Below are 57,163 nucleotides of genomic sequence, written 5' to 3' on the forward strand. Positions count from 1 at the left end.
GAAATACAGGGTTACTTCAGACCTTCCCTAACTGATCTTGCCGCTACGAGACCACATGCAACTCATAACTGAAATTGTTCACCCCGAGCTGAAATCCAAGCAGGGCAGAGTATTCCGTCGACATGCAGCTCGCGGCATCGTGATGCGGGGTGAACAGATCCTGTTGCTGTTCACCGAGCGCTATAACGATTTCAGCTTTCCTGGAGGCGGCCTTGATGGTGACGAGGACATTGTCGCAGGCCTGAAGCGTGAGCTTGAGGAAGAGACTGGTGCTCGTGAAATACAGGTGCTCCAGCACTACGGTTACATCGAGGAGTACCGGCCCTACCAAAAGCCACAGTACGATCTGATGCACATGACCTCGCATTTTTATCAATGCGAAGTAGCGCCCCAGCTAGAGCCGGTGAGAATGGAAAGCCACGAAATCGCTAATGGTATGCGGCCTGTCTGGATCAACCTGCATGAAGCCATCGCACACAATGAAGCCGTCATGCAGCGTCACGAGTCTTCGATGGGGCAGTCAATTCTGCGCGAAACCTACATGCTGAGAAAAGTCGCTTCCGAATTGTTGATGCCAATCAGCCTTTGAGCTGACTATTTGGCGAAGTCCACTTAGCCTGCCTCAGGCAAGCATCCAATGCTGCGGGAGTAATTGCGTGATTTCGCTCGCCCGCTGTGTCGGAAGCCGCATCAGTACATCCTTGAGATAGGCATACGGATCGTGCCCATTCATACGCGCCGACTGGATCAGGCTCATGATTGCCGCCGCCCTTTTTCCACTGCGCAGCGACCCGGCAAATAACCAGTTCGAGCGCCCAAGCGCCCACGGCCGGATCAAATTCTCGATCTGGTTATTGTCGATGGGCACAGCACCATCTTCCAGGTAGCGCGTCAGCGCTACCCAGCGTTTAAGGCTGTAATCCAGGGCCTTGGCCGTGGCCGAACCCTCGGGCACAAGTTCGCGTTGGGCCAACATCCACTCATGCAGTTTTTCAGCGATGGGCACCGCTGTTTCCTGACGTAATCGCCAGCGGGCTTCGTCGCTCATTTCCTTGGCGTGTCGCTCGACTTCATACAACCCGCCAATCGAGTGAAGCGCCTGCTCCGCCAACTGGCTTTTATTGGCTGCATGCAGGTCGAAGAATTTGCGGCGTGCATGGGCCATGCAGCCGATTTCGGTGATGCCCAGCTCGAAGCTGGCCTTGTAGCCGGCGAAGTCATCGCAGACCAGCTTACCGTTCCACGTGCCCAGGAAGTTACGCGCATGTTCGCCGGCACGGCTGGGGCTGAAGTCGTAGACCACGGCCTTTAGGGCCGAGAAAGGCGTGGTGCTATAGGCCCACACGTAAGCGCGGTGGGTTTTCTTTTCGCCTGGTGCGAGCATCTGAACCGGGGTCTCATCGGCGTGGATCACGCCCTGGGCCAACACATGCTCACGCAGCGCATCGACCAGAGGCTGGAGCTGCACACCGGTCTGTCCGATCCATTGCGCCAGTGTCGAACGGGCGATGGGCAGTCCGGCCCGACCAAAAATCTTCTCCTGCCGGTACAGCGGTAAATGGTCGGCGAACTTCGCCACCATCACGTGGGCCAAAAGGCCTGCGGTCGGGATGCCCTTGTCGATCACTTGGGCCGGTACAGGCGCCTGGATCAGTGTTTCACACTGACGGCACGTCCATTTTCCACGCACATGCCGCTCAACTGTGAACACGCCCGGAGTGTAATCGAGCTTCTCGCTGACGTCTTCGCCGATTCGCTGAAGCTGGCAGCCGCACACGCACTGAGTATTCTCTGGTTCGTGACGGATCACGGTTCGCGGAAACTGCGGCGGCAGTGGTGCACGCTTGGGCTTATGACGTGGCTCGGCCGGTGCGGCCGGCGGATTGGCTGCCTTCAGCTCGGCTTCGATAGCTGCGATATCGGTATCGAGCAGATCATCAAGCAGACTGCCTTGGTCGGGGCTCAGTTGCTCGCTGCGCTTGGCGAACTTGTGTCGCTTGAGGATGGCGATTTCATGAGCCAGTTGCTCGTTGACCGTTTCGAGGCGTTGGATTTTCTGGCTCATGGAGTCGACCTGGGACAGCAACTGCATAGCCTGTTCGGCCAAGCCGCGCAGCTGTTCCGGTGTCATCTGGTCGAGATTGGGCGAGGAAGTCATGCCGCTGATTGTGTCAGAGCAGGTCGTCAACAGCGATAAACCGATGGGCTAATGGCAGGGGCTAAAGCACTGTGATCGCGCTGCCTGCGCCGACCCGCTGCCACGGCAAACCCAGTACCAAGGCTTGAAGTTGCTCGTTATCGAGTTCGACTTCCGATCCGTGACGGATGCCGGGCCAATGAAACTTGCCTTGGTTCAATCGTCGCGCTGCCAGCCAAATGCCCACACCGTCATGCACCAAGACTTTCATTCGGTTGGCACGGCGATTAGCGAAGAGGTATGCGCAGTGCGGCTTCGCCACACCGAACACCGCGATCACCCTGGCCAGCGCGGTCTCGGTACCGGCGCGCATGTCCATAGGCTCGGTGGCAAGCCAGATGGCATCGATCCGAATCATTCCAACAGGTCTCGCAGAAAGGTGGCACAGGCGACAGCGCTTTCGGTCGGCCAGTTCACTTTGACGGTGCCACGCGGGTGCTGGATTTCAATGCAGATACTTGATGAAGCTGCCTGCGAATGTCCTCCGGCTAGCGGCAAGGGCACTGGAATGAAAGCAGGTTGCAGCGCCATAGTTTTGTTCGTGAGTACCCTAATCCATTTATGTACGAGGTTCGCGTTAAGGCTGTGCTTCTGCGCGACGCTGGCAATCGATGCGCCGGGCTGGGCGCACTCTTGGACAACTTGGGCCTTGAAGGATTTTGAATAGGAACGGCGTTGTGACTGCATGGAAAGACCCGCTTAAAAGGCTAGAAATGGTGTCCACTTAAATTAGGTGGACACCATCGCCTTTGGCGTCGGGGTCAGGAAGGTGAGTTGGCCGGACGGTTACGAAAAAAGCAGCTCTCGGGAGCTGCTTTTTTTTTGGGGCTGTGTGCAAACCCTCCCGACCGTCTCGCTGATCAATCGGACCGCGTCGTGAGTCTTCCGCTTGGCTTGATGGATTCTGAAGCTACCTCCGGATCGGTTATCCCTTCAGTGCGGACGACGAGACTGATATCCCAGAGCGTTGAGCTGATACTCGCTGACAGCCCGAAATTGTGATTCTGCGATTTGACGCAGGCGCTCAACCTCTTCGGCAGATGAGCCAGAAGCCTGCGCCTCGTGGTATTGCTTCATCGCATCCACTGCGTCGGTATACATGGGGTGGTCGGGGAGAAGAGCTGGTATCTTTTTCGTCATGTAGCGGCAGGTCCTCACTGGATAGTCGACGGTGGTTTACCTGCTTTGAGGAGCTGAAAATCAATGACCGCCTGATAGAGCGAATCTGCCAATAGGTGAAGACGCTGTACCTCAAGGTCTGGCAATCCAGCAGCCTCCGCTTCGTGGGCCTGTCGGATAGCTTCAAGCGCTTGCCTCATCAGTGGCTCACCAGCCTCGACCATTCCAATGAATGTGCGCTTCACAACATTTTGCTCCACTCAGCTGAAGATGAATTATAGGACACCGCGGCGTGGCAAGGCCCCGAGCAGCACAGGTGTTCGACGTCCGGCTGAACGAACCAATGAGGAGCGCGCTGGCCTGGGGAGTGGCCAGGGCGCGTGTCATAGCTACGTTGTAAACCACTTTTTTCACTGTAAACCACTGTGGTTTACAGTGAAAAAAAGTGGTTTACAGCAGGCCTCCTCAGGCCTGAGTCAGCTCCAGCAGATCGCCCAGTTCCTCCCGGGCCATCTTCACTCTATCCATTCTGCGATAAGGATGATCAACCGGCATCCGGATAAGAGATTCGAACCAAGCCGAATCGAATTTGATGACTTCCTTGTGAATGTGCTCAAGCTCACCTCCGCGAGGCTGTGACACTACAAACTCCATGCTTTCAACCAAGCCAGACGCTTCACTGTCTTTGACGATTCGATGGCGGATGAAACTCATTTTGAGATCAAAATATGCCGCCTTCGAACCAGGCACCTTCTTCGATTCCAGCCGACCAGTGCTGCTGATTTCCGCCCCCGGCACCTCAGCGGCAATAGCTTTCACCAGCTCAGCATTTCCACTGACCTTCTGGCCAAACAGGCGGGTGGCGTCCGACATGTAAGCAAAGATCCATGGCACATTGCGAAGCGTCGCGCCGGTATAGAGGTAGCCACGCTCTCCCTTGTAACGCTGCAGCATGCCTCTCAACGCGTTCTCGGAAAGGACCAGTTGGGTCTCTTTCTCCAGGATGTAAACCACGCGATCGAACTGTTCGATCAATAGCTTGAGAATCTTCCGCGGGACGCCGTCAAACCTGGTTTTTCGTTCTGTTTTCTTATGCTGGCGAGGCTTGAAGTACGGGCAATCGTTACGGGCCTCACTATCAAATGGAGCGATGCCGCGAATGCTCTTAGTAGCATGTTTCCCGAATGGGTTCTTCACGTTAGGCGGTAGCTCATACAGCCCAACCAGCTGGACAGGGTTGTCGCATGCCGGGCATACAGCAAACTGAGCTAGCTTGCCCGCACTTCCAGGCTGGTACCACGGATCTCTGCGGAAGGTCTCGGCCTCGAAACCTTCCTTGTCGATGATCTTGCTTTCTGTGTCTTCGATGCGGAGCTTATAGACATCCATCTTTGCTGAAACCGTATCAATAGAGGGTTTCTGGATGGTAACGAGCGAGGATAGGCAGCAGTAGGCCTAACTGACCCTTTTGGTGGTCACCCACTGGTTTGAGGCCAGCCCAAAGCATGCCTGATCGACCTGGGCGGGCCCTAGAAACAACTAACCCCCTGATGCGCAGTACAGGTCTGGGACCTGCCCGAGGCGTGGGGGCTATTCTTGGAGCGACAGTGACACCGGCTCCGGAGAAAATCAATTGGTTTGTAGAGCAGCCGGTCAGCTAAGGTCAAACCCAGATCCTAAAGGGGAGGCCGATAGCAGCTCAGTCAGCATCATCGGCACCTTCTTCATCTTCATCGGTATCCCCAACACTGAGCCAGTCGTGAAGGTTGTACCGCACGAAGTCTTCCGCATCGAGCATGGTAAAGTCTTGTAGCACCGTGACGTCTGCTCCACCGAAGTACAGCCCATCGTTGAGATTTCTGGCCACCCCGAGCACTTCATTCAGCTGGTCGTGCAGCTCATTTGCGCGCCTGGCGTGCTCTCGTTTGGTCAAAAACCGGAACACCACCTCGTAGGGCTCAGGGGTGGTATTACCCGCTTTGCTTCAAGCCGCAGGAGTTGCAGGTCCGTTGCAGCTTGATGGTTTTACTTAAGGAGCCAAGCCAGCTCTCCAATCCGCAGATGCTGTGCACATTTTTTTGCACATATCTCACGCCACGATACCCCAGTAGATTCAGGCTTTTCGCAGCCTTTGCATAGGTGAGTCGCGATGGATTTCTACACATCTCAATGAGGAAACCTAAGCTCCGTTTTCCACGTATTCCTCCGCTACAGAACGCTTTTCTGCGGTGTGTCCCCTGACATTCGCTTTTCAGGGCGAGCTATGGGGGCCACTCAAGACGGCTATCTTTTGCCTGGCACCAATGAAAAGGCCCTCAATATTGAGGGCCTTAAATTCAATGCGGATCCGTCACGCGGGCATTTTTTGCAGCTGTCGAACTCGATCATGGACCACAAATTTAATGATTCCTTTGACATCGTTGGTGCAGTTTTCAAAGGCAAGGCGCGATACCACCTGGCGACCCTCCTTCAGAATCAGCGCCCCGATCAACTCGTCGACGAAGGACTGAGTGACATCGTTCCCAGCGAAATCTATGACAACGCTCTCACCACTGCTGAGCGAGCGTTCGATTTCGGTACGGTAGGGGATCGCTGAAGCTCGCATTCCGTACGTTCGGATAGAACTATCCCTACTTAATCGAATTTGAGTTTGCATGTCGTAACCCCTTGTATTGCATAATCCTTTTTTGCAGCCCGAGAGTTTCAGTTGACGCTGAATCTCCCATTTACCGCTCCTTGCATGATCGACTCTAGCCCTCGAGCTATCAAAAAGCCAGAGCTAGCGGAAATTCAGATCTAGGTCGAGATCGTCGTCAACCTGTCCTGCATCGTCCTTCGGCAGCAAGTCACTGATCGAAATGGTGGGCAGCAGCTCACGGGTACAGCTAAACGCGATCGATACACCATTCCACAGCGCATCATGCAGCTCCTGAGACTGCCGACGCTTTGTGTCATGTATGCCATTGCCGCTCACGATGATCAAACCACCGCCCGCCGCGTCTGCAATTTTTGCGGTAGTTGTTAACCCGATACCTTGGTTCTCGCTACCCAGGATCTGGGCCATCGCACCCCGGTTGCAGCTCACTCGCGGTTTGAGTGCCGCCTCGATCGCGTGCAAATGCGTGCGGTCATGAAGCTCAGGGTGATTCCTCAGTGTCGCGAGAAACCCACACCCATTATCGACGATGGCCATGCGTACAAGGTTCAATTTTGGATAAAACTGACAGGTCAGCCAAACGGCGGCGTCACCACGTCCCTCTCTGCGGGCGTGAGTAAGCGAGTTTTCCAATAGCTCCTTGAGCGAATACTCCAGAGGGCCCCGGTAGGAGTCAAACTCATTCCGTCCCGTGTGCTCGTCGACTGGGGCATCCGGGTCCGATTGAGTCAACCTTCCCGTAATAGCTCTAGCGAGGCGAGAGGCTGCAGCCTCTGCTTGATGGTGTTCGCTGATTTTGGTGATTTCCACCAACGAGGTGCTTCGGTCGTTTCGACGTCCTACCCCCGATAGATCTACACCCTCTACATCAATGTCCTTGAAAAAATCCATCCTGGCCAGGTAGGAGGTCAGGTCTCTGCTCAAAAACTGCATCGAAACTCGCTTCTGGACCAACTGGTTTTCAAACAACGCTCGCAGCGTGGCCATCCCTAACGGATCGATATACGAGAGGTTGCTAGCGTCTAAAACGATGTCACCAGGGCAGTTAATGATTTCTGCGCACACAGAAAACAGGTCATGGGGCGATCTTGAGCCAAGCCCCCAAGGAAGAACGATCGCGTTTTCAATATCGATGGCCTGCATGCAATTCCCTGGCAACGGAGCTAACCCTTTCGGATAGATATAGGGCTCGATAGTAGCCCATTGCCTGCCGGGTAAGCACTCACCTATTTTTTGACGAGTAGTGCCGGCATAGAATTGGCGCGCGGCAGTAGCGGCCTGTGGATGGTGGATCGCGCTCGCCTTGGGCTCAACACGCACGAAGAAAACACGGCCAACGCCCTGCCACGGGTCAGCCATTCAAGCAAAGATGGCCAGATCAAAGCCTTGTGCGAGAGCACTGGAGCAGGTTTGTGAGTCCGCCGAGCAGTTTCATCTCCGACGTCTGCTGTGGGCAAAGGCAAAGCTGGAAGGGGAACAGCGAAGAGTGACCCGATCAGCGCTGTACCGCACCGCATGTATCAGGTCTGGGGCTTGAGCTGTTAGATCGCATAAGGCTACCTTGGCCGGCAACTGGAGAACGAACTGCACCTCGTCTTCCAATGCGTTGGCGTGGAAGTAACTGAGGAAGTACTCGCTTTGACGGAACTGGTCAGAAGCGATCTCCTCCAGGCGTTACAGCCCACTGGGCAGGCCTTCCTGACAGGCCTGGTAGAAGGGGTCGAGCAAGTATAGGCCGTCCAGGCAGGAAAGCATGGACGGCGTTCCCCACCGGGAGCCGGCGTCGTACTCCTCCAGCGGCTTGGGCACTCCCTCGCCGGGGTACAAGGCAGCCAGCGCATTGTCGAAGGGCAACCACTGGTGCAGCAGCAGGATCAGCAACCTCCAGAAATGATCTATGCCATGACGCTACACCACAACAATAATCGACACGCTTACAGGAGCATTGATTGGCGTCACAGCTGTTCAAGGAGATGTTGTCTAGGCTGGACAATACGGCAGCGGCCGATATTTCCCACCCAGCTTGGGAGTTGATCATGATGGAGCCCATCGCCGTGGTACAGATCTGGCAATACCTTTTTGGCGGACTAAAGGCGGTATTGCACTGATCATGCTGGCCATATTTGGCCTGTTTTATGTGGCTCGTGCACTATGGCCACCTGTCACAGGCACTACAGTTATTTAATTTTGTTGCTCTGTCCGCTGACGCAACTCTTCGGGCACAACCATGGCGGGTATTCTCACCAGAAGGGTGAAAACTCGTCCAAACCGGACAACAAAGGGAACTACTTCATGCACACCGAATCGTGCCAGCATGACCATGACCATGACCATGACCACTCGCACCCGTATGAGCAACCGGATGGTAGTCAGCGCGATTTGGTATGCGGTATGACGGTGCCACCGGATAGTCGCTACTTCGAGCTATACGAGGGAAGGACATACCGCTTCTGCAGTGAAAAGTGCCTGACGAAATTCCGCGCAGCGCCTGTGCATTATCTTAGCCCTCCCCAGGACCAAGAACACGCGGGCCATCTCCACTCGGCTGCCCCGCAGCCAAGCAACGCGGCGGACGCCGAATACACTTGCCCGATGCATCCCCAAATCCGCCAGCGTGGGCCGGGCAGTTGCCCAATCTGTGGCATGGCCCTAGAGCCGGTAATACCGGAGCTTGAGGAAGACGAGAACCCGGAACTCAAGGACTTCTCCCGCCGCTTCTGGTGGACCTTGCCCCTGACGGTCATCGTGACCGTGTTGGCCATGACTGCCCACCAACTCCAATTGCTGCATGGTGCCACACAGAATTGGGTGGAGTTGATTCTGGCCACTCCCGTGACACTATGGGCTGGCTGGCCGTTTTTCGTGCGTGGGGTCGCATCGATTCGTAATCGCAGCCCGAATATGTGGACCCTGATAGGTTTGGGAACGGCTGCGGCGTACCTATACAGCGTTGCGGCCACAGTGTTCCCGCAGGTTTTCCCGACGACTTTCATGCAGGATGGCCGCATCGGTGTCTACTTCGAAGCGGCTGCAGTCATCATCTCATTAACGTTGCTCGGCCAAATGCTCGAGCTCAAGGCGCGCTCACAAACCTCCGCCGCCATCAAGTCGCTCCTGGGTCTTGCCCCCAAGACGGCCCGTCGCATCGGGGCCGATGGTCAGGAGGAAGATATTCCGCTCACCCACGTGCATACGGGCGACCACCTGCGCGTTCGCCCTGGCGAGAAGGTGCCGGTCGACGGGGTGGTCCTGGAAGGCGAAAGTGCTATCGATGAATCCATGCTGACAGGCGAGCCCGTGCCAGTGATGAAGAAAGCTGGGGATGCACTCATCGGTGCCACGCTGAATACCCACGGCAGCCTTGTGATGGCGGCGCAGAAGGTCGGCGCCGAGACAGTGCTCTCGCAAATCGTGCAGATGGTCGCGCGGGCTCAGCGCTCGAAAGCCCCGATGCAGCGGATGGCGGACACCGTGGCCGGCTATTTCGTCATGGGGGTGATTCTGGTCGCGCTGGTCACGCTCTTCGGCTGGGGGCTTTTCGGACCGGAGCCTGGCTGGGTCTTCGGCCTGATCAATGCGGTCGCGGTCCTGATCATTGCCTGCCCCTGCGCGCTCGGCCTAGCCACTCCCATGTCGATCATGGTCGCTACCGGGAAGGCTGCCAGCAGTGGCGTGCTCTTCCGAGACGCCAGTGCTATCGAGAACCTCTGCAAGATCGACACGCTGATCGTCGACAAGACCGGGACCCTCACCGAGGGCCGGCCAGTGTTTCATAGCGTGGTCGGTACCGGGCAGTTCATGCCACCCGAAGTCTTGCGCCTTGCCGCCAGCCTGGACCAAGGCAGCGAGCATCCGCTGGCACATGCGATTGTCGATCATGCGCGAGCGCATGGACACAGCTTGTCCAAGCCAGAGGCGTTTGAGTCGGGCTCTGGGATCGGTGTACGTGGCCAGGTGAACGGCAAACGGCTGCAGCTTGGCAACACGACCTTGATGGAAGAGGCTGGCCTCGACACCAGTCCGTTGCGAGACCGCGCCGAGCAGCTGCGTCTGGAAGGCATGAGTATCATGTACTTGGCCGTCGATGGCGTGCTCGCTGGCCTGCTAGCGGTGTCCGATCCGGTCAAACCCACCTCCAAGGAGGCGGTAACCCGGCTACAGGCAGAAGATGTGAAGGTCATCATGGCCACCGGCGACGGCCTGACTACGGCACGTGCGGTCGCGAAACAACTCGGCATCGAGGAAGTCCACGGAGAAGTGAAACCCGAGGACAAGGAGCAACTGGTGGCGCTCCTGCAGGGCGATAAGCGCCGGGTTGCCATGGCAGGAGATGGGATCAACGATGCCCCTGCGCTGGCCCGGGCTGATGTCGGGATCGCCATGGGAACTGGCACCGATGTTGCCATGAACAGCTCCCAGTTGACGCTGGTCAAGGGCGACCTGATGGGCATCCTGCGGGCCAGAACACTATCCGTGGCCACGGTGAAGAACATGCGTCAAAACTTGGGCTTCGCATTCTTCTACAACGCTATGGGCATACCGCTGGCGGCAGGTTTGTTCTACCCGCTTACCGGCCATCTATTGTCACCGATGATTGCGGCATTGGCCATGAGCGTAAGTTCGGCTTCCGTGGTATTCAACGCACTGCGGCTGAAGCGCGTAGTCACAGACTGAAATGGGCACACCGCAACCTATGAGAGGAAGTTCCGCCATCAGCGTTTCAACGCCTGATCCATATGACTGACTGTCTAGGGCTTTGGCCTTAGCGGGTATGTCCGCGAGTTCGGCGCCAATCTGGTCCTGATGGAGGACATCGGGCAACTGCGACGTCCGCCATCTTCTGCCAAGATCGTAAGGGACAATTGTGATGCAGCAGGGGCCGCCGCCAGAGGAGTTGGACAAGATTTCAGGGCGAAGATAAATCCTTTGACCGGGCCTTGACCTTGTCATCGTGTCAAGGTTGAAGCTGTAAATGCGGCGAGAAAAGCCGTACCAGCATGAGAGGCCCGCTATGTTCGTTTTGGAAGTTTCCGGTATGGGATGTGGCAGTTGTGTCAACAAGATCACCAAGGCCATCCAGGCTGCCGATGGCGACGCGAAGGTGATCGTTGATCGTGCTGCCGGTACAGTGAGTGTCCAAAGCAACATCGAGGCGGAACGCGTCGGTGCACTGGTCCAGGCGCTTGGTTACCCAACCAAAGTCAGTCGCTAAGTCTCGTTACCGCTCAGATGGCAAGCCGCCGTGCCATGTTTCATGGCGCGGTTTCTTCATATACAGCCTGATGTCGACTGACTCCGGGTCGGGATAGCCAGCAATACTCCCCAAGAAATGGACGGCCTTCGATCACCCAGTGCCGAGTCAAGCTGTGGACGTTGACGCTGATCAAGAAAATGCTTCGCGATTGGTGTTTATCTTGAGTAAATGTATAGGCCAGCCTGGCTCACATACCCCGGCCCCTCGTTGGAGCTCATTCACAATGATGACTGCCAAGCGGTTTAGTTCTATGGCCTTGGGGATATTCCTGCTCATCCCTCTGGGGCTGGTCATGGCAAACCCTACGGGTAACGTCTACACGGCCAATGAACGGTCCGCTTCCATTAGCCAGGTAAATCTTGCGACAGGTGATGTGAGCACGGTCGCCTTGCCGATCGCACCCCACAACCTACAGGTTTCGCCCGACGGCAGCTTGCTTCTGGTTGTTGGAGTGGCTGGACATGCGGGGCATTCGAGCGGTGAAAAGCCCGGTGGGCAGTTGCTGGTGTTCAGTACCAGCGCGCTGGACAGGCCACCGTTCAGCTTCCCGGCAGGCGATCACCCGGCTCATGTGGTCACCGACGTCACCGGGCTGCGAGCTTTTGTGACCGATTCCGCTGCCAACCAGGTGCGAGTATTTGACCTTGAGCAGCGAATCGAGTTGCCCGGTATTCCAACTGGGCGTTATCCCCATGGGCTGCGCTTGAGCCCTGATGGCCGGACACTCTATATCGCGAACATGAAGAGCGACAGCGTATCGCTTATCGATGTCGTCACACTCAAAGAAACCGCGCAGATTCCCGTGGGCAAAGGCCCTGTCCAGGTCGGCTTTGCCCCTGACGGTCGCCTGGCATTCGTCTCGCTCAGTGCGACAAATCAGCTTGGCATCATCGACACGGCCAGACGCAAGGTGATCAGCAAGGTTGATGTCGGCCGCACGCCAATCCAGATGATGGCCACCGTTGACGGTCGCCAGGTCTATGTCGCGAATCAGGGCAGTGGCCAGAATCCGGACGACCGAGTCTCCATCGTAGATCTCCAGACGCGTAGCAGCCTGGGCACCGTGACCACCGGCAAGGGTGCCCATGGTGTGGCCATCAGCAGCGACGGCGCTTATGTGTTTGTCAGCAATATTGAAGCGGGCACCGTATCTGTCATCGATACGAGCAGCCGAAAGGTCGTTGCTACCCATAAGGTTGGCGCCGGGCCAAACGGGATCAGCTTCGAGCCGCCGAGTGCCCAATAATAGCCCGTCGGTGTACAACCCGAGCACGACGCGAAAAATGAGCATTCACGCCGGCGCAGTAATTTGCTTGTCGTGCCAGGTGAGGCCTAGCGCCCAGACCAAGGCATCCGGCTTTAAAACAGTGCTAAGGAGATGATGATGAACAACGTTCGAAATTTACTGATCGGACTTTGTTTGGCCGCAGCGTCCGTGGGCGCCATGGCGCAAAACACCGATGAACACTCGACACATCACCCGGCCGATGCGCCAAGCGCGGCGGCTACCGAGAAGACGCCTTCTCAGCCAATGGACAAAGGGCAAATGGCGGCGATGGACCAGCAAATGAAGGCCATGCAAGCCATGCACGAAAAGATGGCTGCAGCCAAAACGCCGGAAGCCCGTCAGGCGTTGATGGCCGAGCATATGGCGCTGATGAAAAATGGCATGGCCATGATGAAGTCCATGGAGGGTGGCATGCCTGAAATGGGGGGCATGCATGGCGGCATGGGCGGGGATATGGCCGCCCGCCACCAGATGATGGAAAAGCGCATGGACATGATGGAGTCGATGATGCAGATGATGATGGACCGCATGCCATCTGCTGCATCGAAGTAACCCATCTCCTTTCCCAGGAGTCGCTATGAACCCTCACTTCGATGAAAACGGCTCACCACACAGTTTCTGGCGTTCACGCTATGCAATCGGCCTGGTGGTAATCGGTGGGATCGCCGTCTACTTCCTGCTCACCGAGCACCTTGCCCATGTCGTTGGAGCCCTGCCTTATCTGTTGTTGCTCGCCTGTCCGCTGATGCATGTCTTCATGCATCGAGGACATGGGGGACACCATCACCAGGGCCAGAGCAAACCGGCCCCCTCCGATAAGGCTGATATCCATAAGCCGGGAGATCCATCATGAATCATGGTGAAAGCGCGTATGGCCTCTGGTCGCTGGTTTTCATCAACTCCGCGATCTTCATCATGTTTGCCTTCAGTTTCTTCAAGCCGGCAACGGCGAGAGACTGGAGGAGCTTCGGTGCATTCTCGGCCTTCATCGTTGCCCTGTTTGTGGAAATGTATGGCTTCCCCCTGACGATCTATCTGTTGTCAGGCTGGTTGCAGGCCAGGTTCCCCAACCTCGATCTGCTTTCCCACGAATCCGGCCATCTGTGGTCGACGTTGCTCGGTGACCAGGGCAACCCACACTTCAGTGTTTTGCACATTGCCAGTTACCTATTCCTGGGTTTCGGCTTCTATTTGCTTTCTGCCGCCTGGAACGTGCTATATCACGCGCAACGCCGCCGTTCACTTGCAACGGTCGGGCCCTATGGCTGGATCAGACATCCGCAGTACGTGGCATTTGTGCTGATTCTTCTGGGCTTTCTCCTTCAGTGGCCGACGCTGCTGACGCTGGCAATGTTCCCGGTGTTGCTGGTGATGTACGGGCGTTTGGCGGTTTCCGAAGAGCGGGAAATGCACAAGCAGTTTGGCGCTGCCTACGAAGCTTATACCCGCGTTACGCCTAGGTTCGTTCCGCACCTGCGCGAAAGGTTGGGTGGGGGTCATAGAGGCTGAAGCGTAGGACGAAGGAGCTACATGCCAGGAGGGTTTCAGCGGCAGTGTTTCTAGCGGGAATAGGGTATCCAAAGTCTGTTTGCTCGGATAACACTCTGAGTTGTCGCGGGTTTTCTTGTCGACAAGCTCGGTGGAATCCTTGTTGGCGTTCGGATAACTCAGGCAGTTGGATGACTTTGCGATGCCCTGTCCGCTTTCGACCCATATAGATCGTGATGCACGAAGATCTCTGCTCAAACGTCAGCTACTACTCTGATCTGAATGCATCCCGGCTACAGAGCGCAAAGACCAACTAGCGTCCCGAGGCACAGAGCTGAAGGCGGCGCGGTCAGGAATTGCGGCAGCACTTTTTCCAAAGTTTGGCTAAATGACCCTGCCTATCAGCTCTAATAGGCAGGGTTAGAAGTCAATCCGTCACTGCTTGCGAATGCCTACGATCGTCGCTGTGCCCCCATTCATTCGGAAATCGAAGCTGACCTTGTCGCCTACCTTGAGTCCCTTGAGTTGCTGCTCGGTAGCGCTGAAGCCCATGGTCATTGCCGGCCATTTCAGGGCTGATACTGGTCCATGCGCCAAGGTAACTTTACCTGGTTCCAAAGCTTTGATGGTTCCCTCAGCCGATGCAGTCGGAGCCGCCTGGCTGCCTTGGGTCTCGTTGCCTTCCATGGGCATATTCTTCATATCCGTGCCATACATGTCTTGGGCCTGCACCGCCGCCGCAACGGCGAACACCAGGCCAGCGCTGATCAGTAGCTTCTTCATCGGGTTACTCCTGTTTGGGGGTTATCGTGTACAGCGAGTCCGCGGCGCCTGACGAGCCAGTAAGCCGCAGGGATTACAAATAGTGAGAGCAAAGGCGCGGTGAGCATGCCGCCGACCATGGGTACAGCGATCCGGCTCATGACTTCGCTGCCGGTACCGCTACTCCAGAGGATTGGCATCAAGCCTGCGACGATCACTGCTACGGTCATGGCTTTGGGGCGGATGCGCTGCACGGCCCCTTCGCGGATAGCATCCAGAAGCGCAGGTTGCCCCTGCGTACCGTTGCCGTTTCGTTCAGTCCAGGCATTGTTGAGGTAGATCAGCATGATGACTCCAAACTCTGCTGCGACCCCAGCCAAGGCGATAAAACCGACACCCGTGGCCACCGACAGGTTGTAGCCCATCATGTACAGCAGCCATACGCCGCCGGTTAGCGCAAATGGCAAGGTAGCCATGATCAGCAGCGCTTCACCGAGGCGGCCAAACGTGAGGTAGAGAAGGACGAAAATAATGGCCAGCGTCGCCGGTACTACCCATGCTAAGCGCGCATTGGCGCGCTCCAGGTATTCGAACTGCCCGGAATAGCTCAAGCTTATGCCAGGATCGAGCTTCACCTGCTGATCGACTAGCCGGCGCAGGTCGGCAACGACGGAGGACAGGTCCCGTCTCCGCACGTCGATATACACCCAGCCCGAGGGGCGCGCGTTTTCACTCTTGAGCATGGGTGGACCGTCCGCAATACGCACCCGTGCCACGGTTCCCAGTGTGATTCGCCCCCCTTGGCTGGTGTAAATCGGTAGCTGCCGCAGGGCATCAACAGAGTCACGCCACTCCCGTGGGTACCGAACACTGATGGGATATCGCGCCAGGCCTTCTACGGTTTCGCCGATGTTTTCGCCCCCAACGGCGCCGGCAACAATCGCTTGGACATCAGCAATGTTCAGGCCGTAACGCGCTGCGAATTGGCGGTCGATATCCAGATCGATGTAGCGTCCACCGGTTAATCGCTCGGCGAGGGCGGAAGTCACCCCTGGAACCGTTTTGGCCACCTTCTCGATAGCCAGAGTCACCCGGTCGATCTCATTCAAATTGCTGCCGGCAACCTTTACGCCGATCGGGCTTTTGATACCGGTTGCGAGCATGTCGATACGGTTTCGAATCGGTGGGATCCAGATATTGGTTAGCCCAGGTACCTGCACGGTACGGTCCAGCTCTTCGATCAGCTTCTCAGTGGTCATCCCTGCTCGCCACTGATCCTTCGGTTTAAGTCGGACAGTCGTCTCGAACATCTCCAGCGGGGCCGGGTCGGTCGCTGATTCAGCCCGGCCCGCTTTACCGAAGACACTGGCGACCTCCGGTACCGTTCGGATCAGCCGGTCCGTACGTTGCAAAAGCTCAGAGGCTTTCTGCGCCGAAAGACCTGGCAGGGCAGTCGGCATGTACAGCAAATCGCCTTCATCCAGTGGCGGCAAGAATTCGCCGCCGAGCTGGCTCAGGGGCCAGACACTGCTGAGCAAAATCAACAGTGCACCCGCCAACGTGAGCTTTGGCCGGCGTAGAACGATCTCCAATGCTGGGCGATAGAGCCGTATCAGGGTTCGATTGAGTGGGTTGCGCTCTTCTGCCGGTAAACGACCCCGAATCCAGTACCCCATCAGCACGGGTACCAGGGTAACCGAAAGGCCCGCTGCTGCTGCCATTGCATAAGTCTTGGTGAATGCGAGGGGCGCAAACAGCCTTCCCTCCTGAGCCTGCAAGGTGAATACCGGTATGAAGGACAGCGTAATGATCATGAGGCTGAAGAACAGCGCAGGCCCGACCTCGACTGCTGCCTCAGTCATCACTTTCCAATGATCTTCGCCACGCAACGACTTTCCAGGGTGCCACGTATGCCAAGCCTCAACCCGTTTGTGCGCGTTCTCAATCATCACCACAGCGGCGTCCACCATCGCACCGATTGCAATGGCTATGCCCCCAAGCGACATGATGTTGGCGTTGATGCCCTGGTGGCGCATGACGATCAGGGCAATGAGGACACCAACCGGAAGCGAGACGATGGCGACCAACGATGAGCGCAGATGCCAAAGAAATGCAGCGCACACCAGTGCGACCACGATGAACTCTTCAATCAGCTTCTGGCTCAGATTTTCCACAGCACGATCGATCAACTGGCTACGGTCGTAGGTAGTGACCAGCTCGACCCCGGCAGGCAGGCTTTTTTCCAGCGATTCAAGCTTGGATTTGACGTGAGCGATGGCATCTTTCGCATTCTTGCCACTGCGCAGAATTACTAAGCCGCCCACCGCTTCGCCCTGTCCATCAAGCTCGCCGATGCCGCGACGTGCCTCAGGGCCCAGCTGTACAGTGGCTACATCGCCCAGTGTTACGGGTATACCCTTCGCAGCCAGGCGCAGGGGAATGGCTCGGAAATCATCGAGTGACTTCAGATAGCCGGAAGCCCTTACCATGAACTCAGCTTCGCCTTGTTCGAGCACGCCGCCACCGGTTTCCTGATTGGCCTTGGCGATGGCGTCCGAAACCTCAACTTGAGTGATTCCCAAGCTGGCCATGCGCAGCGGATCGAGCACTACCTGGTACTGCTTGACCATCCCGCCTATCGTCGCCACTTCGGCAACGTCCGGAAGAGTTTTCAACTCGAAGCGCAGGAACCAGTCCTGAAGGCTGCGCAGCTGTGCCAGGTCATGGGTACCACTGCGGTCCACCAGCGCATACTGGTAGATCCAGCCTACACCAGTGGCATCGGGTCCGAGCACTGGCTTAGCGGACGCCGGTAATCGAGACTGAACCTGGCTTAGGTATTCGAGCACCCTGGACCGCGCCCAATAGAGATCTGTGCCGTCCTCAAACAACACATATACGAAGCTGTCTCCAAATGCTGAAAAGCCCCGCACTGTCTTGGCTCCGGGTACGGAAAGCATTGTGGTGGTCAGGGGATATGTCACCTGATTTTCCACGATCTGCGGTGCCTGCCCTGGGTAGGAGGTGCGGATAATCACCTGCACATCTGACAGGTCAGGCAACGCGTCGATCGGCAAACTGCGCAGAGAGAAAACGCCCCAAGCTACGGCAAACAGTGTTGCCAGCAGGACCAGGACGCGGTTGCCAACCGACCAACGAATCAGGTTCGCGATCATGGCTGGTTCTCCTGCTGGGTTATTTGCTCGATGACCATGCCTTCATCGCGCTCGCGCACTCCAAACCGGATGCGTTCGCCAACCTTGAGTCCGGCAATCAAGCGGGGATCTGCCACAGGGAAAGTCATCGTCATACCAGGCATGCCCAGCGTCACGAACGGTCCATGAGCGATGGTCAGCTGATTACCTTCTATTTGAACGATGCGCCCATTGGCCTGATGTAGAGCCGGCTGTACAGGTTGCGCAAGTGGAGCATCGCCAGCAGTAACGGCCTCGATACCTTTCAAGCTCGCTTCGGAGTCCAGCAGAAACTGCCCGGACGCCACAACGCGCTGGCCCGCCTGAAGGCCTCGCAGCACGACCACCTGGCCAGCACTTTCCTGGCCGAGCACTACTTCCACCGGCCGGAATCGACCTCCGTCTTCTGACACCATTACGAGATCGCGTTTCCCCGTCCGAATGATCGCCTCGGCTGGCACCAGTAGGCTGTCATCCTGTTGCCCGGACGGATGGAGGGAAACCTGCGCGGTCATGCCTGGGCGCAACCGGCCGCCGGGGTTGGGCAGTTCTATACGAAGCCGCAAGGTGCGGCTTTGCAGATCCGCATCAGCCAGCAATGCGGTCAGCTTGCCGGGAACAGGTTCGCCTGGGAACGCTGCCAGATTCGCCTGCACTGCCTGTCCTTCCTGTAGGCCTTGGGCTTGCGCTTCAGGTACTGCGGCCTCAAGCCAGACGTTCGCGATACCATTGATCTTCGCCAACGTTGCACCCGGTGTCATTGTCATGCCTGGCCGCAATTCCAGAGCCTGAAGGACGCCTGCTGTTGGGGCCAAGAGCGTTACCGAATTCTGGACCCTTCCCGTACGGTCAATCCGGTTGATAAGATCGGCAGGCATACCCGCCAGCAGTAGTCGTTGCCGAGCTGCAGCGCGCAATTCATTGTCCCCAGATCGCTGAAGCGCCAGGTACTCTTCCTGCAAGCCCGCCCATTCAGGCGTCAACACATCTGCCAATGGGGCGCCCTTGGCAACCACGTCGCCTGTAGCGCGGCCATAGGTGCGTTCGACGTAGCCACCGGTACGAGCCTGCAGAACGCTAAAATCCCGCTCATCGAAGGTAAGCACGCCGCTCACCTGGAGGGTTCGAGCAAGCTGCCCTTTCGCTACGGTAGCCAGACGGACCCCCAGGTTTTGTTGGAGCCCCTGTGAAACTTGAACTGCGGGGCTCACCTCAGCAGCGGTGCTTTCCTGGTACTTCGGCACCAGTGGCATGTCCATGAAGGGCGACTTGCCCGGTGCTGGAAAGTGCTGCTGGGGGTACATCGGGTCATACCAATACAGCACCTTCTGTAGCGTTTCAGGGGAGGCAGTGGACACCTGCCCACGCTTTGCTAGCTGATAGCCAACGCCACCGCCGATAGCCAACGCGGCCAATACCACAAGGCTGATAGTTGAATTTCTCATGCGCGCACCTCTCCATACGCGAAGTGCAGCCGTGCAGCTGTCGCGGCCAACTGTCCTTGCAGATCGATGTCTTGCAGTCGTGTTTCAACCCGCTGACGTCGAGCGGTGAGAACCTCACTTAAGGGTGATTTACCGGCTCGATAGTCAGCAAGGGCGAGGCGGACTCGATCCTCCGCTAGCGGTAACAATGTTTCACGGCTGCGCTGCACTGCTCGCTGCAATCGCTGGTAATCCGCAAGATCTGTCTCCAGCTGCGCTTTATGCTCACGCAATGCCGCTTCCTGTTCGTCCTCCAGTTGCCGGACTTGTGCGCGACGTGCCGCGATCATCGGGTCCTGCCGTGAGCCAGCGAACAAGGGCAGTTGGAAACTTACCTGCAGGCTCACCATATTGCTGAATTCAGGCCCGCGCCGCTGGTAATCCACCTGCCACCCCCAGTCCGACTTCTTTTCTGCCAAGGCTTGGTGCACTTGAGCTTGTGCTTCCCGCGTAAGGGCGTTGTAGGTCGCCAATTCTGGATGTGCATGTATAGCGTGTAGATAGTCCGGCGCGCTCACTGGCCAGCGCGGAAATGCTTGAGCTTGCGGATCAGCATCCTCTCCAATCCATCGCTTGAGTGCAGCCCGTGCCTGAGCGGCCTGTGTGAGCAGAACATCTTTTTGCTCATCGAGTTGCGCAGCTTCCTGGTCAGGAGCAAGTGCGTCGGCCGTCGCGCCGGTACCGCCGGCCAGGCGTGCGCGGATTGCTGCGGCCAACAGACGGTTTTCTTTGTAGAAGTCCTCAAACTGCTGCAGTTTCCGTTGAACGGTGTACGCCGCGACCCAAGCTTGGGCTGTGGCAGCACGCACTTTTAAGCGCTCGAACACCGCCTCTGCATCGGCTCGCTCAACGCTCGCTCGTGCCGTCTCAACTCGTGCCTCCCGCTTGTCCCGGTTTGGTACTTCCTGGGAGAGGCCGACAACCTGCATCGTCATGAAATCGCGGTTCATGCTCCAACGATCACTGCCGTCAACAGGAAGGTTCTGCACTCCTAGGTTGAGACGTGGATCAGGCAGCTCGCCTGCTGGGATCACAGCGTGTCGAGCGGCCGTCATTTGCTCTTGCCTGGCCTGGAGGATGGGGGCATTGCGTTCGGCAAGTTGAAGCGCTTCCTCCAGAGACAACGGTGTAGCCTGAGCCGGTAACGTCGACAACAGGCTGATCAGAGCGGCCAGACATGCCATCCCTAATCGGTAACGTGGGGGAGTCATGGAAATGATTCCTCAAAAAATCAGCGCGCAAGCGCATGCCATCATCCGGCTGCAAAACAGGACGATGGGGTGAATTTAAGAGGTAATCAGGCGCGGGGTGGCCGCCAAGGGTCAGGAGGCGCCCTGTTTACGAGGCTCACCGCATAGGTATCTACTGGCCTAGGCGCAGAATAGGTGAGCGTGGGGTTAATTATTTCGACCTGAACTGTGCTCGCGGTTCTACACTCCTGGCCCACTTTGCAGGCTTTGGAGTGGTCGGCAGCTGATCCTGGATCAGTATCCTGGCAACAATCGTGATCCATCCCCGCCATCATCTCCATCCCCATGGTTTGCATGGGGCATGGTTCAATGGCTGAGTCGACTCCCGCCATGCCGTTGAGAGGAAGCGATGCGATTAGAAGCAGGATGGTGAACAGTCGTAGGAGCCGGTTCATGATGGCCGAGTATAGGTTACACGCATGAAATGAGCATTAAGCCGTTTGAGGCTTGGAAGTGGATTGTTTGGCGTGCGGCAGAGCGATGTGAAAACTCGTCACGCCGTCAGCGGAGGTACACCAAATTCGCCCACCATGAGCCTCGATGATCGAACGCGTTATGGCCAGACCCAAGCCGGCGTTGCTTGGGCTTCCTTCCCGCCTTGCAGGGTCAGCGCGATAGAACCGGTCGAAGATTTTGTTGATATGTTCCGGATCAATCGTGGCCCCATTGTTCTGGACGGACAGGTTCACTTGATCAGCCGCCTCGACAATCCGGACGGCGATATCGTGGCCTTCGGGGGTATAGCGCAAAGCGTTGGATAGAATGTTGGAAACCGCCCGGTCAATCATTAGCCGGTCACCACGGATCGTACCTTCGCCTTGAAGGGCAAGCCGAATGCTTCGGTCTTCGGCTGCAAGCTGGTAGTACTCAATCAGTCTGGACACTAGCCCGACCAGATCGATATCAACCTGCTCGGGGATGATCAAGCCGTTATCAGCTTTTGCCAGGAACAGCATGTCATCGATCATGCGCGACATGCGCTTGAGGTCTTCAAGATTGGAGTAGAGGTTGTCTTCGTAGGCATCGAGGTCGCGTTTTTTGGTCAGAACGACTTCGGTATGCGTCAGAAGATTACTTACCGGAGTCCGCAGCTCATGTGCGATGTCGGCTGAGAAGTTTGATAGCCGGACGAACGCGTCTTCCAGGCGTGCAAGCATTCCGTTGAAGGAGAGGATCAGCTCCTGCAATTCAAGCGGCACGGGCTCCAATGGAATTCGCTCGCGAAGGGACCGGGCAGACATGGATGTCGCCACCTTGGTGATCTGCCCAACCGGCCGAAGACCGCTCTTGGCCACGATCCACCCCAATCCTGCACTAACCAGAGCGCTGATGACCAAGCCAATGCCGAACCACCATTGCAGCGTCTTGAAAAAGTGGGCATGGCTGGTGACATCCAGCATCAACATGACTGTTACCGGCGCCTGCGCCTGCGCTATAGCCAGTTGAGAGGTAATCCCCCGGAAGTTCCGCGAGTCGATTTGCCAGTCCCAAACGGCGCCAGAAGAGGCCTGCTTAAAGCGCTCAGGGATGCGGGATGCCTTGGAGTCCGAGAACAGGACAGTACCGTCAGCATCAAGAATCTCCGCAGAAAGGTCCTGATGAGCCCCCAACAAAGCACGCAGTTGAGGCTCCTGATCCTCAAGTTCATCACGTGCTGCTGAAAGTGAAAGGATGTGCCGGGTGGATTCGAGTTTCTCGGCCAGGGCTTGCTCATCCAGCATCTGGAAATGGTGCTGACTGAGCATGTAGAAGCTCACGCCGGCAACGACCAATACGGCGATGACCGCGAACATGAACATGAGGGTAAGGCGTTTAACGAGCGACGATTGGGCGCGCATTACTCGGGAACATCCATCAGATAGCCCATGCCACGAACTGTATGTATGAGCTTGGGGGCGAAATCGTCATCAATCTTGGCCCGCAACCTACGAACAGCAACCTCGATCACGTTAGTGTCGCTGTCGAAGTTCATATCCCACACCTGCGATGCGATCAGGGACTTCGGCAGTACCTCGCCGCGTCGGCGCATGAGTAGTTCCAGTAAGGAGAACTCCTTGGCTGTGAGGTCGATCCGCTTGCCATTTCGGGTGGCCCGGCGCTTAAGCAGGTCTACCTCCAGGTCAGCCATCTTCATAGTGGTCTGAGCATAGCCACTGCTGCCTCTTCGCAGCAAAGTGCGCACACGCGCTAGCAGTTCCGAGAATGCAAAGGGTTTGACCAGGTAATCGTCAGCCCCGAGTTCTAACCCTTTCACGCGATCGTCCACGCCATCACGGGCCGTCAAAAACAAGACTGGGACCTCTTTCCCTGCCGCACGTACCATCCGCAGCACCTCCCAGCCGTCTAGCCCCGGCATCATTACATCAAGAATCAGCAGGTCATACGCCTCGCTCAAAGCGTATTGCAGCGCGTCGGTCCCTGTGACCACACGATCGACGGTAAAGCCTGCCTCCGTCAGCCCTTGCTGCAGGTAGGCCCCGATTTTTGGCTCATCTTCGGCTACGAGTAATTTCATCTGCTGCGCCCCCTTGGATGCCCTTCAGTGTGCAGCAAAAAAGGCACCCAACCAGAAGCTGACGGAAAAGTAATGTCGGGCTCAGCTTGCTGACAGTGCCGGGTAGCTAGCTTGAGCACTGTGAACGGCGCCAATCAGGCGAAACTGACCCTTAGAGGAAACGCAAATGAACATGATCAAAGCGATTGTGATGGTAGTCACCTTCGGCATGGCGAGCCTCGCCCTGGCTGAAGGCGGCGCGGATCGCACCTTCGCCAGGATGGAAGCTGCACGTGCATCTTCCATGCAGGCTTACCAGGTTGCTCAGGAGAAAAAAGCAGAGGCTCCTGTTACCGCCCAAAGCCAAAAGCACCCCGGCCACGAGAGCTGCTGAGCTTAGCTTACAGAAATGTAATCACCCCGGAATCTGAACTATGTCAGCTTTCGGGGTATTGCCTCCCGCAATCCTTGTGCTTTGGCGAAAGTCTACGAGGCTTGGGGGAGCTCAATTGAAACCAGATGGCTGCGGATCCCGCAGTCTGGATATCAGCGATCTACCTGATTGGACGCAACGGCATGCAAAGCAAAACCACGAGACGTTCATTCGTCAAAGGCCTGGCTGCTACCGGACTACTGGGTGGGCTGGGCATGTGGCGCGCGCCGGTCTGGGCCGTAACCAGCCCTGGCCAGCCTAACGTACTGACCGGCACCGATTTTGACCTGTACATCGGGGAGCTCCCGGTGAACATTACCGGGGCAGCTCGAACGGCGATGGCCATCAACGGTTCGCTGCCAGGACCAATACTCCGTTGGCGCGAAGGCGACACGGTCACGCTACGGGTTCGCAACCGCTTGAAGCAGGACACGTCCATCCACTGGCACGGCATCATCCTGCCGGCGAATATGGACGGCGTGCCGGGTCTAAGCTTCCATGGCATCGCTCCCGACGGCATGTACGAGTACAAGTTCAAGGTCCACCAGAACGGCACCTACTGGTACCACAGCCATTCGGGCTTCCAGGAGCAGGTCGGTGTTTACGGTGCGCTGGTGATTGATGCCAAGGATCCAGAGCCTTTCACCTACGATCGTGACTATGTCGTCATGCTGAGTGATTGGACCGACGAAGACCCGGCGCGGGTTATGTCCAAGCTCAAAAAACAGTCGGACTATTACAACTTCCACAAGCGCACCGTTGGCGACTTCGTCGACGACGTGAGCGAGAAAGGTTGGTCTGCTGCTGTGGCCGATCGAAAGATGTGGGCCGAGATGAAGATGAGCCCAACCGATCTCGCTGACGTGAGCGGGCACACCTACACCTACCTCATGAACGGCCAGGCGCCAAATGGGAACTGGACGGGAATCTTCAAGCCAGGGGAGAAAATCCGGCTTCGCTTTATCAATGGCTCGGCGATGACCTATTTCGACGTGCGGATCCCCGGCTTGAAAATGACGGTTGTCGCAGCCGACGGTCAGTACGTTAAGCCAGTGTCGATCGATGAATTCCGGATTGCCGTTGCTGAAACCTACGATGTCATTGTCGAGCCTGAAAACGAGCAGGCTTACACCATCTTTGCTCAATCCATGGATCGCACCGGCTATTCAAGGGGTACCTTGGCTGTCCGTGAGGGCCTGCAGGCACCGGTGCCGGCTGTAGATCCAAGGCCTCTCATCTCCATGAGTGATATGGGGATGGACCACGGCAGCATGGGTGGCATGGATCACGGCAGCATGGCCGGTATGGACCACAGCAAGATGGCTGGCATGGACCACGGCAGCATGGCCGGTATGGACCATAGCAAGATGGCTGGCATGGACCACGGCAACATGACCGGTATGGACCAAAGCAATATGGCCGCCAGCGGTGCCATGCAGAACCATCCCGCCTCCGAAACAAACAACCCTCTGGTCGATATGCAGACCATGACCCCTACGCCAAAGCTGAGCGATCCGGGGATCGGGCTTCGCGATAACGGGCGTCGGGTTCTCACGTATTCGGATTTGCGTAGCACCTTCATCGACCCTGACGGCCGGGAACCTGGCCGGACAATCGAACTGCACCTTACCGGGCATATGGAAAAGTTCGCTTGGTCCTTCGATGGGATCAAGTTTTCTGACGCAGAGCCGCTGCGGCTCAAGTACGGCGAGCGCCTGCGTATTACCTTGGTCAACGACACCATGATGACTCACCCCATCCATCTGCACGGCATGTGGAGTGACCTGGAGGATGAGGACGGCAATTTCATGGTGCGAAAACACACGATCGATATGCCGCCTGGCTCGAAACGAAGCTATCGCGTAACCGCAGATGCACTCGGGCGCTGGGCCTATCACTGTCACCTCATGTACCACATGGAGATGGGCATGTTCCGAGAAGTCCGCGTGGACGAATGAACTGGAGATACGAGATGAGCAAACCAATGAAACGAAGCGCCTTTTTCCTCTCTGCCGCGATGGTTGGCCTGCTCGCGGTGTACGCCCCGTCTTCCTGGTCCAGTGACAACCATGATCAGCACTCTCAAAAGTCGTCCAACGCGGCGCAATCGAACGGCTCGAAGAGCAAGCAAGCCCAGGGCATGAACCATGAAGGCATGGATCACGGCTCCATGAAAGGCATGGATCATGGCTCTATGGAGGGCATGGATCATGGTTCCATGGAAGGAATGGATCACAGCAAAATGATGGAATCGCATGGCAGCGACAAAGCTAAGGCAGGGAAAAATGGCCAATAGCGTTGCACGACCATCGCTGCTGGCATTCGCCGTTTCTTTAGGTGTGCTGGGCGTTTCGCCCAGCTTCGCCGCTGAAATGGATCATTCCGGAATGGACCACTCGGCAATGGGCCACGGTGCCATGCAGATGGACCACGCCTCATCACAGGCTGCGATGCCGGGCATGGACCACAGCCAGATGGGCGCGAGCAAGCAACCCACGCAACCTGCACCCGTTGATCACAGCAAAATGGGCCATGGCCAGCCCAAAGCGAAACCCGCCTCGATGGACCACAGCAAGATGGACCATGGAAGCATGAAAGGCATGGATCACGGGTCCATGGAAGGCATGGATCATGGCGCGATGGGTCATTCCACGATGGGAAACGGGAACGCTGATTCGCCGACCCCGACCAGCCGTACGCCAATCCCGGTGCTGACTGATGCCGACCGGCAGGCTGCCTTCCCCCCGCTTGACGGGCACAAAATGGATGACAGCGGGTTCAACAGCTTTTTCTTGCTAGACCAACTGGAATACCAAGATGCCGATGAAGGTAGCACGCTTGCTTGGGATGCATCCGGCTGGGTGGGCGGCGATATCAATAGGCTCTGGATTCGCTCGGAAGGTGAACGAACCAATGGTGTGACTGAAGATGCTGAGCTGCAGCTCCTCTATGGCCGCTCCGTAAGTCCATGGTGGGATGTAGTCGCCGGCGTCAGGCAGGACTTTAAACCGGAAGATCCCCAGACCTGGGCCGCGTTCGGTATTCAGGGCATGGCTCTGTATGACTTCGAAGCGGAAGCCACGGCGTTTATCGGTGAGAACGGTCAGACCGCTGCCCGTCTGGAAGGTGAATACGACATCCTGCTGACTAATCGTTTGATCCTTCAGCCAACTGCTGAGGCCAATTTCTATGGCAAGAACGATCCGGATCGCGGCGTCGGCTCTGGCCTGGCAAATACGGAAGTTGGGCTGCGGCTGCGCTACGAAATTGTCCGCCAGTTCGCACCGTACATAGGTGTCACTTGGAGCCGTTCCTACGGCAAAACCGCCGATTTCATCCGAGATGAAGGTGGGGATGTGGACGAAGCTCGCTTTGTCGCCGGTATTCGGATGTGGTTTTGAGAACTCAATATGAAAAGAACAATTACAACACTGGTGACGGCGGGTGCTGTTGGTAGCGCTGCAGTGCTTGGCGCCGCTTACTTCGGTCTCGTGAACGTTGGTGCGGATGACCCGCACTTCCCCGCTGTACATGCGTTTTTGGCCATGGCGCGTGATCGATCAATTGAAGTCCGTGCACGCGACATTGAGGTCCCAGATCTTAAAGATCCTGCTCTTATCCAAGCAGGGGCAGGCAATTACAACGCCATGTGTATCGGATGCCACCTCGCTCCTGGGGTGCAGAAAACTGAACTCAGCCAAGCCCTATACCCATCCCCACCAAACCTCACCGAGATAGGTGTAAGCGGTGACCCTGCTGCTGCGTTTTGGACCATCAAGCACGGTATCAAAGCGACAGGCATGCCAGCCTGGGGTAAGAGCATGGACGACCAGTACATCTGGGGAATCGTCGCGTTCCTGGACCAGCTACCGCAACTCAATGCTGAGCAGTACCAGATGATGGTCGCTTCCAGTGGTGGTCACCAACATGGCGGTGGCGAAAGCGATATGCATAACCATGAAGGCCAACACGGTGGTGCGAAATCAGGTCATGGAAATCATGATGATTCCGCAGCAAACGGCGTGGCTGAGGAAAGTCATGATCATGGCAGTTCGCATTCGGAGTCTTCATCAGTAGCGGAGCACCACGGTGAACACGAGTCCGGCGAGGCGCACTCGGACCACCACACAGGTTCTACTCCCAAAACCCATGTGCACAAAGACGGGAAGGAGCACACTCATGACAAGTAAGCGCCGCTTCCTCGGTTTAAGTACCGCAGCGTCACTTCTAATCGCCTCAGCCGCCTTTGCTGCGGAGCCCCTGACTATCGATATGCACCGGGACGCTAATTGCGGTTGCTGTAAGAAATGGATAGCGCACTTGGAGGCAAACGGCTTCAAGGTCGTCGACCACGTTGAAACGGACATGAGGGCGGTGAAGCAAGAGCTAGGAGTAGCTCCGAGGCTGGCTTCGTGTCACACCGCGGTTATCGATGGCAAGTTTGTGGAAGGTCACGTCCCCGCAGCCCAGGTGCAGGAGCTCATAAAGCGCAACGACCTGGCAGGCGTCGCGGTACCTGGCATGCCCGCTGGCTCACCAGGTATGGAGGTTGATGGCATGAAACACGCCTATCAAGTCATCGGCCTCACCAAGAGTGGGGACGATCAAGTAGTTGCCAGTTATCCTGACACGTAATGCAAGATGCCCCGGGGGAAGGGCTTCTGCCGGCCAGCCGACCAGCTGCAGCGCTGGTCGTGGTCAGCTTACTCCAAGACTTACCCTGTCCCTTCGGTCAGTTTTGACCTCTACAGTTAATTCCAGCAGAGCGATATTCGAGGATTTTCAACTCACCTGTTGAGTCCTCGTAATTCATCTGTGTCGGCATCACGTCGCAGCTACCTTTGAGCGAAGTCATACTGATAACTCTCGCCACATCCAGTTTCATTCCGTAGCGATAATGGATCACTTCAGGTGGTTTTTTTCCATTGGCAGCGGCGTAGGCACGCATTGCTTGCTCATTTGCCTGAATCATCTTTCCGTGTAAGCGATCAGATCCTCCTTCAGCTAAAGCGGATGAGGAGGCGATTACGAGCATGAGGGCGGCAATGCTTTTAGCGGTGTTCATTTCTGTTACTCCATGAAGACATGAGTGAAGCTTACCGACTGGGAGCTGTCATCCACGTGATCCAGGAATTACATGTTTGTAAGCAGGCTATCGATAATGATGGCTCTGAATACACGTGAAAGCCGCGTCGTTTCAGGCTGCGACAGTTTTAATTCTCTAGCGAATCAGTCTGAACCGGCGTTTTGGGTGATTGCGACAGTTTTGCGTTTCCTCTCCAAATGGCTGCAGGCCGCGAAAGACGGGACCCTCTAGCGACAGTTTTAATTCTCTAAATCCACCACCCGCAGAAAATTTCGTCACGCCCCAGAATGGGAATTTGCATTCGGGGCGCACCACGATTCATCTCGTGCCAGAAGCCGCCTGCAGTGCAATCAATTGGCGAGCCAAGACTCGACTACCTCAGCGCCATACTCGTTTTTCCAGGCCTTAAGCGTACGCTGATTACCACCCTTGGTCTCAACAACCTCTCCGCTGTGTGGATTCTTGTAGACCTTCACTTCGCGTGGTTTCCGAGAGGTTTTTGGGGCCATATCAGTGGAAGCCACCGCTTGCGGATCGAGGATCAGCACCACTTGGCGCAGGCCGTAGCCATACTCGTTGAGCAAACTGCGCAGCTTCGTTTCAAATTCCATTTCCTGCTTCAGGGCAGAGTCATTTTTCAGCGCTTCCAGCTCCGCCAGTTGGGCTGCGAGCTGTTGTTCGAGCAGGCGGAATTCAGCGAGACGGGACATAAGATTCTCCAAAATGGGTTCGATGATTTTAGCAATCAAGAAAGAAAGCGTGCTAACTATCTTGATCCCACATGCCTGAATCGGCAATCACGAGGCTGAGCGATCGGTGTGGATAAAAACGTGATGGCTTCAGGATCGTCGATCTGGGCGGCTTCACTTGCGAGGTAATCGATCAGCTTTTTGCTTCTTACCCAAACGTACTGCCGGCAAGCCGCGTTTGGAATGGATGGCCCCGCAACGGGGCGAAACCTGGCCTCCCAAAGGTGCTTGAACGCCTCCCTGGTCGACTTCCCCAAATACACCGCAATCTCCGGTCCCAAGATATAGCCACGCCTGAATCTGTCGATGGCTTGAGGCTTAACCATCAATTGCGTACGCCGGCCTCGTTCGACAGCAGTGCTCCATAGCAGACCCAGTCGAACGAACGCGTATGCGCATTGTTCTTTGACGCCTAACAGCGCAGCAGCCTTGACTACCGACAGGCCGGGAAAGACCGGACTCTTGTTCTCAGCTCGGGCTTGTTGCCACGCTGCAAAATCTTGCGGCTTGAGTAACCACGCCCCTACCGCAACCGAGCCATTCTCAGCTGGGCCGTAAGCGCGAAGTTCACCTGCACGTATTGCCTGAACCAACTCGACCAACCCACCCCCCTTGGGCAGAGAATGCTTGGCCAAGTAGTTGATCGACACCAGGCTCTGGTCAGAGCTGGTAGGCAGCTTCTCATCAATCAATTCGTTGATCGAGCGGCAGTCAATCAGCCACCTTTCGCCTGGGCGCGGTTCTCCACCAAAGAACTGGAGGGTACCACCAGCTAGCAGCTGCCTAACCCGATTGCGACAGAGGCTTAGCAAAGTCGAGGTTTCTTTCATATCAGCCACGCCCTGGAGATGCTGCGAGATTGCCTTCAAATGATCCAGGTCCACGACCGTAAAGACTCGATCTTCATGGACCTTCTCCCGATAGGCGATTTGTCCCTCCTGATGAAGGCGTTTTATGACTGATACCCCGAGACCACAAGCTTCAGCAGCAGAATCGAACGACACCCAACGATGTCTCTCAATCGTCTCCTCACTCAAATTGCGATTTCGCTTCGCTAACGGTGCTTCCCACGCATGCTGCAGAAATGATTCGAACTCTCGACGAAGAAAGTCAAAACAAGAGTCATCCAGATCACGGTGGATGTCGTGGTATATCGGGCCGAACGATCTGCTGAGCGTCCAATGTTCGTTATCGGAATGGACTGCCTTGAGGCCACTCAGCAGTTCTCTGAATGCGAGAGGCCAGTTCATGAGAACCACGCCCGCCGCGTTTGCCATAAGCCGCGATATCTCTAGCGAACCCGAATCAGCAACCTTCAGCGGCTGGGTTCTTTCCGTAGGCAAACTTCTGACAGCGAGACGCGATGACAACTCGTGAAACTGTTCGTAGGTGAGGGCCGCCAATCCCGCGTCAGCTGGCAACGAGTCGGCGTAAAACCTATCTTCAAAGCCAGAGGTGAGCCAGGCGGCCGTATCACTCGCCGGCGCGATCTCAAAATTGGTCCCACTCAATGAGGTGCCACACGCTTGGCAACTATTCGCACTCATTGCGCTTGGATCGGTTTCCTTCAGACAGTTGGGGCACCGCCCGTGGAGTTCAGTGCCGTGGACAGAACACGTCGTAACCAGGGTCAAGCCCCAGCTTTCTCTCCAATAACCGGCTTCGCCCAAACAGATCGGACAGTAACGAGCGTGATGAGTCGTCCATAACTTGACCCCCTTGGGCCTTGGATCACGAAACTCAGCAGATACCGCAGGCCAGCTCAGTGGTCCTTCCATCATCTGCAGCCAGTCCGCAACATCGGTCTCGTCGGCTCGTGCAAAGGCGGTGAGCAGTTCCTTTCTGGGTAATCCGTTGGCTTTCGCCAGGCGCTGCAGGTACCCCAAAAGACTTTCGTCTTGGTGTGGTCGTGGGTTGATTAAAAGACCAAACATTCCTACACATCCATGAAATCGAAGACATAAAAATCAGGGGAGTAGAGCCGGGCCGATAAGCCCGGCCCTTGGCCGTCAGGTACTGCTCTCTTCGAACGTCTCAAACGGCTCCCGCTTCCCGAACAGAGGCTGGAAATTGAAGCTCGCACTGAAGGGGTTTCGATCCTCGGTGGCGTAGCTCCAAACCTCGTCTTCAAAAGCCTGGGCCAGCACAGGAAGTTCAATCCCGACAAGGTCCTGGACTTGAACCAGCCAAACAGCCCTGTCCACAATCTTGATGAGGTAGTCGATCAATCCATAGGAAGCCAGGTAGAAGCGTTTAATCATCGCTGGCTCTACAAAACTGATGGTTTGAACAGGCAGTTCGCCCTCGATTGCCTGCAACAACATCACGAAATGAAGAGACGTATTAGCGGAGAAGGTGAAGCGATCGTATGCCACCGTGGCCGAAAACCTGCGTCGCAGTTGCTCGTTTGCTAGCAGGAGATTTTCGGTGCGCTTCAGCCCAATCAGAACAAACGCGATACTGGTTTCATTCATCAGACTCTTGATCCAGTCTGCTGCCTCATACGCACCATTACGACGATAATCGACCAGGTGCTGCGCCTCATCGAGGACCAACATCTCCACGCCAAGGTTCTTCAGCAGCAGGACTACTCGCGCAAATTTAACCTCTGCCGAATGTCCTCGTGCCTCTGCGAAGGGATCCTTCAGCTCTGCCAAAATGGCTGCTGCCAGGTTCTTTTTGGTTGGAGACGAAGGCATCTCGACGAACAGAACTGTCCGCTTCTGTGGGTCATGGCTCTCCAATTCCTCCAATGACCGAATGTACTCCTTGACCAATGTGCTCTTGCCCACTCCGCTTGGACCTTGGATCAGCAACCCTTTACTTGCTCTGGTACGCCGACTATCGCCGTGGATATCGCCTAGTCGCGTCAACGCTCGCTCGACTTGAGGGCTGTGAATAAAACGATCGCGGAGCGTAAAGCTGTATTCACCATGCTCGTAGCATTCGTACAGATTGATGGCGTTCATGGCTTAGAACTCCCAGCAGGGCGACGAACCGAGACCTTGAAGGCTGCTGGCGGAATGTTAGGAATAGAGTCACCGGTCCATTCCACTTCAGCGAGTACCTTGGGTGGAGGCGTGCTTTCGGTCACTCGACCCTCCTTGTCGATTTTCGCTATGGCAGCTGCGCGTCGTTTTCTGAGCGTCTGCGAACGGCGGGCCTCGTCTGCATCTTCCATAATTTCCTGGTAGCACCTGTGCGTAGCCTCGAAGCTAGGCTGCTCATTATATTTTTTCTCGCAGCGCTTTCTCGGCAGCCTTCCACACCTCCCTGCTCTTACCGGCCATTCGCTCATCTTTGGCGGGCACTTTGAAGAACAAGTTTCTGAAGCGGTCGTGAACCCAAACGTGCCCGGCTTCGTCTCGATAGCGGACGTTTACCTTTTCTCCGTCTGCCAAACGCATACGGAGCTCAGCAAGTTCCGTAGAGTGGTAGCCCACTTTGGCAACCTCGATGCCGTAATGGTGAACCTTCACCGAGGCCCGCTTGGCCAGAATGCACTCCAACGAGTCCAGGTCGACGGGAAGGCTGATGACATGGTTCGCCTCGCTAGTCCCCCAGACTTGAGCCGGTGTTCTGTTGTCCAGCCCCCGATGAGGAGTCTGGTGGTAACCATCGACGATCCATTTCACTACCACCGCCTCCAATTGAGGGAGCGTGAAACATGCATTCTTCTCCGAGTCGTAATCGCCACGCTGCTGGATATTCGAGAAGGTGGTACCCGGGAGGTTGTGGATAAGCCCCAGGTTCTGTGTGCTGAAAAAGCGTTCGACGGCACCTTTCCTTTGAGGGGCCCTTGAAGCGGGATACATGATCTCGATACCCAACTCGTTGAATCCCATGATGAGATCGCCCGCGTGAAATTCCGCTGCGTTGTCTGGGACTATTCGAGCCGGCAGCCCACGTGCCCACCATTCATTTCTCACTTTCGGAAAGCGCTTCAGCAATTCGGCTTTTGGACGGATTGAGCGTTCGATCACACGAAGCACGGTTTCCGTATTTGGCGCCGACAGGTGGAGCAAATATCCCATCACCATTCGAGAGAAGCGGTCGAGGACGATCGTCAGATAGGGGCGCCCAATGCACAGCCCCGAGGTTTCATCCACAAGCTGGACGTCCAACAAGGTGTGATCAATTTCCCAACGTTCCAAAATCTCATGCACACGTAGGACACCCGCCGCAACACGGTGCTTCTTGTCTGCTGCGTGTTTTCCGAGCCTCTCCTTATCCACAAGGTACGGATCCAGCTTGGCGATGTACCTTCGGACAGTCATTCCGCTTGGGATCTTGAGCTGATCCGAAGGCAAACGACTTTTGTTCCTCTCTTTTATCTGATCCTCGAATTCTGAAACGACCACGCTGACCGCTGGAATCGTATCCTGCAGGTAGGTTTTATTAATCACCCCTTCAAGAATAACTTCGAGCTCTCCCTGTATCGCGGCAGCCCGACCCTTTTTGGCATGCTGAGGGATAAGCTTTACTACGTTCTGGCCAATGTATTTGGCTGCCCAACGTCGAATAGTGGAAACCGAGGGTGCGCACGCATCCCCAATCTTTTTGGCGATATCTCTAAGCTTCTTGATCATGTCTTCGTCACCCGGTAGCTTGTATTTACCGCGCTTAGTTAGGTCGTCCAGATACTTGCGTCGACGCAATGCCTCATCTCCATGTTTTTTGGGGAAGCATGAAATATCTGGAGGGACGTTCCGCACATACGGAACCCTCCCAAGGTATGGCTGATCAGCGGAGATCTCGATCTCGCGCTTCTCGTAGGCCTCATAGAACTCCTTCTCGGATAGCTTCGTGGGCTCACCAAGCTCATCGAAAAAGAGCAGCTTCCGGTCAATAAGCCTCTTCTCAAGCACCATCAGTACGCCACGAACGATGACGACCAATTTCACCCTAAGGGAAAAGGTTTGCATGACGGTGCCCCCCTTGCAGGAAGACCGGGGAGTCAGTGTCAATTGACCTATCAAGGTCAATGCCCACCACCCCAAGGCCTAACAAGCGCCAGGCTTTCCCCTCACCAACCACGTAGAGCAGATCTGCAACGGTCATAGGCGGCCATTCGTTGAAGGTCGCCATTACCTCCTCCAACGCCTGATGCGAAAGCTCTGGACCGCGCCGGTGATACATCAGCCTTCTAAGATTGGTAGCCAGGGGTTCAGCTTCAATTAACTTTTCAGTGATCACCGAAAAGTTACGGGCAGTGGCGTTGAAGTAGCGCTCAGCGGCATCCAGTCGCTGCCTGACGCTGGCAATCTTCAGTCGGTCGTGAGGCTTCACTTCAAACCACCACTCGCGCCCATCCGCGAGGAAAACCTGTACGTCTGGGTAATATTTGAAGTAGCCCTGGAGCGATGGAACACGTTCCTCACTGGGCTGCGGGACGTAGCCGATGACCGCAGGAGACAGCTCAAGAAGCCGAAAAAGAGCGCCTTCGAGCTGGGACTCCCAGGGCACAGGCTTTTTATTTTTGAGCGATGGGAAGTAGCCGCGGTAATGGTTGGACCGCCGCGTGACCACCTTTCGTACTGTCATGAAACACCTCCGAAAATCTCGAAACGAGCGCCGACGCTGCGCCAAAAAATCAAGGCGCAGGGCGGGCGAAGTGAGGCCTTTCGACAGGCAACACTGTGCCGTCGAGTAACCTCGCTAAGGTCGAAAAAATGGGAGAGGATTGACAGTCGCTTCGAAAAAGCAGACATTGCGGGTTCTGAGGACGCAAGTCTGCTTCGCTAAGCGCGGTCAGTCCTCTCGGGATTGATCGCGTTTTTCTACATTTTCAGGTCTCCTTTTCTCTCATTGGTCATGACTCTCATGACTGATCAGAATCTAAAGCAATCGGCTTGCTCTCTTTATTTCTAAACGGCCACTTCGTGATCGCTGGAGCAATTTGGATCAGGTCTGAAGCTCTCGCTTCAAACAGCTGATTTGGCTGAAAATCTTCAGTGCAAAGCGGAAAAGTTGGTCATAGATCTTATTCCAACATCCCTTCGAAATCTACAAAAAATCCAAAATGGCAACTTCCACCAAATTCCATTTCCATACTAAATTGTTCAAATTAATACTTAACACGTACGCTTAATTAACTATTAAGGTGTTCAAATATTAGTTTTAAAGTCCTCTCAATCTCTCTGCTGCTCAGATCCGCCCGCCGACCCTCTCAGCACTTCCAGCGCCCCATCAAATCACTTCCTCAAATCCCCCCATCTGCATCATTTTCCAATGAGCGGAGTAGGGCGCCCCGGCAGGAATTCCAGGCAAAAAAAAGCCCGCGAAGGCGGGCTTGATGGTGACCGACAGGGGCCATGGTTGAAGCCCGGCCGGTCATCTATTTGTGAAAGCGTGCAGCTTTTCTGTGAACCTACAGTGGGCCTGATCAGAAGTCCAGGTTGGATACCGACAAGGCGTTGCTTTCGATGAAGTCACGACGCGGCTCGACCGCATCACCCATCAGGGTGTTGAACAGCTGGTCGGCAGCGATCGCATCTTCGATGGTCACCTTCAGCATCCGGCGTACGGTTGGGTCCATAGTGGTCTCCCACAGCTGATCCGGGTTCATCTCACCCAGACCTTTGTATCGCTGGATGGTGTGACGCTTGGCGGTTTCGTTCATCAGCCAATCCAGCGCTTCCTTGAACTCAGTGACCGCCTTGCGACGCTCGCCCCGCTGCACGTAGGCACCTTCGCCGAGGAGGGTGCTGAGCTTGGCGCCAATGGCGACTACAGTGCGGTAGTCGTTGCTGCCGAAGAAGTCACGATTGAAGGTGACGTAGCTGGCCAAGCCATGGGAGGTGATTTCCACTTCCGGCAGCCAGAGGTTGCGTTCCTTGTCTTCGCGCAGGCTGGCCTGGTAGGTGAGGCCGGACTTCTGGCTGTTGCTCAGACGCTCCTGGAACTGCGCCAGCCAGGTCTGCATAACAGCTTGGTTGGCCAGTTGCTCCAGGGTGACTTCCGGCAGGTAGATGAAGTGCTCGGTAAGCTCTTCAGGATACAGACGCGAAAGACGCTTGAGCGTTTTCATCACGGAACGGAATTCGTTCACCAGGCTTTCAAGCTGAACGCCGGAAACCGCTGGCGCCGATTCGTCCAGGTGCAGGCTGGCATCTTCCAGGGCCGACTGCGTCATGTACTCCTCCATGGCGTCGTCGTCCTTGATGTATTGCTCTTGCTTGCCTTTCTTCACCTTGTACAGCGGTGGCTGGGCGATATAGATGTAGCCACGCTCGACCAGCTCTGGCAGTTGGCGGAAGAAGAAGGTCAGCAGCAGGGTACGGATGTGCGAACCGTCAACGTCAGCATCGGTCATGATGATGATGTTGTGATAACGCAGCTTGTCGATGTTGTACTCTTCACGGCCAATACCGCAGCCCAGGGCAGTGATCAAGGTGCCCACTTCCTGGGAGGAGATCATCTTGTCGAAACGCGCTTTCTCGACGTTGAGGATCTTACCCTTGAGCGGCAGGATCGCCTGGGTGCGACGGTTACGACCTTGCTTGGCCGAGCCACCCGCGGAGTCACCCTCCACCAGGTACAGTTCGGAAAGGGCAGGATCCTTTTCCTGGCAATCAGCGAGTTTGCCTGGCAGGCCGGCGATGTCCAATGCACCTTTGCGGCGGGTCATCTCACGTGCCTTGCGCGCTGCTTCACGGGCGCGGGCAGCATCGATCATCTTGCCGACCACCGCCTTGGCTTCGTTGGGGTTTTCCAACAGGAAGTCGGCAAAGTACTTGTTCATCTCCTGTTCCACGGCGGTCTTCACCTCCGAGGAAACCAGCTTGTCCTTGGTCTGCGAGCTGAACTTCGGATCCGGCACCTTGACCGAGATGATCGCGGTCAGACCTTCACGGGCATCGTCGCCAGTAGTCGCGACCTTGTTCTTCTTGGCCAGACCTTCCTGTTCGATGTAGTTGTTCAAGCTACGGGTGAGCGAGGAGCGGAAACCGACCAGGTGGGTACCACCGTCACGCTGCGGAATGTTGTTGGTGAAGCACAGCAGATTTTCGTTGAAGCTGTCGTTCCACTGAAGGGCGACTTCGACACCCACACCGTCGTCACGTTGAACATTGAAGTGGAACACCTGGGAGTTGACCGGGGTCTTGTTGGTGTTCAGGTATTCGACGAACGCGCGCAGGCCACCTTCATACTTGAAGAACTCTTCCTTGCCGGTACGTTCATCCTTGAGCAGGATACCGACGCCTGAGTTCAGGAACGACAGTTCGCGAATACGCTTGGCAAGGATGTCCCAGCTGAAGTGGATGTTCTTGAAGGTTTCGGCCGAAGGTTTGAAGTGAATATGTGTACCGGTAGTTTCACTCTCACCGACCACTGCCATCGGGGCCTGTGGAACACCGTGAACGTACGTCTGTTCCCAGATCTTGCCACTACGGCGAACGGTCAGTACCAGCTTCTCGGACAGGGCATTCACAACGGAAACACCTACACCGTGCAGGCCGCCCGAAACCTTATAGGAGTTGTCGTCGAACTTACCGCCCGCATGGAGGACGGTCATGATGACCTCAGCTGCCGAGACACCTTCTTCTTTGTGCACGTCAACAGGAATGCCGCGACCATTGTCGCGAACACTAATGGATTCGTCCGGGTGAATGATGACAGTGATGTCGTCGCAATGACCCGCGAGGGCTTCGTCGATCGAGTTGTCGACCACCTCGAAGACCATGTGGTGCAGGCCGCTGCCATCATCGGTGTCGCCAATGTACATGCCGGGGCGTTTGCGCACGGCATCCAGTCCTTTCAGCACCTTGATGCTGGAGGAGTCGTACGTTTGATTTTCGCTCATGCCTTCACTCCCGATGGTCGTGGGTCTGGGTGATACGGCCTTGTTCCACGTGGAACAAAGCAACTGGCGTTTCCGTCTGCCAGCCTTCCCTCAGTAATTCGTGATCTACACAGGTGATAAAAACCTGGCAGTGTAATTCTTCAAGCAAGCGACATAGCGCGAGACGATGCTGCTCATCCAGTTCGGACGGCAAGTCATCCACGAGATAAATACAATGACCGCGGCGTGCCTGGCTGACGAGGTGGCCCTGGGCGATCCGCAAGGCGCAGACCACCAGTTTCTGCTGACCTCGGGACAAAATGTCGGCGGCATTGTTTGCGCCCAATCGCAGACGCAAATCAGCACGCTGTGGCCCCGCCTGGGTGTGCCCGATTTGCTGATCGCGAAGAAGAGAGGAGGCGAGTACTTCGTTGAGTTCCCGGTCCTTGTCCCAGCCTCGGTAGTAGCTCAGGGTTAACCCGTCCAGCTCAACCAGTTCACTCAGGGTCCGCTCGAAGACAGGCTTCAAGGCCTTGATGTAATTGCGACGGTATTCATCTATCTCCGCACTGGCCAGGCATAACTCCCGGTCCCAGGCGGCTTGCGAAGCAGCGTCAAGTGTACCATGACGCAACCATGAGTTCCGCTGCCGCAGCGCCTTCTGCAGGCGCTGCCAGGCAGTCATGAATCGAGGTTCCACGTGGAACACTCCCCAATCCAGAAACTGCCGACGCACTTTCGGGGCACCCTCGAGCAGGCGGAAGCTGTCCGGATTGATGAGCTGCAGCGGCAGTAGTTCAGCGAGTTGAGCTGTACTACGCGCATTTTGCCCATCGATACGGATAGTGAAATCGCCCTGACGATCCCGCGATATTCCTAGATTGCTCATTCCGCCTTCGACAAGCTGAACCTCTCCAAATACGGTGCAGGTAGGCTGCTCGTACTGAATGACCGGATTCAGGCGTGTACTGCGAAAGGAACGGGCGAGCCCCAACAAATGCACAGCTTCGAGCACGCTGGTCTTGCCGCTGCCGTTGGCGCCGTAAAGGATGTTGATGCGGGGGGAGGGAGAGAGGGTCACCGGGTGCAGGTTGCGCACCGCGGTGACCATGATACGTCGAAGTGACATTTGGCCTGCTACAGGTTACAGACGCATCGGCATGACGACGTAAGAAGAGTCATCGTTGCCGGCTTCCTGAAGCAGGGCGCTGCTATTGGAGTCGGACAGAATCAGGCGAACCTGTTCCGTGGTCATCACGCCCAACACGTCGAGCAGATAGCTGACGTTGAAGCCGATCTCAAGCGAGCTGCCGTTGTAATCGACGCTGATTTCTTCCTCGGCCTCTTCCTGCTCCGGGTTATTCGCCTGGATCTTCAATTGGCCCGAAGCCAGTTGCAGACGAATGCCACGGTATTTCTCGTTGGAAAGGATGGCAGTACGGCTGAAGGCTTCTCGCAGGGCCTGGCGATCGCCGATCACCAGCTTGTCACCACCTTTGGGCAGCACACGCTCATAGTCCGGGAACTTGCCGTCTACCAGCTTGGAGGTAAAGGTGAACTCACCGGTGGTCGCACGAATATGGTGCTGACCCAGGACGATGCTGACCATGCCTTCCGGATCGGTGAGCAGACGCGCCAGCTCGAGAATACCCTTGCGTGGCACGATGACTTGGTGGCGTTCGGCCTGACCAATGGCGGCTTGCATGGAGCACAGCGCCAGACGGTGACCGTCAGTGGCAACCGCTCGGAGGGTATCGGTCGACACCTCCAACAGCATGCCGTTGAGGTAGTAACGCACGTCCTGCTGAGCCATGGCGAAGCTGGTGCGCTCGATCAAGCGACGCAGCTTGCTCTGCTCCAGGTTGCAAGTCAGCGAGCCAGGACCTTCCTCGACGGTCGGAAAGTCATTGGCCGGCAGCGTCGAAAGGGTAAAACGGCTGCGCCCGGCCTTGACCAGCAACTTCTGCTCGTCGACCTTGATATCGATCAGAGCGTCGCTCGGCAAGCTCTTGCAGATATCCATCAGCTTACGCGCTGGGACAGTGATCTCGCCCGGCTCGGCCGGCTCTTCCAGTTGCACACGGCCAACCAGCTCGACTTCCAGGTCGGTACCGGTCAACGACAGTTGCTGGCCTTGCACGACCAACAGCACATTGGACAGGACCGGCAAGGTCTGGCGGCGCTCGACGACGCCTGCGACCAGTTGCAGGGGTTTCAACAGGGCTTCGCGTTGAATGGTGAAATGCATGGTCTAGTCCCTTGCCTTCAATTAGCTGCACCGACGTTCATCAGGTCGTCAGCGTACGCAGCAGGTTCTTGTAGTCCTCGCGGATATCCGCATCGGATTCTTTCAGTTCGTTGATCTTGCGGCAGGCGTGCAGCACGGTGGTGTGGTCCCGACCGCCAAACATGTCGCCGATCTCCGGCAAACTGTGGTTGGTCAGTTCCTTGGACAACGCCATGGCAACCTGACGCGGGCGTGCAACCGAACGCGAACGTCGTTTGGACAACAGATCGGCGATCTTGATCTTGTAGTACTCGGCCACCGTGCGCTGGATGTTATCCACACTCACAAGCTTGTCTTGCAGCGCCAGCAGATCCTTGAGCGACTCGCGAATCAGCTCGATGGTGATATCCCGGCCCATGAAGTGGGAGTGGGCGATCACCCGTTTCAAAGCACCTTCCAGCTCACGCACGTTGGAGCGTATGCGCTGGGCGATGAAGAACGCTGCATCGTGGGGCAGCTCGACCTTCGCCTGGTCGGCCTTCTTCATAAGAATCGCAACGCGGGTTTCGAGCTCCGGCGGCTCCACGGCGACCGTCAGGCCCCAACCGAATCGCGATTTGAGGCGCTCCTCCAGGCCTTCGATCTCCTTCGGGTAACGGTCACTGGTGAGAATCACCTGCTGACCACCCTCAAGCAAGGCGTTGAAGGTGTGGAAAAACTCCTCCTGGGAACGCTCCTTACGGGCGAAGAACTGGATATCGTCGATCAGCAATGCGTCGACTGAGCGATAGAAGCGCTTGAACTCGTTGATCGCATTGAGCTGCAGCGCCTTGACCATGTCGGCGACGAAACGCTCGGAATGCAGGTACACCACCTTGGCATTCGGGTTCTTCTTCAGCAGGTGGTTACCCACAGCGTGCATGAGGTGGGTTTTACCCAGGCCCACACCACCATAAAGGAAGAGCGGGTTGTAACCATGCTTAGGGTTGTCGGCCACCTGCCAGGCCGCAGCGCGAGCCAATTGGTTGGACTTACCCTCGACGAAGGTTTCGAAGGTGAAGGTACGGTTGAGGTAGCTGGTGTGCTTGAGCGCGCCTTCGACCTGGACCGTGCGTTGCTCGGTACGTGTGCTGGTGGCCGGCGCAGAAGCAGGCTCGCCCATCACGTCGAAACTGTCGCGCGAAGACGGCTCTTCGATCTCGAGCGCAGGTGCCAGCTCAAGCGCAGGTTCAACGACCGGCTCGCTCGGCTGCACGACCTGTGCGGCTTGCTGGACTTGGGTCTGCTGGGCCATTGACGCAGCGACCGCGGCACTGACAGGCGCATTGGGTGCAGCACGCGGAGCGGAACTGCGACGGCTACCTATTAATAAGGAAAGGGCAGGCGCAATGCCATTGCCACGCTCGCCCAACAGCTCGAGCAGACGGCCCAGGTACTTTTCGTTGACCCAATCGAGAACGAAACGGTTGGGCGCATAGACGCGCAACTCGTCGCCTTCGGCTTCGACCTGTAGCGGACGGATCCAGGTGTTGAATTGCTGGGCAGGCAGTTCATCGCGCAGAAGCTCCACGCACTGCTGCCAAAGTTCCACTGACACGGATATCCCCTGAGTTGAAAGCCGGATGAGGCAAAAACAAACCGCCATTGTACCGGGAGGTAGACCAGTTATCCACATGTGACACCGACTTGCACAGGGACAATTCGGCCAAAAAACTTCCTAAACGCCTTGCCTGCGCTGTGAATAAGCCCTGTGGATAACCAGCCCTGAGCACTATGCACAACCCCACCCTCAGACCTGTTGATAACTCAACTGTGGATAACAAGCCATTTGCTCCACAGGTTGTGCATGTCATCAGCACAGCGAAGGCACCGTTTACCGACAAGGTTATGATTCCCTGAAACGCACGCGGATAAAGGCGTTTGGCATGTTATCCACAGATAGTTATCCACTAAAGATTTATAAGTTCTTCAGAAAAGCTTTTTATATGTCCTTCTATTTTTTTCATGTTGTCTCTCGCCCACGTCCGGATCAAGCCACCTGACAGCCTTCGACCCCTCCGTACCTTCTATAGGCAAAAGCTGGTTGGAAATTGACCTATGGGCTTGCTTTCTCTAGAATCGCCGGTCTCTTAAAAAGGGGGCCATTCCGGCCCGTTGTCGACAAACCCAGGTAACACGCCATGAAACGTACTTTCCAACCAAGCACCATCAAGCGCGCGCGCACCCACGGCTTCCGTGCCCGTATGGCTACCAAGAACGGCCGCGCTGTTCTGTCGCGTCGTCGTGCCAAAGGCCGTAAGCGTCTGGCAATTTGATTTTTCGGCACAGGTGGTGAGTCAGGACTTCAGTCGGGATAAGCGACTGCTTACACCCCGGCACTTCAAAGCGGTCTTCGACTCCCCAACCGGCAAGGTTCCAGGGAAAAACCTGCTGATCCTTGCTCGCGAGAACGGCCTCGATCATCCACGCCTCGGCTTGGTGATCGGCAAGAAGAGCGTCAAGCTCGCCGTTCAACGCAATCGTCTCAAGCGTTTGATGCGCGATTCGTTCCGTCTGAACCAGCAGCTGCTCGCCGGGTTGGACATCGTGATCGTCGCGCGCAAGGGATTGGGCGAGATTGAAAACCCAGAATTGCACCAACACTTTGGCAAGCTCTGGAAGCGACTGGTTCGCAGTCGGCCCTCTCCAGCGGCTAATGCCGATTCCGCAGGGGTAGACAGTCACGATGCGTAAACTGGCACTCGTTCCGATCCAGTTTTACCGTTATGCCATTAGTCCACTGATGGCCAGTCACTGTCGTTTCTACCCCAGTTGCTCCTGTTACGCTTATGAAGCCATTGAAAGCCATGGCCTCTTGCGTGGTGGGTGGCTGGCCGTTCGTCGCCTGGGGCGTTGTCATCCGTGGAACGACGGTGGTTTCGATCCCGTTCCGCCCGCTCCTTCCTCCCGAACTTCTTCGATAGCCGAGTAATCATGGATATTAAACGCACGATCCTGATCGTCGCCCTGGCAATCGTGTCCTACGTCATGGTCCTGAAATGGAACCAGGACTACGGTCAGGCTGCCTTGCCGACTCAGAATACTGCTGCCAGCAATGTTGCCCCGGCGCTGCCGGACACCGTTCCGGCCGGCAATAACGGCGCCAGCGCCGATGTGCCGAGCACCAATGCTGAAGCGACACCAGCGGAGCTGGCACCTGTCGCTGTCAGCAAGGACCTGATCCGGATCAAGACTGATGTCCTGGACCTGGCTATCGACCCGGTCGGCGGTGATATCGTCCAGTTGACTCTGCCGAAGTACCCGCGTCGCCAGGATCATCCGGACATTCCGTTCCAGCTGTTCGACAACGGTGGCGAGCGCGTCTACTTGGCCCAGAGTGGCCTGACGGGCAGCAACGGTCCGGACGCCCGTTCCACCGGCCGCCCGCTGTACGCTTCCGACAGCAAGAGCTACCAGCTGGCTGATGGCCAGGACCAACTGGTGGTGGACCTGAAGTTCAGCGAAAACGGCGTCAACTACATCAAGCGCTTCAGCTTCAAGCGCGGTGAGTACGACCTGACCGTCAGTTACCTGATCGATAACCAGAGCGGCCAGGCCTGGAACGGCAACCTGTTTGCCCAACTCAAGCGTGACGCCAGCTCCGATCCGTCGTCGAGCACTGCTACCGGCACCGCCACCTATCTGGGCGCAGCCCTGTGGACAGCTTCGGAGCCGTACAAGAAAGTGTCGATGAAGGACATCGACAAGGGCAGTTTGAAAGAAAATGTGTCCGGTGGCTGGGTTGCCTGGCTGCAGCACTACTTCGTGACCGCCTGGATCCCGAATAAATCGGACAACAACGTCGTCCAGACCCGCAAGGACAGCCAGGGCAACTACATCATCGGTTACACCGGTCCCGCTCTGAACGTCCCAGCTGGCGCCAAGGCTGAAACCAGCGCCATGCTGTATGCCGGTCCCAAGATCCAGTCCAAGCTCAAGGAACTGTCCCCAGGGCTGGAACTCACGGTCGACTATGGCTTCCTGTGGTTCATTGCCCAGCCGATCTTCTGGCTGCTGCAACATATCCACAGCCTGCTGGGTAACTGGGGCTGGTCGATCATCGTCCTGACCATGCTCATCAAAGGTCTGTTCTTCCCACTTTCCGCCGCCAGCTACCGTTCGATGGCGCGTATGCGCGCCGTTGCGCCGAAACTGGCCCAGCTCAAGGAACGCTTCGGTGATGATCGCCAGAAGATGTCCCAGGCGATGATGGAGCTGTACAAGAAAGAGAAGATCAACCCACTGGGCGGCTGCTTGCCGATCCTGGTCCAGATGCCGGTGTTCCTGGCGCTGTATTGGGTACTGCTGGAAAGCGTCGAGATGCGCCAGGCCCCATGGATGCTGTGGATTACCGACCTGTCGATCAAGGATCCGTTCTTCATCCTGCCGATCATCATGGGCGCCACCATGTTCATCCAGCAGCGTCTGAACCCGACTCCACCGGATCCGATGCAAGCGAAGGTCATGAAGCTGATGCCGATCATCTTCACCTTCTTCTTCCTGTGGTTCCCAGCCGGTCTGGTGCTGTACTGGGTTGTGAACAACTGCCTGTCCATCGCACAGCAGTGGTACATCACCCGTAGCATCGAAGCCGCAACCAAAAAAGCTGCTGCTTGACGAACGGCTGACGGCCTGTGAATAAAAACGCCCCCTCGTGGGGCGTTTTTGCTATCTGTGTATTTTCCGTAGAGGTTTTCGAGCATGAACACTGTGCGTGAAACCATCGCCGCCATTGCCACCGCCCAGGGGCGCGGAGGCGTTGGCATCGTCAGGTTGTCCGGTCCACTGGCCAGCCAGGCAGGGCAGGCCATCACCGGCCGAATCCTGACGCCACGCCATGCCCACTATGGCCCGTTCCGTGACAACGATGGCCTGGTGTTGGATGAAGGCATCGCCTTGTTCTTCCCGGGGCCGAACTCGTTTACCGGCGAAGATGTCCTAGAGCTGCAAGGCCATGGAGGTCCAGTGGTGATGGACATGCTCCTGCAGCGCTGTCTGCAGTTGGGTTGCCGCCTTGCACGCCCAGGTGAATTCAGCGAACGGGCGTTTCTTAACGACAAACTCGACCTCGCCCAGGCTGAAGCGATCGCCGACCTGATCGAGGCGAGCTCCACCCAGGCAGCGCGAAACGCCCTACGCTCATTGCAGGGCGCTTTCTCCAAGCGGGTGCACGACCTAACCGAAGCGTTGATCGCATTGCGCATCTACGTCGAGGCGGCGATCGACTTCCCTGAAGAGGAGATCGATTTTCTAGCCGATGGCCATGTACTGTCGATGCTCGATAACGTGCGCAGCGAGTTGTCCACAGTCCAGCGTGAAGCCGGGCAGGGCGCTTTGCTGCGCGACGGCATGACCGTCGTCATCGCTGGTCGTCCGAATGCCGGCAAGTCCAGCCTGCTCAATCGCCTGGCTGGTCGGGAAGCAGCTATCGTCACGGACATCGCCGGGACCACGCGGGATATCCTGCGTGAACATATCCACATCGATGGCATGCCGCTGCACGTAGTGGACACCGCTGGCCTGCGCGACACCGACGATCATGTGGAAAAGATTGGCGTCGAACGTGCCCTGAAGGCCATCAATGAAGCGGATCGGGTGCTCTTGGTAGTGGATTCCACTGCGCCGGAAGCGAGCGATCCGTTCGCCCTGTGGCCAGAATTTCTCGACAAGCGGCCAGACCCAGCCAAGGTCACACTGATACGAAACAAGGCCGACCTCAGTGGTGAGTCAGTCGGCATGGAGCAGTGTGAAGATGGCCACGTGACCATCACCCTCAGCGCCAAGGGTGAAGACGGTGGGCTGGAGTTGTTACGCGATCACCTCAAGGCTTGCATGGGCTACGAGCAGACTGCCGAAAGCAGTTTCAGCGCCCGACGACGTCATCTGGAAGCCCTGCGCCAAGCCGAGTCGCATCTGGAGCATGGTCGCGCTCAACTGACCTTGGCCGGCGCCGGAGAATTACTGGCCGAAGACCTGCGACAGGCACAGCAAGCACTGGGCGAGATCACCGGGGCCTTCAGTTCCGACGACCTGCTGGGACGTATCTTCTCGAGCTTCTGTATCGGCAAATAGCGTCGGGCCGACGTTTTACACAGAGCCGCTCCACCGGGAGCGGCTTTTTTTTGCCTGTGGAAAGACCCGGCGGGCAGCCCCATCGCGGAAAAAATCATCAACAGATGCGAAGCAGAGCGGATGAGCTCTGTGGAAAAGTCGCCTTCAGCACCGTTGATAACCACCTTTTTTTGTTGAGGACAAACCGCCCTGTGGGTAATCAGCACTTTAATCCACAGGTTAAACGCTGTTATCCAGAACCCTCATACCCCTTCAAACACAGGGTTTTGAATTCGCCAAGACGGCATGGATACTGGGCTGTATAAGTTTATCCACAGATGCCTGGGTTCATAAGAATAAACATAAAAACAAAGCTTTTTTAAATTTTTCCTCTTTGTTTTCTTTAACCTGCCATTCATCCACAGCCTGGTCAAATTTTGCTCAGAAGGTTCCTTTGAAGGGGGTGAAGTCCCTATACTTGTCCGCTTACCTTCTCTATTCGCAAAAACAGGCACGAGGTGCGTGGTGGATTTCCCTTCCCGTTTTGAAGTGATCGTCATCGGCGGCGGCCATGCCGGTACCGAGGCTGCGCTTGCGTCCGCACGCATGGGTGTGAAAACCCTGCTGCTGACCCATAACGTGGAAACCCTCGGTCACATGAGCTGCAACCCGGCTATCGGTGGCATTGGCAAGAGTCACCTGGTCAAGGAAATCGATGCGCTCGGCGGCGCCATGGCACTGGCCACCGACAAAAGCGGCATCCAGTTTCGTATCCTGAACAACCGCAAAGGCCCGGCCGTCCGTGCGACCCGTGCCCAGGCTGACCGCGCTATCTACAAGGCCGTGGTCCGCGAGATCCTGGAAAACCAGCCGAACCTGTGGATATTCCAGCAGTCCTGTGATGACCTGATCGTCGAGCAGGACCAGGTCAAAGGTGTCATTACCCAGATGGGTCTGCGCTTTTTCGCCGATTCGGTGGTTCTGACTACTGGTACCTTCCTCGGTGGACTTATCCACATCGGTCTGCAGAACTATTCCGGCGGTCGTGCAGGCGATCCGCCCGCGATTGCCTTGGCCCACCGCCTGCGTGAACTGCCGCTGCGCGTCGGTCGTCTGAAAACCGGTACCCCGCCCCGTATCGACGGGCGTTCGGTTGACTTCTCGGTGATGACCGAGCAACCCGGTGACACACCGATTCCGGTCATGTCGTTCATGGGCAATGCCGACATGCATCCACGCCAGGTGAGTTGCTGGATCACCCACACCAATGCCCGTACCCACGAGATCATCGCCTCGAACCTCGACCGTTCACCGATGTACTCGGGCGTCATCGAAGGCGTAGGACCGCGGTACTGCCCATCGATCGAAGACAAGATCCATCGCTTCGCCGACAAGGAAAGCCACCAGGTGTTCATCGAGCCGGAAGGCCTGACCACCCATGAGCTATACCCCAACGGCATCTCCACTTCGCTGCCGTTCGATGTGCAACTGGACATCGTCCGCTCGATCCGTGGCATGGAAAATGCCCACATCGTTCGCCCGGGCTACGCCATCGAGTACGACTATTTCGACCCGCGCGACCTCAAGTACAGCCTGGAGACCAAGGTCATTGGCGGGCTGTTCTTCGCCGGGCAGATCAATGGCACCACCGGCTACGAAGAGGCCGGGGCCCAAGGTCTGCTGGCCGGCACCAACGCCGCGCTTCGCGCCCTGGGCCGTGACAGCTGGTGTCCGCGCCGCGACGAGGCCTACATCGGTGTACTGGTCGACGACCTGATTACCCTCGGTACCCAAGAGCCATACCGCATGTTCACTTCGCGTGCCGAATACCGGCTGATCCTGCGCGAGGACAATGCCGATCTGCGCTTGACAGAGAAGGGCCGCGAGCTCGGGCTGATCGACGACGCCCGCTGGGCGGCGTTCTGCACCAAGCGTGAAGGCATCGAGCGGGAGGAACAGCGGCTGAAGTCCACATGGATCCGTCCGGGGACGCCCGAAGGCCAGGCGGTTGTGGATAAGTTCGGCACACCGCTGAGCCATGAATACAACTTGCTGAACTTGCTGGCGCGTCCTGAAATCGACTATGCCGGATTGATCGAAGCGACCGGTGGGGAACAAATCGATCCACAGGTGGCCGAACAGGTCGAGATCAAGACCAAATACGCCGGCTATATCGACCGTCAGCAGGAAGAAATCGCCCGCCTGCGTGCCAGCGAAGATACCCGTCTGCCTGTGGATATCGACTACACCACGATTTCCGGGCTGTCTAAGGAGATCCAGAGCAAGCTCGGCCAGACGCGTCCAGAGACCCTCGGGCAGGCTTCGCGTATTCCTGGCGTGACGCCCGCCGCAATTTCCCTGTTGCTGATTCATCTGAAAAAACGCGGCGCAGGCCGCGAATTGGAGCAAAGCGCTTGAGTTCCCTGGTCACCCCGCAACATGCACAAGAGTTGTCCACAGGCGCGCGCCAGCTCGGTGTCGAGCTGAGCCCGCAGCAGCAGGAAAAACTGCTGGGTTACCTGGCCCTGTTGATCAAGTGGAACAAAGCGTACAACCTGACCGCAGTGCGCGACCCGGACGAGATGGTGTCGCGCCATTTGCTCGACAGCCTGAGCGTCATGTCGTTTATCCACAATGACACCCAGCGTTGGCTGGATGTCGGCAGTGGCGGCGGTATGCCGGGGATTCCGTTGGCCATTCTGCATCCGCGCAAGCAAGTGACGCTTCTCGACAGCAATGGCAAGAAGACACGCTTCCTTACCCAGGTGAAAATGGAGCTCAAGCTGGACAACCTGCAGGTTATCCACAGCCGGGTGGAAGAATTCCAACCGGCGCAGCCGTTCTGCGGGATCATCTCTCGTGCGTTCAGCAGCATGGAGAACTTCACCAACTGGACACGCCACTTGGGCGACGCCCGGACGCAATGGCTTGCAATGAAGGGGCTGCATCCGGCCGATGAACTGGTAGCATTGCCCGCAGACTTCACAGTGGAAAGCGAGCAGGCCCTGACCGTTCCGGGTTGCCAGGGCCAGCGCCATCTGCTGATACTGCGCCGCAAGGCATGACTGGGAACACACGCAACAATGGCTAAGGTATTCGCAATCGCGAACCAGAAAGGTGGTGTGGGCAAGACCACCACCTGTATCAATCTCGCCGCATCGCTGGCCGCGACCAAACGTCGCGTGCTGCTGATCGACCTCGATCCACAGGGCAACGCCACCATGGGTAGTGGTGTGGACAAGCACGTCCTGGAGCATTCGGTCTATGACCTGCTGATCGGGGAATGCGACTTGGCCCAGGCCATGCACTACTCCGAGCATGGCGGCTTCCAGCTGCTGCCGGCCAACCGCGACCTCACCGCCGCCGAAGTGGTGCTGCTGGAAATGCAGATGAAGGAGAGCCGCCTGCGCAACGCGTTGGCGCCGATCCGCGAGAATTACGATTTCATCCTCATCGACTGCCCACCCTCGCTGTCGATGCTGACCCTCAATGCCCTAGTCGCCTCCGATGGCGTGATCATTCCGATGCAGTGCGAGTACTACGCGCTCGAAGGTCTCAGCGACCTTGTGGATAACATCAAGCGCATCGCCGCCCGCCTGAACCCGGAGCTGAAGATCGAAGGCCTGCTGCGGACCATGTATGACCCGCGCCTGAGCCTGAACAACGATGTGTCGGCCCAGCTCAAGGAGCACTTCGGAGACCAGTTGTACGACACGGTCATCCCTCGCAACATTCGCCTGGCCGAGGCGCCGAGTTTCGGCATGCCGGCCCTGGCCTACGACAAGCAATCGCGTGGCGCATTGGCCTACCTGGCATTGGCCGGTGAACTGGTGCGCCGTCAACGCCGTCAATCACGCACTGCACAGACAACTTAAGGAATCCGCATGGCCGTTAAGAAACGGGGTCTCGGACGTGGGTTGGATGCACTGCTCAGTGGTCCTTCCGTCGGCGCGCTCGAAGAGCAGGCTGTGAAGGTGGACCAGAAGGAACTGCAACACCTGCCGGTCGAACTGATCCAGCGTGGCAAGTATCAGCCACGCCGCGACATGGACCCCGAAGCGCTCGAAGAACTGGCGCACTCGATTCGCAACCAGGGCGTGATGCAACCGATCGTGGTCCGCCCGATCGGTGAGAACCGCTACGAAATCATCGCCGGTGAGCGCCGCTGGCGCGCCACCCAGCAGGCTGGCCTGGACACCATTCCGGCCATGGTCCGCGAAGTGCCGGACGACGCCGCCATCGCGATGGCCCTGATCGAGAACATCCAGCGTGAGGATCTCAACCCGCTGGAAGAAGCCCTGGCGCTTCAGCGGCTGCAGCAGGAATTCGAGCTGACCCAGCAACAGGTCGCTGATGCCGTGGGCAAGTCACGGGTTACCGTGGCCAACCTGCTGCGCCTGATCTCACTGCCCGAAGCGATCAAGACCATGCTGGCCCACGGCGACTTGGAGATGGGCCATGCCCGTGCATTGCTTGGGCTGGAAGAAAATCGCCAGGAAGAGGGGGCGCGGCATGTTGTCGCACGTGGCCTTACCGTGCGCCAGACCGAGGCATTGGTGCGTCAATGGCTCAATGGCAAATCTGATCCGGTCGAGCCGAGCAAACCTGATCCGGATATCGCGCGCCTTGAACAGCGTCTGGCAGAGCGCCTGGGCTCGGCGGTTCAGATACGTCATGGCAACAAGGGCAAAGGCCAACTTGTAATTCGTTACAACTCTCTTGATGAGTTGCAAGGCGTACTGGCTCACATTCGCTGAAACACTTCCTGTTGTAGCGCGCAGTCGGAAATCACTACCGAATAGTTGAATAGGGGTTAAACCACCCCTATACTCTGCGCGCATTTTGTCGGCACAAATTATGCCAAGTCATTGCTGACTTGACGGTCGACTTTCGAGGAGCAGTTGTGATGGAAATCCGCACGCCAAACCGCTTGCCTTTCCATCGCTGGGCGGTTTTTCCGGTACTGCTGGCTCAATGTATCGTGTTTCTGCTGGCAACTCTGGTGTTGTGGCAGTGGCAAGGAGCGGTCAGCGGTTATTCAGGTCTCTGCGGAGGGCTGATTGGCTGGCTGCCCAATGTGTATTTCGCCTGGAAGGCTTTTCGCTATAGCGGGGCCAGGGCAGCGCAGGCCATCGTCAAGTCGTTTTACGCAGGCGAGGCAGGCAAATTGATTTTGACGGCAGTGCTTTTTGCACTGACCTTCGCAGGAGTGAAGCCATTGGCGCCGTTAGCAGTATTCGGCGTCTTCCTGCTGACCCTACTGGTCAGCTGGTTCGCGCCCCTGCTGATGAATAAAAGACTTTCGAGACCTTAGGGCGTTTGAGGCAACCATGGCAGCAGAAACCGCTTCGGGCTATATCCAGCACCACTTGCAGAACCTGACCTACGGTCAACTACCAGACGGCAGCTGGGGCTTCGCCCATTCGGCTGCAGAAGCCAAGGCAATGGGCTTCTGGGCGTTCCACCTGGACACCCTGGGTTGGTCCGTCGCGCTGGGTCTGATCTTCCTGTTCATCTTCCGCATGGCAGCCAAGAAGGCGACTTCCGGCCAGCCTGGCGGTCTGCAGAACTTCGTCGAAGTGCTGGTGGACTTCGTCAACGGCAGCGTGAAGGATTCCTTCCATGGCCGTAGCCCGGTGATCGCCCCACTGGCGCTGACCATCTTCGTCTGGGTGTTCCTGATGAACGCCATCGACCTGGTACCGGTCGACTGGATTCCGCAGCTGGCCATCCTGATCTCTGGCGACCCGCACATTCCGTTCCGTGCCGTGTCGACCACCGACCCGAACGCGACCCTGGCCATGGCCTTCTGCGTGTTCGCCCTCATCATTTTCTACAGCATCAAGGTCAAGGGCCTGGGCGGCTTCATCGGTGAGCTGACCCTGCACCCGTTCGGCAGCAAGAACATCTTCGTTCAGATCCTGCTGATCCCTGTGAACTTCCTGCTGGAATTCGTCACCTTGATCGCCAAACCGATCTCGCTGGCACTGCGTCTGTTCGGCAACATGTACGCCGGCGAACTGGTGTTCATCCTGATCGCCGTGATGTTCGGCGCCGGCATCCTCTGGCTCAGCGGCCTGGGTGTGGTGCTGCAGTGGGCGTGGGCTGTGTTCCACATCCTGATCATCACCCTGCAAGCCTTCATCTTCATGATGCTCACCATCGTCTACCTGTCGATGGCTCACGAAGATAACCATTAAGACCGCCTGGCGTGTCTGATAGCCTTCCCTGCCTGTTTGGGGGGAAGGCTGAAAACGTCCGCAAGGGCACCGCTGTACCAAACGATTTGTTTTACCGCTTCAAACTAAAAACCTAACCAATACGACGTAAAAGTCGGGAGGAAAGATGGAAACTGTAGTTGGTCTGACCGCTATCGCTGTTGCTCTGCTGATCGGCCTGGGTGCTCTGGGTACCGCCATTGGTTTCGGCCTGCTGGGCGGCAAGTTCCTGGAAGGCGCTGCTCGTCAGCCTGAAATGGTTCCGATGCTGCAGGTCAAAATGTTCATCGTTGCCGGTCTGCTCGACGCCGTAACCATGATCGGTGTTGGTATCGCTCTGTTCTTCACCTTCGCGAACCCCTTCGTTGGTCAGATCGCCGGCTAATCACTCGTTTCTACGAGTTGATTGGTGTGATGGACAAAGACCGAGCGAGGTGTTGGCGTGAACATTAATGCAACCCTGATTGGCCAATCCGTTGCTTTCCTGATTTTTGTGCTCTTCTGCATGAAGTACGTATGGCCTCCGGTCATCACTGCTCTGCAAGAGCGCCAGAAGAAGATTGCCGACGGCTTGGACGCTGCCAACCGCGCAGCTCGCGACCTGGAGCTGGCCCAAGAGAAAGCGGGTCAGCAACTGCGTGAAGCAAAGGCACAGGCAGCCGAAATCATTGAGCAAAGCAAGAAACGCGCTGCTCAGCTTGTCGAGGAAGCCCGTGAACAGGCTCGCGTCGAAGCTGACCGTGTGAAGGCTCAGGCTCAAGCCGAGATCGAACAGGAACTCAACAGCGTCAAAGACGCCCTGCGTGCCCAAGTGGGTGCCCTGGCCGTTGGCGGTGCTGAAAAGATCCTTGGCGCCACAATCGATCAAAACGCGCATGCGGAGCTGGTTAACAAACTGGCCGCTGAAATTTAAGCGAGGGCGATCATGGCAGAACTGACCACGTTGGCCCGACCTTACGCTAAGGCTGCCTTTGAGCACGCCCAGGCCCATCAGCAACTGGCCAATTGGTCAGCCATGCTCGGCCTGGCTGCTGCGGTGTCGGAAGACGACACCATGCAGCGCCTGCTCAAGGCCCCGCGACTGACAAGCGCAGAAAAGGCCGCCGCATTCATTGAAGTGTGCGGTGACAAGTTCGATGCACAGGCACAGAATTTCATTCATGTTGCCGCGGAAAACGACCGTCTCCTGCTCCTGCCGGAGATTGCCGCTCTGTTCGACCTGTACAAGGCCGAGCAAGAGAAATCCGTGGACGTGGAAGTCACCAGTGCTTTTGCGTTGAACCAAGAACAGCAAGACAAACTCGCCAAGGTTCTCAGTGCACGGCTCAGCCGGGAAGTGCGCCTGCACGCGTCGGAGGATGCCAGCCTGATCGGCGGCGTCGTCATCCGCGCCGGCGACCTGGTAATCGATGGCTCGGTTCGCGGCAAGATCGCGAAACTGGCCGAAGCATTGAAATCTTGAGTTTGAAGGGGCAGCAGAGCAATGCAGCAACTCAATCCTTCCGAAATTAGTGAAATCATCAAGGGTCGCATCGAGAAGCTCGATGTCGGCTCCCAAGCCCGTAACGAAGGTACCGTCGTAAGCGTTTCCGACGGTATCGTGCGGATCCACGGTCTGGCCGACGTTATGTACGGCGAAATGATCGAGTTCCCGGGCGGCGTATACGGTATGGCACTGAACCTGGAGCAAGACTCCGTAGGTGCGGTGGTACTGGGTGCGTACACCTCCCTCGCCGAGGGCATGAGCGCCAAGTGCACCGGTCGCATCCTCGAAGTGCCGGTCGGCAAGGGCCTGCTGGGCCGCGTCGTTGACGCGCTGGGCAACCCTATCGATGGTAAAGGTCCTCTGACCACCACCGAAACCGACGCGGTCGAGAAGGTCGCTCCGGGCGTTATCTGGCGTAAATCGGTAGACCAGCCTGTACAGACTGGCTACAAATCGGTCGACGCCATGATCCCGGTTGGCCGTGGCCAGCGCGAGCTGATCATTGGTGACCGTCAGATCGGTAAGACCGCCATGGCGGTCGATGCGATCATCAACCAGAAAAACAGCGGTATCTTCTGCGTTTACGTGGCCGTCGGCCAGAAGCAGTCGACCATCGCCAACGTCGTTCGCAAGCTGGAAGAAGCCGGCGCCCTGGCCAACACCATCGTTGTTGCCGCCAGCGCCTCGGAATCCGCCGCACTGCAGTTCCTGGCCCCGTACGCCGGCTGCACCATGGGCGAGTACTTCCGTGACCGCGGTGAAGACGCACTGATCGTTTACGATGACCTGTCCAAGCAGGCCGTTGCCTACCGTCAGATCTCCCTGCTGCTGCGCCGTCCGCCAGGACGTGAAGCGTACCCAGGCGACGTGTTCTATCTCCACTCCCGTCTGCTGGAGCGTGCGTCGCGCGTTTCCGAAGAGTACGTCGAGAAGTTCACCAACGGTGCCGTGACTGGCAAGACCGGTTCCCTGACCGCTCTGCCGATCATCGAAACCCAGGCTGGCGACGTTTCCGCGTTCGTTCCGACCAACGTGATCTCGATCACCGACGGTCAGATCTTCCTGGAATCGGCCATGTTCAACTCGGGCATCCGCCCTGCAGTTAACGCCGGTGTTTCGGTATCCCGTGTTGGTGGTGCCGCCCAGACCAAGATCATCAAGAAGCTGTCCGGTGGTATCCGTACCGCTCTGGCTCAGTACCGTGAACTGGCTGCATTCGCCCAGTTCGCTTCTGACCTGGACGAGGCTACCCGCAAGCAGCTGGAGCATGGTCAGCGCGTTACCGAGCTGATGAAGCAGAAGCAGTACGCTCCGATGTCCATCGCGGACATGGCGCTGTCGCTGTACGCCGCTGAGCGTGGCTTCCTGACCGACGTAGAAGTCTCCAAGGTCGGTAGCTTCGAGCAAGCACTGATCGCCTACTTCAACCGTGATCACGCCGAACTGATGGCCAAGATCAACGTGAAGGGTGACTTCAACGACGAAATCGACGCTGGCATCAAAGCCGGTATCGAGAAGTTCAAGGCCACCCAGACCTGGTAAGCCGCAGCGGGGGCTCCGGCCCCCGCTTGCTAACCTGATAGGTGATACATGGCAGGCGCAAAAGAGATTCGCAGTAAGATTGCGAGCATCAAAAGCACGCAAAAAATTACCAGCGCCATGGAGAAAGTGGCGGTCAGCAAGATGCGCAAGGCACAACTGCGCATGGCTGCTAGCCGTCCTTACGCGGAGCGTATCCGCCAGGTGATCGGTCATCTGGCCAACGCCAACCCGGAATACCGCCACCCGTTCATGATCGAGCGCCCTGTAAAGCGCGCCGGTTATATCGTGGTGAGCAGTGACCGTGGTCTGTGCGGTGGCTTGAACACCAACCTGTTCAAGGCCCTGGTCAAGGACATGAACGAGAACCGCGAACAGGGCGTTGAAATCGACCTGTGCGTGATCGGCAGCAAGGGTGCGACTTTCTTCCGCATCTTTGGCGGCAACGTAGTAGCCGCGATCAGCCACCTGGGCGAAGAGCCATCGATCAATGATCTGATCGGCTCCGTCAAAGTGATGCTGGACGCCTACCTGGACGGCCGTATCGATCGCCTCTCGGTGGTTTCGAACAAGTTCATCAACACCATGACCCAAAAACCGACGGTCGAGCAATTGGTACCGTTGGTGGCAACCCCGGATCAGGATCTCAAGCATCACTGGGACTACCTGTACGAACCCGACGCAAAAGAGCTGCTGGACGGCTTGATGGTGCGTTACGTGGAGTCGCAGGTGTACCAGGCGGTGGTCGAGAACAACGCTGCTGAACAAGCGGCCCGGATGATCGCCATGAAGAACGCCACAGACAACGCCGGTGATTTGATCAGCGAACTCCAGCTGATCTACAACAAGGCGCGTCAGGCTGCGATCACCCAGGAGATCTCGGAAATCGTCGGCGGCGCTGCCGCGGTTTAACGGTTCAAATATTCAGAGGATCCAGCTATGAGTAGCGGACGTATCGTTCAAATCATCGGCGCCGTCATCGACGTGGAATTCCCACGTGACGTCGTGCCGAGTGTTTACAACGCGCTGAAAGTACAAGGCGCGGAAACCACCCTCGAAGTTCAGCAGCAGCTGGGCGACGGCGTGGTTCGTACCATTGCGATGGGCTCCACCGAAGGCCTGAAGCGCGGTCTGGATGTCGTCGACACCGGTGCTGCCATCTCTGTTCCAGTCGGTAAGGCCACCCTGGGCCGTATCATGGACGTTCTGGGCAACCCGATCGACGAAGCTGGCCCGATCGGCGAGGAAGAGCGCCGTGGTATCCACCAGAAGGCGCCTTCGTTCGCTGACCAGGCAGGCGGCAACGACCTGCTGGAAACCGGCATCAAGGTAATCGACCTGGTCTGCCCGTTCGCCAAGGGTGG

The 57,163-nt window shown here is 56.9% G+C and carries 55 protein-coding genes and 1 pseudogene (1 of these 56 cut by a window edge); 30 read left to right on the forward strand and 26 right to left on the reverse strand.

Going from position 1 to position 57,163, the window contains the following annotated elements; all coding sequences use genetic code 11:
- The first annotated feature begins 55 nt into the window (after positions 1–55).
- Positions 56–589 (forward strand): NUDIX hydrolase, encoded by a 534-nt coding sequence (locus HMPREF3173_RS15635; RefSeq protein WP_009684099.1) that lies wholly within the window; start codon positions 56–58, stop codon positions 587–589.
- Between the two features lie 33 nt (positions 590–622).
- On the opposite strand, the gene HMPREF3173_RS15640 is transcribed toward HMPREF3173_RS15635, so the two are convergent.
- From HMPREF3173_RS15640 to HMPREF3173_RS24685, 10 genes and pseudogenes are all read right to left on the reverse strand, one after another.
- The gene (locus tag HMPREF3173_RS15640; RefSeq protein ID WP_009684098.1) at positions 623–2,158 is read right to left on the reverse strand and encodes an IS66 family transposase; all 1,536 of its coding nucleotides are present in this window, start codon (positions 2,156–2,158) and stop codon (positions 623–625) included.
- A 61-nt stretch (positions 2,159–2,219) separates the two neighbouring features.
- Complete coding sequence (gene tnpB, locus HMPREF3173_RS25070; RefSeq protein ID WP_009684097.1) at positions 2,220–2,555, reverse strand: IS66 family insertion sequence element accessory protein TnpB; 336 nt, start codon at positions 2,553–2,555, stop codon at positions 2,220–2,222.
- Positions 2,552–2,884, reverse strand: coding sequence for an IS66-like element accessory protein TnpA (locus tag HMPREF3173_RS25330; RefSeq protein ID WP_009684096.1), 333 nt, complete (start codon positions 2,882–2,884; stop codon positions 2,552–2,554). The genes tnpB and HMPREF3173_RS25330 overlap by 4 nt, the downstream gene beginning before the upstream one ends.
- Positions 2,885–3,130: 246 nt before the next feature.
- Positions 3,131–3,337 (reverse strand): hypothetical protein, encoded by a 207-nt coding sequence (locus HMPREF3173_RS15655; protein ID WP_011953104.1) that lies wholly within the window; start codon positions 3,335–3,337, stop codon positions 3,131–3,133.
- 14 nt (positions 3,338–3,351) lie between these two features.
- Positions 3,352–3,561 carry a hypothetical protein gene (locus HMPREF3173_RS15660; RefSeq protein ID WP_015268418.1) on the reverse strand — a complete coding sequence of 70 codons (210 nt, stop codon included), beginning with the start codon at positions 3,559–3,561 and terminating at the stop codon, positions 3,352–3,354.
- 220 nt (positions 3,562–3,781) lie between these two features.
- Entirely contained in the window at positions 3,782–4,705 is a 924-nt protein-coding gene (locus HMPREF3173_RS15665; RefSeq protein ID WP_011953102.1) for a hypothetical protein, read from the reverse strand.
- Positions 4,706–5,015: 310 nt separating this feature from the next.
- Entirely contained in the window at positions 5,016–5,249 is a 234-nt protein-coding gene (locus tag HMPREF3173_RS15670; RefSeq protein ID WP_156867445.1) for a hypothetical protein, read from the reverse strand.
- 417 nt (positions 5,250–5,666) lie between these two features.
- Positions 5,667–5,972, reverse strand: coding sequence for an STAS-like domain-containing protein (locus HMPREF3173_RS25335; RefSeq protein WP_080516231.1), 306 nt, complete (start codon positions 5,970–5,972; stop codon positions 5,667–5,669).
- 123 nt (positions 5,973–6,095) lie between these two features.
- On the reverse strand, positions 6,096–7,115 hold the full coding sequence (locus tag HMPREF3173_RS24725) for an ATP-binding protein (RefSeq protein ID WP_015268415.1): 1,020 nt from the start codon (positions 7,113–7,115) through the stop codon (positions 6,096–6,098).
- 423 nt (positions 7,116–7,538) lie between these two features.
- Positions 7,539–7,874, reverse strand: a pseudogene (locus HMPREF3173_RS24685) (helix-turn-helix transcriptional regulator); the annotation flags it as partial.
- Between the two features lie 249 nt (positions 7,875–8,123).
- Between HMPREF3173_RS24685 and HMPREF3173_RS15690 the strand changes: the two are divergent.
- From HMPREF3173_RS15690 to HMPREF3173_RS15715, 6 genes are all read left to right on the forward strand, one after another.
- Positions 8,124–10,646: a heavy metal translocating P-type ATPase gene (locus tag HMPREF3173_RS15690; protein WP_137108948.1), complete on the forward strand. Its 2,523-nt coding sequence runs from the start codon at positions 8,124–8,126 to the stop codon at positions 10,644–10,646.
- A 337-nt stretch (positions 10,647–10,983) separates the two neighbouring features.
- Positions 10,984–11,184, forward strand: a complete 201-nt coding sequence (locus HMPREF3173_RS15695) for a heavy-metal-associated domain-containing protein (protein ID WP_004575963.1) — start codon at positions 10,984–10,986, stop codon at positions 11,182–11,184.
- Positions 11,185–11,449: 265 nt separating this feature from the next.
- Positions 11,450–12,472, forward strand: a complete 1,023-nt coding sequence (locus HMPREF3173_RS15700) for a YncE family protein (protein WP_047932759.1) — start codon at positions 11,450–11,452, stop codon at positions 12,470–12,472.
- A 138-nt stretch (positions 12,473–12,610) separates the two neighbouring features.
- A complete protein-coding gene (locus HMPREF3173_RS15705; RefSeq protein WP_011953095.1) occupies positions 12,611–13,066 on the forward strand; it encodes a hypothetical protein in 456 nt (151 codons plus the stop codon).
- 25 nt (positions 13,067–13,091) lie between these two features.
- Complete coding sequence (locus tag HMPREF3173_RS24045; RefSeq protein WP_011953094.1) at positions 13,092–13,367, forward strand: DUF2933 domain-containing protein; 276 nt, start codon at positions 13,092–13,094, stop codon at positions 13,365–13,367.
- Positions 13,364–14,023 carry a methyltransferase family protein gene (locus tag HMPREF3173_RS15715; RefSeq protein ID WP_011953093.1) on the forward strand — a complete coding sequence of 220 codons (660 nt, stop codon included), beginning with the start codon at positions 13,364–13,366 and terminating at the stop codon, positions 14,021–14,023. The genes HMPREF3173_RS24045 and HMPREF3173_RS15715 overlap by 4 nt, the downstream gene beginning before the upstream one ends.
- A 414-nt stretch (positions 14,024–14,437) precedes the next feature.
- Here HMPREF3173_RS15715 and HMPREF3173_RS15720 read toward each other — a convergent pair whose 3' ends face one another.
- From HMPREF3173_RS15720 to HMPREF3173_RS15745, 6 genes are all read right to left on the reverse strand, one after another.
- Complete coding sequence (locus tag HMPREF3173_RS15720; protein WP_011953092.1) at positions 14,438–14,785, reverse strand: copper-binding protein; 348 nt, start codon at positions 14,783–14,785, stop codon at positions 14,438–14,440.
- Positions 14,782–17,940, reverse strand: coding sequence for an efflux RND transporter permease subunit (locus HMPREF3173_RS15725; RefSeq protein ID WP_070574392.1), 3,159 nt, complete (start codon positions 17,938–17,940; stop codon positions 14,782–14,784). The genes HMPREF3173_RS15720 and HMPREF3173_RS15725 overlap by 4 nt, the downstream gene beginning before the upstream one ends.
- Positions 17,937–19,403 carry an efflux RND transporter periplasmic adaptor subunit gene (locus tag HMPREF3173_RS15730; RefSeq protein ID WP_011953090.1) on the reverse strand — a complete coding sequence of 489 codons (1,467 nt, stop codon included), beginning with the start codon at positions 19,401–19,403 and terminating at the stop codon, positions 17,937–17,939. Before HMPREF3173_RS15730 ends, HMPREF3173_RS15725 begins: the two co-directional genes overlap by 4 nt.
- Positions 19,400–20,653: a TolC family protein gene (locus HMPREF3173_RS15735; RefSeq protein ID WP_011953089.1), complete on the reverse strand. Its 1,254-nt coding sequence runs from the start codon at positions 20,651–20,653 to the stop codon at positions 19,400–19,402. The genes HMPREF3173_RS15730 and HMPREF3173_RS15735 overlap by 4 nt, the downstream gene beginning before the upstream one ends.
- Before the next feature lie 470 nt (positions 20,654–21,123).
- Positions 21,124–22,530, reverse strand: coding sequence for a heavy metal sensor histidine kinase (locus tag HMPREF3173_RS15740; protein ID WP_011953087.1), 1,407 nt, complete (start codon positions 22,528–22,530; stop codon positions 21,124–21,126).
- Positions 22,530–23,207 carry a heavy metal response regulator transcription factor gene (locus HMPREF3173_RS15745; RefSeq protein ID WP_011953086.1) on the reverse strand — a complete coding sequence of 226 codons (678 nt, stop codon included), beginning with the start codon at positions 23,205–23,207 and terminating at the stop codon, positions 22,530–22,532. Before HMPREF3173_RS15745 ends, HMPREF3173_RS15740 begins: the two co-directional genes overlap by 1 nt.
- 166 nt (positions 23,208–23,373) lie before the next feature.
- Between HMPREF3173_RS15745 and HMPREF3173_RS15750 the strand changes: the two genes are divergently transcribed.
- The 6 genes from HMPREF3173_RS15750 to HMPREF3173_RS15770 all read left to right on the forward strand — a co-directional run bounded on the left by HMPREF3173_RS15750 (position 23,374) and on the right by HMPREF3173_RS15770 (position 28,254).
- Positions 23,374–23,580 (forward strand): co-regulatory protein PtrA N-terminal domain-containing protein, encoded by a 207-nt coding sequence (locus HMPREF3173_RS15750; RefSeq protein ID WP_011953085.1) that lies wholly within the window; start codon positions 23,374–23,376, stop codon positions 23,578–23,580.
- A 182-nt stretch (positions 23,581–23,762) separates the two neighbouring features.
- Positions 23,763–25,577 carry a copper resistance system multicopper oxidase gene (locus tag HMPREF3173_RS15755; RefSeq protein WP_026031903.1) on the forward strand — a complete coding sequence of 605 codons (1,815 nt, stop codon included), beginning with the start codon at positions 23,763–23,765 and terminating at the stop codon, positions 25,575–25,577.
- Between the two features lie 14 nt (positions 25,578–25,591).
- On the forward strand, positions 25,592–25,915 hold the full coding sequence (locus HMPREF3173_RS15760) for a hypothetical protein (RefSeq protein WP_012269845.1): 324 nt from the start codon (positions 25,592–25,594) through the stop codon (positions 25,913–25,915).
- Positions 25,905–27,020, forward strand: coding sequence for a copper resistance protein B (locus HMPREF3173_RS15765; protein ID WP_070574394.1), 1,116 nt, complete (start codon positions 25,905–25,907; stop codon positions 27,018–27,020). The genes HMPREF3173_RS15760 and HMPREF3173_RS15765 overlap by 11 nt, the downstream gene beginning before the upstream one ends.
- 9 nt (positions 27,021–27,029) lie before the next feature.
- Positions 27,030–27,809 carry a c-type cytochrome gene (locus HMPREF3173_RS24055; RefSeq protein WP_083300076.1) on the forward strand — a complete coding sequence of 260 codons (780 nt, stop codon included), beginning with the start codon at positions 27,030–27,032 and terminating at the stop codon, positions 27,807–27,809.
- Positions 27,799–28,254, forward strand: a complete 456-nt coding sequence (locus tag HMPREF3173_RS15770) for a DUF411 domain-containing protein (protein ID WP_070574396.1) — start codon at positions 27,799–27,801, stop codon at positions 28,252–28,254. The genes HMPREF3173_RS24055 and HMPREF3173_RS15770 overlap by 11 nt, the downstream gene beginning before the upstream one ends.
- Before the next feature lie 97 nt (positions 28,255–28,351).
- Here the strand turns inward: HMPREF3173_RS15770 and HMPREF3173_RS15775 are convergent, their stop codons facing one another.
- From HMPREF3173_RS15775 to dnaA, 10 genes are all read right to left on the reverse strand, one after another.
- On the reverse strand, positions 28,352–28,684 hold the full coding sequence (locus HMPREF3173_RS15775; protein ID WP_011953079.1) for a DUF2790 domain-containing protein: 333 nt from the start codon (positions 28,682–28,684) through the stop codon (positions 28,352–28,354).
- A 371-nt stretch (positions 28,685–29,055) separates the two neighbouring features.
- Positions 29,056–29,415 carry a histone-like nucleoid-structuring protein, MvaT/MvaU family gene (locus HMPREF3173_RS15780; protein WP_010951431.1) on the reverse strand — a complete coding sequence of 120 codons (360 nt, stop codon included), beginning with the start codon at positions 29,413–29,415 and terminating at the stop codon, positions 29,056–29,058.
- Between the two features lie 56 nt (positions 29,416–29,471).
- Positions 29,472–31,388, reverse strand: a complete 1,917-nt coding sequence (locus HMPREF3173_RS15785) for a TniQ family protein (protein WP_010951430.1) — start codon at positions 31,386–31,388, stop codon at positions 29,472–29,474.
- Positions 31,389–31,463: 75 nt separating this feature from the next.
- Positions 31,464–32,423, reverse strand: a complete 960-nt coding sequence (locus HMPREF3173_RS15790; protein ID WP_010951429.1) for a TniB family NTP-binding protein — start codon at positions 32,421–32,423, stop codon at positions 31,464–31,466.
- A gap of 258 nt (positions 32,424–32,681) precedes the next feature.
- Positions 32,682–34,379, reverse strand: a complete 1,698-nt coding sequence (locus HMPREF3173_RS15795; protein WP_256544514.1) for a DDE-type integrase/transposase/recombinase — start codon at positions 34,377–34,379, stop codon at positions 32,682–32,684.
- Complete coding sequence (locus HMPREF3173_RS15800; protein ID WP_011953077.1) at positions 34,360–34,998, reverse strand: TnsA endonuclease N-terminal domain-containing protein; 639 nt, start codon at positions 34,996–34,998, stop codon at positions 34,360–34,362. The genes HMPREF3173_RS15795 and HMPREF3173_RS15800 overlap by 20 nt, the downstream gene beginning before the upstream one ends.
- Positions 34,999–35,839: 841 nt before the next feature.
- Positions 35,840–38,260, reverse strand: coding sequence for a DNA topoisomerase (ATP-hydrolyzing) subunit B (gyrB, locus tag HMPREF3173_RS15805; RefSeq protein ID WP_043214213.1), 2,421 nt, complete (start codon positions 38,258–38,260; stop codon positions 35,840–35,842).
- A 4-nt stretch (positions 38,261–38,264) separates the two neighbouring features.
- Positions 38,265–39,368, reverse strand: coding sequence for a DNA replication/repair protein RecF (gene recF / locus HMPREF3173_RS15810; RefSeq protein ID WP_070574398.1), 1,104 nt, complete (start codon positions 39,366–39,368; stop codon positions 38,265–38,267).
- A 15-nt stretch (positions 39,369–39,383) separates the two neighbouring features.
- Complete coding sequence (gene dnaN / locus HMPREF3173_RS15815; protein WP_043214209.1) at positions 39,384–40,487, reverse strand: DNA polymerase III subunit beta; 1,104 nt, start codon at positions 40,485–40,487, stop codon at positions 39,384–39,386.
- A 40-nt stretch (positions 40,488–40,527) separates the two neighbouring features.
- Positions 40,528–42,063 carry a chromosomal replication initiator protein DnaA gene (gene dnaA / locus HMPREF3173_RS15820; RefSeq protein WP_043214207.1) on the reverse strand — a complete coding sequence of 512 codons (1,536 nt, stop codon included), beginning with the start codon at positions 42,061–42,063 and terminating at the stop codon, positions 40,528–40,530.
- Positions 42,064–42,646: 583 nt separating this feature from the next.
- Between dnaA and rpmH the strand changes: the two genes are divergently transcribed.
- The 17 genes from rpmH to atpD form a co-directional block, all read left to right on the forward strand.
- Entirely contained in the window at positions 42,647–42,781 is a 135-nt protein-coding gene (gene rpmH, locus HMPREF3173_RS15825) for a 50S ribosomal protein L34 (RefSeq protein WP_003253163.1), read from the forward strand.
- Positions 42,782–42,794: 13 nt separating this feature from the next.
- Positions 42,795–43,199, forward strand: coding sequence for a ribonuclease P protein component (gene rnpA, locus HMPREF3173_RS15830; protein WP_070574400.1), 405 nt, complete (start codon positions 42,795–42,797; stop codon positions 43,197–43,199).
- The gene (gene yidD, locus HMPREF3173_RS24060; protein ID WP_083300077.1) at positions 43,192–43,437 is read left to right on the forward strand and encodes a membrane protein insertion efficiency factor YidD; all 246 of its coding nucleotides are present in this window, start codon (positions 43,192–43,194) and stop codon (positions 43,435–43,437) included. Before rnpA ends, yidD begins: the two co-directional genes overlap by 8 nt.
- A 2-nt stretch (positions 43,438–43,439) precedes the next feature.
- A complete protein-coding gene (gene yidC, locus HMPREF3173_RS15835; protein WP_043214205.1) occupies positions 43,440–45,122 on the forward strand; it encodes a membrane protein insertase YidC in 1,683 nt (560 codons plus the stop codon).
- An 84-nt stretch (positions 45,123–45,206) separates the two neighbouring features.
- Positions 45,207–46,577 carry a tRNA uridine-5-carboxymethylaminomethyl(34) synthesis GTPase MnmE gene (gene mnmE, locus HMPREF3173_RS15840; protein ID WP_070574402.1) on the forward strand — a complete coding sequence of 457 codons (1,371 nt, stop codon included), beginning with the start codon at positions 45,207–45,209 and terminating at the stop codon, positions 46,575–46,577.
- Between the two features lie 504 nt (positions 46,578–47,081).
- Positions 47,082–48,974: a tRNA uridine-5-carboxymethylaminomethyl(34) synthesis enzyme MnmG gene (mnmG, locus tag HMPREF3173_RS15845; protein ID WP_070574404.1), complete on the forward strand. Its 1,893-nt coding sequence runs from the start codon at positions 47,082–47,084 to the stop codon at positions 48,972–48,974.
- On the forward strand, positions 48,971–49,621 hold the full coding sequence (gene rsmG / locus HMPREF3173_RS15850; RefSeq protein WP_070574406.1) for a 16S rRNA (guanine(527)-N(7))-methyltransferase RsmG: 651 nt from the start codon (positions 48,971–48,973) through the stop codon (positions 49,619–49,621). The genes mnmG and rsmG overlap by 4 nt, the downstream gene beginning before the upstream one ends.
- Before the next feature lie 18 nt (positions 49,622–49,639).
- Positions 49,640–50,431 (forward strand): ParA family protein, encoded by a 792-nt coding sequence (locus HMPREF3173_RS15855; protein WP_043214197.1) that lies wholly within the window; start codon positions 49,640–49,642, stop codon positions 50,429–50,431.
- Positions 50,432–50,440: 9 nt separating this feature from the next.
- Positions 50,441–51,313, forward strand: a complete 873-nt coding sequence (locus tag HMPREF3173_RS15860; RefSeq protein WP_043214196.1) for a ParB/RepB/Spo0J family partition protein — start codon at positions 50,441–50,443, stop codon at positions 51,311–51,313.
- 149 nt (positions 51,314–51,462) lie between these two features.
- Positions 51,463–51,870, forward strand: a complete 408-nt coding sequence (locus HMPREF3173_RS15865) for a F0F1 ATP synthase subunit I (protein ID WP_043214193.1) — start codon at positions 51,463–51,465, stop codon at positions 51,868–51,870.
- A 16-nt stretch (positions 51,871–51,886) separates the two neighbouring features.
- Positions 51,887–52,756, forward strand: a complete 870-nt coding sequence (gene atpB / locus HMPREF3173_RS15870) for a F0F1 ATP synthase subunit A (protein ID WP_023383137.1) — start codon at positions 51,887–51,889, stop codon at positions 52,754–52,756.
- 145 nt (positions 52,757–52,901) lie between these two features.
- Positions 52,902–53,159, forward strand: coding sequence for a F0F1 ATP synthase subunit C (atpE, locus tag HMPREF3173_RS15875; RefSeq protein WP_003097235.1), 258 nt, complete (start codon positions 52,902–52,904; stop codon positions 53,157–53,159).
- A 57-nt stretch (positions 53,160–53,216) separates the two neighbouring features.
- Positions 53,217–53,687, forward strand: coding sequence for a F0F1 ATP synthase subunit B (locus tag HMPREF3173_RS15880; RefSeq protein WP_023383136.1), 471 nt, complete (start codon positions 53,217–53,219; stop codon positions 53,685–53,687).
- 12 nt (positions 53,688–53,699) lie between these two features.
- Complete coding sequence (locus tag HMPREF3173_RS15885) at positions 53,700–54,236, forward strand: F0F1 ATP synthase subunit delta (RefSeq protein WP_043214190.1); 537 nt, start codon at positions 53,700–53,702, stop codon at positions 54,234–54,236.
- A 21-nt stretch (positions 54,237–54,257) separates the two neighbouring features.
- Positions 54,258–55,802 (forward strand): F0F1 ATP synthase subunit alpha, encoded by a 1,545-nt coding sequence (atpA, locus tag HMPREF3173_RS15890; RefSeq protein ID WP_043214188.1) that lies wholly within the window; start codon positions 54,258–54,260, stop codon positions 55,800–55,802.
- Positions 55,803–55,850: 48 nt separating this feature from the next.
- Positions 55,851–56,711 (forward strand): F0F1 ATP synthase subunit gamma, encoded by an 861-nt coding sequence (gene atpG / locus HMPREF3173_RS15895; RefSeq protein WP_023383133.1) that lies wholly within the window; start codon positions 55,851–55,853, stop codon positions 56,709–56,711.
- A gap of 27 nt (positions 56,712–56,738) precedes the next feature.
- Positions 56,739–57,163 carry the 5' end (the start) of a F0F1 ATP synthase subunit beta gene (gene atpD / locus HMPREF3173_RS15900; RefSeq protein ID WP_023383132.1) on the forward strand. Its footprint extends 952 nt past the window's final position, so the window shows 425 of its 1,377 coding nt (coding positions 1–425); its start codon is at positions 56,739–56,741; its stop codon lies off the right edge, out of view.

Source organism: Pseudomonas sp. HMSC08G10, from assembly GCF_001808425.1.
In the GTDB taxonomy this organism is placed as follows: Bacteria; Pseudomonadota; Gammaproteobacteria; order Pseudomonadales; family Pseudomonadaceae; genus Aquipseudomonas; species Aquipseudomonas guariconensis.

Bases quoted from the DNA above. Each gene is read 5' to 3' on its own strand.
- HMPREF3173_RS15750 (WP_011953085.1), top strand. From the start codon at position 23,374: ATGAACATGATCAAAGCGATTGTGATGGTAGTCACCTTCGGCATGGCG.
- rpmH (WP_003253163.1), top strand. From the start codon at position 42,647: ATGAAACGTACTTTCCAACCAAGCACCATCAAGCGCGCGCGCACCCAC.
- atpE (WP_003097235.1), top strand. From the start codon at position 52,902: ATGGAAACTGTAGTTGGTCTGACCGCTATCGCTGTTGCTCTGCTGATC.
- yidC (WP_043214205.1), top strand. From the start codon at position 43,440: ATGGATATTAAACGCACGATCCTGATCGTCGCCCTGGCAATCGTGTCC.
- mnmE (WP_070574402.1), top strand. From the start codon at position 45,207: ATGAACACTGTGCGTGAAACCATCGCCGCCATTGCCACCGCCCAGGGG.
- dnaN (WP_043214209.1), bottom strand. From the start codon at position 40,487: ATGCATTTCACCATTCAACGCGAAGCCCTGTTGAAACCCCTGCAACTG.
- HMPREF3173_RS15740 (WP_011953087.1), bottom strand. From the start codon at position 22,530: ATGCGCGCCCAATCGTCGCTCGTTAAACGCCTTACCCTCATGTTCATG.
- HMPREF3173_RS15800 (WP_011953077.1), bottom strand. From the start codon at position 34,998: ATGACAGTACGAAAGGTGGTCACGCGGCGGTCCAACCATTACCGCGGC.
- tnpB (WP_009684097.1), bottom strand. From the start codon at position 2,555: ATGATTCGGATCGATGCCATCTGGCTTGCCACCGAGCCTATGGACATG.
- HMPREF3173_RS15780 (WP_010951431.1), bottom strand. From the start codon at position 29,415: ATGTCCCGTCTCGCTGAATTCCGCCTGCTCGAACAACAGCTCGCAGCC.
- HMPREF3173_RS25330 (WP_009684096.1), bottom strand. From the start codon at position 2,884: ATGCAGTCACAACGCCGTTCCTATTCAAAATCCTTCAAGGCCCAAGTT.
- HMPREF3173_RS15765 (WP_070574394.1), top strand. From the start codon at position 25,905: ATGGCCAATAGCGTTGCACGACCATCGCTGCTGGCATTCGCCGTTTCT.
- HMPREF3173_RS15735 (WP_011953089.1), bottom strand. From the start codon at position 20,653: ATGACTCCCCCACGTTACCGATTAGGGATGGCATGTCTGGCCGCTCTG.
- HMPREF3173_RS15855 (WP_043214197.1), top strand. From the start codon at position 49,640: ATGGCTAAGGTATTCGCAATCGCGAACCAGAAAGGTGGTGTGGGCAAG.
- HMPREF3173_RS15640 (WP_009684098.1), bottom strand. From the start codon at position 2,158: ATGACTTCCTCGCCCAATCTCGACCAGATGACACCGGAACAGCTGCGC.
- HMPREF3173_RS15635 (WP_009684099.1), top strand. From the start codon at position 56: ATGCAACTCATAACTGAAATTGTTCACCCCGAGCTGAAATCCAAGCAG.
- HMPREF3173_RS15790 (WP_010951429.1), bottom strand. From the start codon at position 32,423: ATGAACGCCATCAATCTGTACGAATGCTACGAGCATGGTGAATACAGC.
- HMPREF3173_RS15760 (WP_012269845.1), top strand. From the start codon at position 25,592: ATGAGCAAACCAATGAAACGAAGCGCCTTTTTCCTCTCTGCCGCGATG.
- HMPREF3173_RS15795 (WP_256544514.1), bottom strand. From the start codon at position 34,379: ATGCAAACCTTTTCCCTTAGGGTGAAATTGGTCGTCATCGTTCGTGGC.
- HMPREF3173_RS15655 (WP_011953104.1), bottom strand. From the start codon at position 3,337: ATGACGAAAAAGATACCAGCTCTTCTCCCCGACCACCCCATGTATACC.
- HMPREF3173_RS15705 (WP_011953095.1), top strand. From the start codon at position 12,611: ATGAACAACGTTCGAAATTTACTGATCGGACTTTGTTTGGCCGCAGCG.
- HMPREF3173_RS15715 (WP_011953093.1), top strand. From the start codon at position 13,364: ATGAATCATGGTGAAAGCGCGTATGGCCTCTGGTCGCTGGTTTTCATC.
- HMPREF3173_RS15730 (WP_011953090.1), bottom strand. From the start codon at position 19,403: ATGAGAAATTCAACTATCAGCCTTGTGGTATTGGCCGCGTTGGCTATC.
- HMPREF3173_RS24725 (WP_015268415.1), bottom strand. From the start codon at position 7,115: ATGCAGGCCATCGATATTGAAAACGCGATCGTTCTTCCTTGGGGGCTT.
- gyrB (WP_043214213.1), bottom strand. From the start codon at position 38,260: ATGAGCGAAAATCAAACGTACGACTCCTCCAGCATCAAGGTGCTGAAA.
- HMPREF3173_RS15690 (WP_137108948.1), top strand. From the start codon at position 8,124: ATGGCCACCTGTCACAGGCACTACAGTTATTTAATTTTGTTGCTCTGT.
- HMPREF3173_RS15785 (WP_010951430.1), bottom strand. From the start codon at position 31,388: ATGTTTGGTCTTTTAATCAACCCACGACCACACCAAGACGAAAGTCTT.
- HMPREF3173_RS15720 (WP_011953092.1), bottom strand. From the start codon at position 14,785: ATGAAGAAGCTACTGATCAGCGCTGGCCTGGTGTTCGCCGTTGCGGCG.
- HMPREF3173_RS15695 (WP_004575963.1), top strand. From the start codon at position 10,984: ATGTTCGTTTTGGAAGTTTCCGGTATGGGATGTGGCAGTTGTGTCAAC.
- atpA (WP_043214188.1), top strand. From the start codon at position 54,258: ATGCAGCAACTCAATCCTTCCGAAATTAGTGAAATCATCAAGGGTCGC.
- HMPREF3173_RS15745 (WP_011953086.1), bottom strand. From the start codon at position 23,207: ATGAAATTACTCGTAGCCGAAGATGAGCCAAAAATCGGGGCCTACCTG.
- HMPREF3173_RS15665 (WP_011953102.1), bottom strand. From the start codon at position 4,705: ATGGATGTCTATAAGCTCCGCATCGAAGACACAGAAAGCAAGATCATC.
- HMPREF3173_RS15755 (WP_026031903.1), top strand. From the start codon at position 23,763: ATGCAAAGCAAAACCACGAGACGTTCATTCGTCAAAGGCCTGGCTGCT.
- HMPREF3173_RS15865 (WP_043214193.1), top strand. From the start codon at position 51,463: ATGGAAATCCGCACGCCAAACCGCTTGCCTTTCCATCGCTGGGCGGTT.
- HMPREF3173_RS15725 (WP_070574392.1), bottom strand. From the start codon at position 17,940: ATGATCGCGAACCTGATTCGTTGGTCGGTTGGCAACCGCGTCCTGGTC.
- HMPREF3173_RS15770 (WP_070574396.1), top strand. From the start codon at position 27,799: ATGACAAGTAAGCGCCGCTTCCTCGGTTTAAGTACCGCAGCGTCACTT.
- HMPREF3173_RS25335 (WP_080516231.1), bottom strand. From the start codon at position 5,972: ATGCAAACTCAAATTCGATTAAGTAGGGATAGTTCTATCCGAACGTAC.
- yidD (WP_083300077.1), top strand. From the start codon at position 43,192: ATGCGTAAACTGGCACTCGTTCCGATCCAGTTTTACCGTTATGCCATT.
- HMPREF3173_RS24055 (WP_083300076.1), top strand. From the start codon at position 27,030: ATGAAAAGAACAATTACAACACTGGTGACGGCGGGTGCTGTTGGTAGC.
- HMPREF3173_RS15885 (WP_043214190.1), top strand. From the start codon at position 53,700: ATGGCAGAACTGACCACGTTGGCCCGACCTTACGCTAAGGCTGCCTTT.
- atpG (WP_023383133.1), top strand. From the start codon at position 55,851: ATGGCAGGCGCAAAAGAGATTCGCAGTAAGATTGCGAGCATCAAAAGC.
- HMPREF3173_RS15860 (WP_043214196.1), top strand. From the start codon at position 50,441: ATGGCCGTTAAGAAACGGGGTCTCGGACGTGGGTTGGATGCACTGCTC.
- HMPREF3173_RS15775 (WP_011953079.1), bottom strand. From the start codon at position 28,684: ATGAACACCGCTAAAAGCATTGCCGCCCTCATGCTCGTAATCGCCTCC.
- HMPREF3173_RS15700 (WP_047932759.1), top strand. From the start codon at position 11,450: ATGATGACTGCCAAGCGGTTTAGTTCTATGGCCTTGGGGATATTCCTG.
- atpB (WP_023383137.1), top strand. From the start codon at position 51,887: ATGGCAGCAGAAACCGCTTCGGGCTATATCCAGCACCACTTGCAGAAC.
- recF (WP_070574398.1), bottom strand. From the start codon at position 39,368: ATGTCACTTCGACGTATCATGGTCACCGCGGTGCGCAACCTGCACCCG.
- HMPREF3173_RS24045 (WP_011953094.1), top strand. From the start codon at position 13,092: ATGAACCCTCACTTCGATGAAAACGGCTCACCACACAGTTTCTGGCGT.